Source organism: Agrobacterium tumefaciens str. B6, assembly GCF_001541315.1.
Classification (GTDB): Bacteria; Pseudomonadota; Alphaproteobacteria; order Rhizobiales; family Rhizobiaceae; genus Agrobacterium; species Agrobacterium radiobacter.
Map to the genome: position 1 here is coordinate 55640 of NZ_LMVK01000005.1, position 55340 is coordinate 110979.

General features: G+C 56.9%; 59 protein-coding genes and 2 tRNA genes (1 of these 61 cut by a window edge). 30 read left to right on the plus strand and 31 right to left on the minus strand.

Annotation, left to right across the window (positions count from 1 at the left end):
* The first annotated feature begins 47 nt into the window (after nt 1-47).
* Complete coding sequence (locus ASB65_RS06055; RefSeq protein ID WP_003507682.1) at nt 48-680, plus strand: TerC family protein; 633 nt, start codon at nt 48-50, stop codon at nt 678-680.
* 470 nt (nt 681-1150) lie between these two features.
* Here the strand turns inward: ASB65_RS06055 and ASB65_RS06060 are convergent, their stop codons facing one another.
* Together ASB65_RS06060 and ASB65_RS06065 are read right to left on the minus strand one after the other, a co-directional pair.
* Nucleotides 1151-1519 carry an MliC family protein gene (locus tag ASB65_RS06060; RefSeq protein WP_060723320.1) on the minus strand — a complete coding sequence of 123 codons (369 nt, stop codon included), beginning with the start codon at nt 1517-1519 and terminating at the stop codon, nt 1151-1153.
* Between the two features lie 651 nt (nt 1520-2170).
* Nucleotides 2171-2620: a hypothetical protein gene (locus tag ASB65_RS06065; protein ID WP_020009392.1), complete on the minus strand. Its 450-nt coding sequence runs from the start codon at nt 2618-2620 to the stop codon at nt 2171-2173.
* 296 nt (nt 2621-2916) lie between these two features.
* On the opposite strand from ASB65_RS06065, the gene ASB65_RS06070 reads away from it, so the two are divergent.
* Entirely contained in the window at nt 2917-3243 is a 327-nt protein-coding gene (locus ASB65_RS06070) for a BA14K family protein (RefSeq protein WP_026363434.1), read from the plus strand.
* Between the two features lie 117 nt (nt 3244-3360).
* Nucleotides 3361-3555 (plus strand): hypothetical protein, encoded by a 195-nt coding sequence (locus tag ASB65_RS06075; RefSeq protein ID WP_060723321.1) that lies wholly within the window; start codon nt 3361-3363, stop codon nt 3553-3555.
* Between the two features lie 85 nt (nt 3556-3640).
* Here ASB65_RS06075 and ASB65_RS06080 read toward each other — a convergent pair whose 3' ends face one another.
* From ASB65_RS06080 to ASB65_RS06090, 3 genes are all read right to left on the minus strand, one after another.
* Nucleotides 3641-5491, minus strand: coding sequence for an ABC transporter ATP-binding protein (locus ASB65_RS06080; RefSeq protein ID WP_060723322.1), 1851 nt, complete (start codon nt 5489-5491; stop codon nt 3641-3643).
* Between the two features lie 301 nt (nt 5492-5792).
* A complete protein-coding gene (locus tag ASB65_RS06085) occupies nt 5793-6818 on the minus strand; it encodes an SAM-dependent methyltransferase (protein WP_060723323.1) in 1026 nt (341 codons plus the stop codon).
* Complete coding sequence (locus ASB65_RS06090; RefSeq protein WP_060723324.1) at nt 6815-7603, minus strand: DUF1295 domain-containing protein; 789 nt, start codon at nt 7601-7603, stop codon at nt 6815-6817. Before ASB65_RS06090 ends, ASB65_RS06085 begins: the two co-directional genes overlap by 4 nt.
* Nucleotides 7604-7792: 189 nt before the next feature.
* Here ASB65_RS06090 and ASB65_RS06095 point away from each other — a divergent pair, with 189 nt between their 5' ends.
* The 7 genes from ASB65_RS06095 (at nt 7793) to ASB65_RS06125 (ending at nt 13489) form a co-directional block, all read left to right on the plus strand.
* Complete coding sequence (locus ASB65_RS06095; protein ID WP_060723325.1) at nt 7793-9166, plus strand: NAD(P)/FAD-dependent oxidoreductase; 1374 nt, start codon at nt 7793-7795, stop codon at nt 9164-9166.
* On the plus strand, nt 9163-9981 hold the full coding sequence (locus ASB65_RS06100) for a DUF1365 domain-containing protein (RefSeq protein WP_060723326.1): 819 nt from the start codon (nt 9163-9165) through the stop codon (nt 9979-9981). The genes ASB65_RS06095 and ASB65_RS06100 overlap by 4 nt, the downstream gene beginning before the upstream one ends.
* On the plus strand, nt 9968-11200 hold the full coding sequence (locus ASB65_RS06105) for an SAM-dependent methyltransferase (protein WP_003507666.1): 1233 nt from the start codon (nt 9968-9970) through the stop codon (nt 11198-11200). Before ASB65_RS06100 ends, ASB65_RS06105 begins: the two co-directional genes overlap by 14 nt.
* Nucleotides 11201-11227: 27 nt before the next feature.
* Nucleotides 11228-11605: a DUF2147 domain-containing protein gene (locus ASB65_RS06110; protein WP_060723327.1), complete on the plus strand. Its 378-nt coding sequence runs from the start codon at nt 11228-11230 to the stop codon at nt 11603-11605.
* Between the two features lie 77 nt (nt 11606-11682).
* Nucleotides 11683-12114, plus strand: coding sequence for a DUF2177 family protein (locus ASB65_RS06115; RefSeq protein ID WP_060723328.1), 432 nt, complete (start codon nt 11683-11685; stop codon nt 12112-12114).
* A 125-nt stretch (nt 12115-12239) separates the two neighbouring features.
* Nucleotides 12240-12782 carry a sigma-70 family RNA polymerase sigma factor gene (locus ASB65_RS06120; RefSeq protein WP_003507660.1) on the plus strand — a complete coding sequence of 181 codons (543 nt, stop codon included), beginning with the start codon at nt 12240-12242 and terminating at the stop codon, nt 12780-12782.
* Nucleotides 12779-13489, plus strand: coding sequence for an anti-sigma factor domain-containing protein (locus ASB65_RS06125; RefSeq protein WP_003507657.1), 711 nt, complete (start codon nt 12779-12781; stop codon nt 13487-13489). Before ASB65_RS06120 ends, ASB65_RS06125 begins: the two co-directional genes overlap by 4 nt.
* 85 nt (nt 13490-13574) lie before the next feature.
* Here ASB65_RS06125 and ASB65_RS06130 read toward each other — a convergent pair whose 3' ends face one another.
* Genes ASB65_RS06130 through ASB65_RS06140 form a run of 3 tightly spaced genes read right to left on the minus strand, consistent with a single transcriptional unit; the run spans nt 13575 to nt 16508 of the window.
* A complete protein-coding gene (locus ASB65_RS06130; protein WP_003507655.1) occupies nt 13575-14615 on the minus strand; it encodes a sensor histidine kinase in 1041 nt (346 codons plus the stop codon).
* Between the two features lie 4 nt (nt 14616-14619).
* Complete coding sequence (locus tag ASB65_RS06135; RefSeq protein ID WP_003507653.1) at nt 14620-15057, minus strand: response regulator; 438 nt, start codon at nt 15055-15057, stop codon at nt 14620-14622.
* Entirely contained in the window at nt 15054-16508 is a 1455-nt protein-coding gene (locus ASB65_RS06140; protein WP_003507651.1) for a sensor histidine kinase, read from the minus strand. The genes ASB65_RS06135 and ASB65_RS06140 overlap by 4 nt, the downstream gene beginning before the upstream one ends.
* Before the next feature lie 157 nt (nt 16509-16665).
* Here ASB65_RS06140 and ASB65_RS06145 point away from each other — a divergent pair, with 157 nt between their 5' ends.
* A complete protein-coding gene (locus ASB65_RS06145) occupies nt 16666-17091 on the plus strand; it encodes a response regulator (RefSeq protein WP_223566956.1) in 426 nt (141 codons plus the stop codon).
* Nucleotides 17092-17144: 53 nt separating this feature from the next.
* On the opposite strand, the gene ASB65_RS06150 is transcribed toward ASB65_RS06145, so the two are convergent.
* The 5 genes from ASB65_RS06150 to ASB65_RS06170 all read right to left on the minus strand — a co-directional run bounded on the left by ASB65_RS06150 (nt 17145) and on the right by ASB65_RS06170 (nt 21246).
* Nucleotides 17145-18137, minus strand: coding sequence for a sensor histidine kinase (locus tag ASB65_RS06150; RefSeq protein WP_003507649.1), 993 nt, complete (start codon nt 18135-18137; stop codon nt 17145-17147).
* A gap of 13 nt (nt 18138-18150) precedes the next feature.
* Nucleotides 18151-18606: a response regulator gene (locus ASB65_RS06155; protein ID WP_060723329.1), complete on the minus strand. Its 456-nt coding sequence runs from the start codon at nt 18604-18606 to the stop codon at nt 18151-18153.
* Nucleotides 18599-20809 (minus strand): sensor histidine kinase, encoded by a 2211-nt coding sequence (locus ASB65_RS06160; RefSeq protein WP_060723330.1) that lies wholly within the window; start codon nt 20807-20809, stop codon nt 18599-18601. Before ASB65_RS06160 ends, ASB65_RS06155 begins: the two co-directional genes overlap by 8 nt.
* A gap of 253 nt (nt 20810-21062) precedes the next feature.
* A tRNA-Gly gene (locus ASB65_RS06165) sits at nt 21063-21136 on the minus strand.
* A gap of 25 nt (nt 21137-21161) precedes the next feature.
* Nucleotides 21162-21246 (minus strand) — tRNA-Tyr (locus tag ASB65_RS06170).
* A gap of 209 nt (nt 21247-21455) precedes the next feature.
* Between ASB65_RS06170 and rlmB the strand changes: the two genes are divergently transcribed.
* The 4 genes from rlmB to ASB65_RS06190 all read left to right on the plus strand — a co-directional run bounded on the left by rlmB (nt 21456) and on the right by ASB65_RS06190 (nt 24806).
* A complete protein-coding gene (gene rlmB, locus ASB65_RS06175; protein WP_060723331.1) occupies nt 21456-22343 on the plus strand; it encodes a 23S rRNA (guanosine(2251)-2'-O)-methyltransferase RlmB in 888 nt (295 codons plus the stop codon).
* A 76-nt stretch (nt 22344-22419) separates the two neighbouring features.
* A complete protein-coding gene (locus tag ASB65_RS06180; RefSeq protein ID WP_003507645.1) occupies nt 22420-22812 on the plus strand; it encodes an acyl-CoA thioesterase in 393 nt (130 codons plus the stop codon).
* Nucleotides 22813-22989: 177 nt separating this feature from the next.
* Nucleotides 22990-23394, plus strand: coding sequence for a DUF2946 family protein (locus tag ASB65_RS06185; protein WP_003507644.1), 405 nt, complete (start codon nt 22990-22992; stop codon nt 23392-23394).
* A gap of 47 nt (nt 23395-23441) precedes the next feature.
* Complete coding sequence (locus ASB65_RS06190; protein ID WP_060723332.1) at nt 23442-24806, plus strand: PepSY-associated TM helix domain-containing protein; 1365 nt, start codon at nt 23442-23444, stop codon at nt 24804-24806.
* 68 nt (nt 24807-24874) lie between these two features.
* Here ASB65_RS06190 and ASB65_RS06195 read toward each other — a convergent pair whose 3' ends face one another.
* Together ASB65_RS06195 and ASB65_RS06200 are read right to left on the minus strand one after the other, a co-directional pair.
* Nucleotides 24875-25351, minus strand: coding sequence for a nuclear transport factor 2 family protein (locus tag ASB65_RS06195; protein ID WP_003507634.1), 477 nt, complete (start codon nt 25349-25351; stop codon nt 24875-24877).
* Nucleotides 25352-25363: 12 nt separating this feature from the next.
* Complete coding sequence (locus tag ASB65_RS06200; RefSeq protein WP_060723333.1) at nt 25364-25975, minus strand: NAD(P)-dependent oxidoreductase; 612 nt, start codon at nt 25973-25975, stop codon at nt 25364-25366.
* A gap of 155 nt (nt 25976-26130) precedes the next feature.
* On the opposite strand from ASB65_RS06200, the gene ASB65_RS06205 reads away from it, so the two are divergent.
* Nucleotides 26131-26514, plus strand: coding sequence for a winged helix-turn-helix transcriptional regulator (locus tag ASB65_RS06205; RefSeq protein ID WP_060723334.1), 384 nt, complete (start codon nt 26131-26133; stop codon nt 26512-26514).
* A 117-nt stretch (nt 26515-26631) separates the two neighbouring features.
* On the opposite strand, the gene ASB65_RS06210 is transcribed toward ASB65_RS06205, so the two are convergent.
* The gene (locus ASB65_RS06210) at nt 26632-27054 is read right to left on the minus strand and encodes a GNAT family N-acetyltransferase (RefSeq protein WP_077998890.1); all 423 of its coding nucleotides are present in this window, start codon (nt 27052-27054) and stop codon (nt 26632-26634) included.
* A 106-nt stretch (nt 27055-27160) separates the two neighbouring features.
* Nucleotides 27161-27514, minus strand: coding sequence for a DMT family protein (locus tag ASB65_RS06215; RefSeq protein WP_020009373.1), 354 nt, complete (start codon nt 27512-27514; stop codon nt 27161-27163).
* 266 nt (nt 27515-27780) lie between these two features.
* Between ASB65_RS06215 and uvrB the strand changes: the two genes are divergently transcribed.
* Nucleotides 27781-30747: an excinuclease ABC subunit UvrB gene (gene uvrB, locus ASB65_RS06220; RefSeq protein WP_060723382.1), complete on the plus strand. Its 2967-nt coding sequence runs from the start codon at nt 27781-27783 to the stop codon at nt 30745-30747.
* Nucleotides 30748-30828: 81 nt separating this feature from the next.
* On the opposite strand, the gene ASB65_RS06225 is transcribed toward uvrB, so the two are convergent.
* The gene (locus ASB65_RS06225) at nt 30829-31362 is read right to left on the minus strand and encodes a hypothetical protein (RefSeq protein ID WP_233282975.1); all 534 of its coding nucleotides are present in this window, start codon (nt 31360-31362) and stop codon (nt 30829-30831) included.
* A gap of 256 nt (nt 31363-31618) precedes the next feature.
* Here ASB65_RS06225 and ASB65_RS06230 point away from each other — a divergent pair, with 256 nt between their 5' ends.
* Nucleotides 31619-32587, plus strand: a complete 969-nt coding sequence (locus ASB65_RS06230) for an alpha/beta hydrolase (RefSeq protein WP_060723337.1) — start codon at nt 31619-31621, stop codon at nt 32585-32587.
* Between the two features lie 28 nt (nt 32588-32615).
* Here the strand turns inward: ASB65_RS06230 and ASB65_RS06235 are convergent, their stop codons facing one another.
* Entirely contained in the window at nt 32616-33041 is a 426-nt protein-coding gene (locus ASB65_RS06235; protein WP_060723338.1) for a DUF1801 domain-containing protein, read from the minus strand.
* Between the two features lie 163 nt (nt 33042-33204).
* Between ASB65_RS06235 and ASB65_RS06240 the strand changes: the two genes are divergently transcribed.
* Both ASB65_RS06240 and ASB65_RS06245 read left to right on the plus strand, forming a co-directional pair.
* Nucleotides 33205-33660: a PRC-barrel domain-containing protein gene (locus tag ASB65_RS06240; protein ID WP_060723339.1), complete on the plus strand. Its 456-nt coding sequence runs from the start codon at nt 33205-33207 to the stop codon at nt 33658-33660.
* Between the two features lie 158 nt (nt 33661-33818).
* Entirely contained in the window at nt 33819-34427 is a 609-nt protein-coding gene (locus ASB65_RS06245; RefSeq protein ID WP_060723340.1) for a DUF922 domain-containing Zn-dependent protease, read from the plus strand.
* A gap of 7 nt (nt 34428-34434) precedes the next feature.
* On the opposite strand, the gene ASB65_RS06250 is transcribed toward ASB65_RS06245, so the two are convergent.
* Complete coding sequence (locus tag ASB65_RS06250; protein ID WP_060723341.1) at nt 34435-35037, minus strand: J domain-containing protein; 603 nt, start codon at nt 35035-35037, stop codon at nt 34435-34437.
* Between the two features lie 395 nt (nt 35038-35432).
* Here ASB65_RS06250 and ASB65_RS06255 point away from each other — a divergent pair, with 395 nt between their 5' ends.
* On the plus strand, nt 35433-35786 hold the full coding sequence (locus tag ASB65_RS06255; protein ID WP_003507612.1) for a nuclear transport factor 2 family protein: 354 nt from the start codon (nt 35433-35435) through the stop codon (nt 35784-35786).
* Nucleotides 35787-35891: 105 nt separating this feature from the next.
* Here the strand turns inward: ASB65_RS06255 and ASB65_RS06260 are convergent, their stop codons facing one another.
* Nucleotides 35892-36461: a hypothetical protein gene (locus ASB65_RS06260; protein ID WP_060723342.1), complete on the minus strand. Its 570-nt coding sequence runs from the start codon at nt 36459-36461 to the stop codon at nt 35892-35894.
* A gap of 995 nt (nt 36462-37456) precedes the next feature.
* Here ASB65_RS06260 and ASB65_RS06265 point away from each other — a divergent pair.
* The gene (locus tag ASB65_RS06265; RefSeq protein WP_060723343.1) at nt 37457-39031 is read left to right on the plus strand and encodes a hypothetical protein; all 1575 of its coding nucleotides are present in this window, start codon (nt 37457-37459) and stop codon (nt 39029-39031) included.
* 376 nt (nt 39032-39407) lie between these two features.
* On the opposite strand, the gene ASB65_RS06270 is transcribed toward ASB65_RS06265, so the two are convergent.
* The gene (locus tag ASB65_RS06270) at nt 39408-41402 is read right to left on the minus strand and encodes an ATP-binding protein (RefSeq protein ID WP_065695071.1); all 1995 of its coding nucleotides are present in this window, start codon (nt 41400-41402) and stop codon (nt 39408-39410) included.
* 288 nt (nt 41403-41690) lie between these two features.
* Here ASB65_RS06270 and ASB65_RS06275 point away from each other — a divergent pair, with 288 nt between their 5' ends.
* The 6 genes from ASB65_RS06275 (at nt 41691) to ASB65_RS06300 (ending at nt 46735) form a co-directional block, all read left to right on the plus strand.
* Nucleotides 41691-42050 (plus strand): hypothetical protein, encoded by a 360-nt coding sequence (locus ASB65_RS06275; RefSeq protein ID WP_060723345.1) that lies wholly within the window; start codon nt 41691-41693, stop codon nt 42048-42050.
* A 9-nt stretch (nt 42051-42059) separates the two neighbouring features.
* Entirely contained in the window at nt 42060-43211 is a 1152-nt protein-coding gene (locus tag ASB65_RS06280) for a hypothetical protein (RefSeq protein ID WP_060723346.1), read from the plus strand.
* Nucleotides 43208-43888 carry a hypothetical protein gene (locus ASB65_RS06285; RefSeq protein WP_060723347.1) on the plus strand — a complete coding sequence of 227 codons (681 nt, stop codon included), beginning with the start codon at nt 43208-43210 and terminating at the stop codon, nt 43886-43888. Before ASB65_RS06280 ends, ASB65_RS06285 begins: the two co-directional genes overlap by 4 nt.
* On the plus strand, nt 43885-45852 hold the full coding sequence (locus tag ASB65_RS06290) for a DotA/TraY family protein (protein WP_060723348.1): 1968 nt from the start codon (nt 43885-43887) through the stop codon (nt 45850-45852). The genes ASB65_RS06285 and ASB65_RS06290 overlap by 4 nt, the downstream gene beginning before the upstream one ends.
* Nucleotides 45849-46022 carry a hypothetical protein gene (locus ASB65_RS28065; RefSeq protein WP_153464113.1) on the plus strand — a complete coding sequence of 58 codons (174 nt, stop codon included), beginning with the start codon at nt 45849-45851 and terminating at the stop codon, nt 46020-46022. The genes ASB65_RS06290 and ASB65_RS28065 overlap by 4 nt, the downstream gene beginning before the upstream one ends.
* A 347-nt stretch (nt 46023-46369) precedes the next feature.
* On the plus strand, nt 46370-46735 hold the full coding sequence (locus ASB65_RS06300; protein WP_060723350.1) for a hypothetical protein: 366 nt from the start codon (nt 46370-46372) through the stop codon (nt 46733-46735).
* Nucleotides 46736-47079: 344 nt separating this feature from the next.
* Here ASB65_RS06300 and ASB65_RS06305 read toward each other — a convergent pair whose 3' ends face one another.
* The 6 genes from ASB65_RS06305 to ASB65_RS06325 all read right to left on the minus strand — a co-directional run bounded on the left by ASB65_RS06305 (nt 47080) and on the right by ASB65_RS06325 (nt 50294).
* Nucleotides 47080-48450 carry a DNA cytosine methyltransferase gene (locus ASB65_RS06305; protein WP_060723351.1) on the minus strand — a complete coding sequence of 457 codons (1371 nt, stop codon included), beginning with the start codon at nt 48448-48450 and terminating at the stop codon, nt 47080-47082.
* 405 nt (nt 48451-48855) lie between these two features.
* Nucleotides 48856-49014, minus strand: coding sequence for a hypothetical protein (locus ASB65_RS28070; protein WP_153464116.1), 159 nt, complete (start codon nt 49012-49014; stop codon nt 48856-48858).
* A 14-nt stretch (nt 49015-49028) separates the two neighbouring features.
* Nucleotides 49029-49367, minus strand: coding sequence for a hypothetical protein (locus tag ASB65_RS06315; protein ID WP_060723353.1), 339 nt, complete (start codon nt 49365-49367; stop codon nt 49029-49031).
* Complete coding sequence (locus tag ASB65_RS28075) at nt 49364-49531, minus strand: hypothetical protein (RefSeq protein WP_153464119.1); 168 nt, start codon at nt 49529-49531, stop codon at nt 49364-49366. Before ASB65_RS28075 ends, ASB65_RS06315 begins: the two co-directional genes overlap by 4 nt.
* Entirely contained in the window at nt 49528-49800 is a 273-nt protein-coding gene (locus tag ASB65_RS06320; RefSeq protein ID WP_060723354.1) for a hypothetical protein, read from the minus strand. The genes ASB65_RS28075 and ASB65_RS06320 overlap by 4 nt, the downstream gene beginning before the upstream one ends.
* A 188-nt stretch (nt 49801-49988) precedes the next feature.
* Nucleotides 49989-50294 carry a hypothetical protein gene (locus ASB65_RS06325; protein ID WP_060723355.1) on the minus strand — a complete coding sequence of 102 codons (306 nt, stop codon included), beginning with the start codon at nt 50292-50294 and terminating at the stop codon, nt 49989-49991.
* Between the two features lie 12 nt (nt 50295-50306).
* Between ASB65_RS06325 and ASB65_RS28080 the strand changes: the two genes are divergently transcribed.
* Nucleotides 50307-50798, plus strand: a complete 492-nt coding sequence (locus ASB65_RS28080; RefSeq protein ID WP_141681088.1) for a hypothetical protein — start codon at nt 50307-50309, stop codon at nt 50796-50798.
* A gap of 787 nt (nt 50799-51585) precedes the next feature.
* On the opposite strand, the gene ASB65_RS06335 is transcribed toward ASB65_RS28080, so the two are convergent.
* The 3 genes from ASB65_RS06335 to ASB65_RS06345 all read right to left on the minus strand — a co-directional run bounded on the left by ASB65_RS06335 (nt 51586) and on the right by ASB65_RS06345 (nt 54828).
* Nucleotides 51586-51849, minus strand: coding sequence for a KTSC domain-containing protein (locus ASB65_RS06335; RefSeq protein WP_311111648.1), 264 nt, complete (start codon nt 51847-51849; stop codon nt 51586-51588).
* Nucleotides 51785-53377, minus strand: coding sequence for an ATP-binding protein (locus ASB65_RS06340; RefSeq protein ID WP_236734547.1), 1593 nt, complete (start codon nt 53375-53377; stop codon nt 51785-51787). The genes ASB65_RS06335 and ASB65_RS06340 overlap by 65 nt, the downstream gene beginning before the upstream one ends.
* A gap of 266 nt (nt 53378-53643) precedes the next feature.
* Complete coding sequence (locus tag ASB65_RS06345; protein WP_236734548.1) at nt 53644-54828, minus strand: SIR2 family protein; 1185 nt, start codon at nt 54826-54828, stop codon at nt 53644-53646.
* 351 nt (nt 54829-55179) lie between these two features.
* Here ASB65_RS06345 and ASB65_RS06350 point away from each other — a divergent pair, with 351 nt between their 5' ends.
* Nucleotides 55180-55340: the start of a hypothetical protein gene (locus ASB65_RS06350; protein WP_139786514.1), read on the plus strand. Its footprint extends 211 nt past the window's final position; 161 of the gene's 372 nt are visible here — the first part of the coding sequence; it begins with the start codon at nt 55180-55182; its stop codon lies beyond the right edge, outside the window.

The window sequence follows — 55340 nt, forward strand, 5'->3', positions numbered from 1 at the left end:
CCGTCGCTTTTCCCTCGCGACATCTCTATCCGTTTCAGGACTATCCCATGGAAATCTTCACAGCTGCCGGTTTCACGGCATTTTTGCAGGTCATTGCAATCGACCTCGTTCTGGCGGGCGACAACGCCATCGTCATCGGCCTTGCCGCCGCCGGTCTGCCTGCTCATCTTCGCCGCAAGGCGATCCTGGTCGGCATCATCGCCGCCACGGTCCTTCGCATCGGCTTTGCCGCCGTCACCGTCCAGCTTCTTGCCATTGTCGGCCTGCAATTGTTCGGCGGACTGCTGCTCGCCTGGGTGTGCTGGAAGATGTGGACGGAACTGCGTGACGCCGCAGGTTCCATCGAAGACGAGGTGACCGACGAAGAGGCCGACCTGACCAAGGGTCACAAGACCTTCTTCCAGGCCGCGACCCAGATCGTCATCGCCGACGTCTCCATGTCGCTGGACAACGTCCTTGCCGTCGCCGGCGCTGCGCAGGAACACGTGACGGTGCTGATCATCGGCCTCGTCGTGTCGATCGCGCTGATGGGCCTCGCCGCCAACTTCGTCGCCAAGCTCCTGCACCGCTATCGCTGGATTTCCTACCTCGGCCTCATGGTCATCATCTATGTGGCGCTCAACATGCTCTACCACGGCACGCTCGAGGTTCTGCCTTATATCCAGGCCTATCTCGGCTGACACCGCCAGTAGAAACGCTTTTGCACAAGGCCCGGAAACGCCAGTTTCCGGGCCTTTTTCGTGACCTGCGACCGTCAAATCTCTCACCTGGTTTCGCCGTTGCAGAACAGGAAGAATCAATCGCCGCACTTGCTGCAACATCAGGAGAAGACAGGGAAATCGTGAATTCTCGCCGGTGGATTCTGACAATTGAGGTCAGCCACAGGCAAGCCTACGGAGCTAGTCAATAAGTCATAATAATAAAAAGAAAGGTAAAGCTGCCAATGGCTTATGACTGGAGCGGCGGTCGTACCCGCCGCCTTCGCAGGGTGAGGCTCGGTGTTGTCGCCAGCTCTCTTATCCTGCTGGCGCTTCTTGCGTCGCTCGTTCTTGGCTGAACGCGCCGCGCGCGCACTCCCACGCTGACCGGCGGCATGGCAAGGTTTTCAGGAACCGCCCTGCCGCCGCTCCTTTGAGGGAAAGTCCAGCGCTCAGGATTTCTTCACGTCCACGCAATGAACCGGCTTTTTCATCTCCGGGTCCGCCATCAGATCGTAAAGATCCGCCTCGTCACCCTTCGACCACCAGACATAAATACCGCCCTGATATTTGGCGCCCGAGGCCGAAATGACATTTGCGGCGACCGTCACGCCATCCTTCAGCCCCAGTCGCACGAGGCTGACCTCGCCCGCATTAAAATAGACGGCCTCCACCTTGTCGGCGACGCATTGATAGACGGTCTCCACCTTTTCGACCGTCGTGTCCTTCGGAAGCGGAATCACCAGGTCTTCAGCCATGGCGCCGGTAGCGAGCGATACGGAGAAAGCTGCAACAGATATCGCGGCAACGGTTTTATTCATGATGATCCTTTCCTGATGTGACCGGATCATAAGGTCATGCCAGCAAAGCCGAAATGGGGCCGCCGCCTCGCGCCTATCAAATTTTCAGGAAAACCGACCTTGCAAACATGCGGCAGATCTATCGCCGCACAGGCCATGCGGTACCTTCATTCGGGCCGGCAAACTGCGGCGAAACCTATCGAAACAGCCAATAAACGACGCCAAGGATCACCGTCCACATCAGCAGCGATATGGCCAGCACCGTGAGATAGTTTCGAAATCGTCTGGTCATCCGCCCACATTGCCGGCGAGCCGTCATCAGACAGCCGTAACCGTTGAATTGCTGGATGCGGATCAAGCCGCAGGGTCAATTCGTTCTATCAAGAGATTGAATCTCAAGCCATTCGCAGTTTTTACCCGTCCTAAAACGTGGTTGCCCGTCTAGGGAGTTTCACCACATCGAGAAACAGGTCCATCCGCGAACAGGTTCTGATCGCGGATGGGACGTCATATCCTCACATGCCGGCGACGGCAGCAAAGGGCCATGGGCGAGGAGGCGCAGGCAAAGACGATGCGGGACAGTCGATCGCAACCGAGACCACACGCGTTATCCGAATCTATCTCGGATAACGCGCCAATAGCGGAGCAGCGGTCATTGACCCGCCGCCTGCCTCAGCTCTTCAGGGCGGTGTTGCACAGGCTCCAGTAACCGCCGCCCTTCTGGATCCATTTCAGATCGCCGAGCGTGCCGTCACTCTTGTTCTTGTGGTAGGAGTCGACGCAGGTTTTCAGGCGGGCCTTGCCGGGCGTCTCGCTTGAATATTTCTTATCGACAGCGCTCGGGAAAGCGACGCCCTTCGGGGCTTTTATCGTCGCTTTTTCGGGTTCTTTTTCGGTGGTGGCCGCGACCTGCTTGTCGTCGGCCGCATCCTCAGCGGCCGCCTCGCTGCCGCAGAACTTGGCGCGATAGTCGTTCCACTTGACGTCCTTGGCGGACCCGTCGGCTTTCGCCGCCTGATATTTCACGCTGCACTCTTTCATGGTGAGTGCGGCTGCGGGGGAGACGAACGCCGCCGATGCCAGCAGCGCAAAGGATGAGAGAATGACAACCCTGTTAAACATTGAAGACTCCCGTGTGCATGATTGCCGGCCGACTATCTGACCGGATTTTCCGCTTGTCAACGAGCAGTGCGGTAAGGACGGAAACTCAGATCAACGGGCACGGCACTTGCTCACCGGGCGCACCATATTCGTCGTCAAGCCGGCAAAGCGCCGTCATTTTCAACGCCCGTCGCAGGAACCGGTGCACCCGCAGCACCCAGCCTCAAGAATCACGTGTTCGTGTGAAGTCAATCCTTCACCGGAACGAATTTCCTAAGTTTTCGTTAGCATACCGAACGAATAACGAGGATTTATCGATGTTGAGGATGCCGAAGACTATCTCCGCGCTCGCTCTTGGCGTCGCAATATCTGCCGCTTTTGTCGTGCCAGCCCATGCTTTCAGCCTCATACAGCCGGCCTATGAGACACAGCAACAGGCGCAGACCTCAGACCAGCGGGGTTATCCTGCCTCAGCCTTTGCGGCAGGAAAAGGCGAAGACGCCACGCCCAACGGTTACGCCCTGTCGCAGGCCGAGATCAACCATGTAAAATGGTGTGCGACGCGTTACACATCCTACCATCCCACCGACAACAGCTATATGGCGGCTGGCGGCACACGGATGCAATGTCTCTCGCCCTATTGATTCGGCTGCGGCCCAGGCCGCGCCGTTTCCGACAAGATAAAATTTACCTTAAATTCTACCGATTTGAACCATTCCCCCAACTGGCCGTTTGAGCCGCGTGCCAACGGGGAAAATGCGATGTTGTGGAATCTGGAAAAGCTTGAGCAGGAGCGACTAGACCTGATCGAGGTCATTACAGCCCTGCGTCGCGTGGAGCGCCTGTCGCAAACGGATCGCACCTCGATCTTTGATGAAATCACGGCGCATATGGCAAGGCTGAGCGAACTGGATGCGGAGAAACTGCGGGTTCAATCAGCGCTCGATGCAATCTGAAGGCACGCCACGCCAGCCGGCTTGTCGCCATCGGCGTCGCCCAATGCGGCCATCCCAGGGGCTTGCAGCCGCAGATTTCACCTGATCACTCGTCTTCCGGTATGAACCCGCCGATCTGGCGTTTCCAAAGGCGCGCAAACAGCCCGCCCTGCTCAACCAGTTCCTCCGGCCTGCCCTCTTCGATAATCCGGCCATGATCCAGCACGATGATCCGGTCCATTCGTGCAATGGTCGACAGGCGGTGCGCGATGGCGATCACCGTCTTGCCCTCCATCACCAGATTGAGCTTGTCCTGAATGGCGGCTTCGGACTCGCTATCAAGGGCGGAGGTGGCTTCATCGAGGATCAGGATAGGCGCGTCTTTCAACAGCACGCGCGCAATGGCGACCCGCTGCCGCTGCCCGCCGGAAAGCTTGATGCCACGGTCTCCGACAAAAGCCAGATATCCTTTTCGCCCCTCACTATCGGCGAGATCGGCGATGAAGGCATCGGCCTTCGCCACTTTCGCCACCTGCTCCACCTCCTCCCGCGTCGCCTCTGGTCGCCCGTAGCGGATATTGTCGCCAACCGACCGGTGCAGCAGCGCCACATCCTGGGCAATCACCCCGATATTGCGGCGCAGGCTCATCTGCGTGACCTCGCGAATATCCTGACCGTCGATGCGGATGGCGCCATCCTGAATGTCGTAAAACCGCAGGAGCAGATTGACCAGCGTCGTTTTTCCCGCACCTGACAGACCCACAAGGCCGACCCTCTCTCCCGCGCGGACCTTAAGCGACAGATCATCGATCACCGGTCTGCCGGACTTGTAGGCAAAGCGGATGTGGTCGAAATCAATGTCTCCACGCGCGACATTCAGTTCAGCCGCGCCGGCCCTGTCGGTAATGGTCGGCGGCGTCGTCATGACAGGCATGGCGTCCTTGATGGTGCCGATCGCCTGGAATATCTGCTGGCCCATCTGCAGGAAGGTGAATGTGTGCCCTGACAGCCGCTGCAATATATAGACCGCGCCGACGAATTCTCCGACCGTGATGAAGCCCTTCACCAGACCGGAAAACCCCACAGACAGGATCGCCAGCCACAACGCCATGTTGAGCGCAACCACGACCAGCTCGGACGCGCGGTAGACACGCTGCTCCCTGTGCTGCGTCTGCACCGCCTTGTTCAGAATGCGGCGGATTGCGCCCGCCTCGCTGTCTTCGGCAGCGAATTGCTTGATCATCTGCATGTTGCTGTAGAGATCGGTAATCGCGCCCGAGACAAGGCTCTTTTGTTTCGCCGACCGGCGTGACCGTTCCGTGAAGACGGGAGCCAGTTTGACGGCGAGAACCACATTCAGCACGATCCAGATGAACACCGGCAGCGCCAGCTGCCAGGACAAGGCGGCAAGAAGCGCAAGAGAGCCGATCATCTGCAGCAGAAAACGCGGTCCGATCTGGAATGCGTTGATGATCTGCTGCTGAACGGCTGACGAGACCTGCGAAAGACGCGAGGCGACCTGTCCGGCGTAGAGCTCATGGAAAAATGCCAGATCCTGCCGCTCCACGGCCTTGTGGCCCTGCCACTGGATGGCCACCGGCATGGCGATGCCGAGCGTGTGCGAATTGAGCGTATTGAGAAGAAACGAAGCCACCGGCATGGCGGGAAAGATCAACAACCCAAGGACGGTAAGCAGCGGCCATTCATCGCGCAGAAAAGCCTCCGCCCCCTGCGCCGTCACGCCATCAACGATAACGGACAATCCCCAGATGATCGACAGGTTGATGGCTTCCACCGCCATGGACGACAGGGCAAGAGCAATGAGGACGCCGCGAAACATCTCAATGAAATGCAACAGCACCGCGACGGGGCCTTTCGACGGCAGCGGCCGGAAGGGAATGTCGAGCGGCCGTATCAGCGTCTCGAAAGGGCGAAAAATCGTATCTGAAATCGACATGGGCCTCTCGGATCGCGGTTTGGCATCGACGGGGAGGAATCAGCTACGCGTCCGGCATGGAACCATGACCGGCCCTTGACCTCAATTGTAAAGAATAGCTGGTGCGCGCCCTGAACATGGCGTGAAATGAAACGTTCGCACGATCATGCCGATCATCGGCAAGTCGAAGCAGCGAAAATGATTGCGGGTGAACATGCCTGCAATGGAGAGCAGACAAGGCAAAACGGCGCAAAATCAACGTTTAACGGTTGTCTTCAATTTTCAAGGGCGAACACAGCGCCTTTTTTTTAGTGTTTCGAACTTAACTGGGCATCAGAAGGTAATGTCCGACACCCCAGACCTCCCCACCCTGATGCCCGAACAGCCCGGCGGTTGCGAGGAAGAAAAGTCGCCAGCGGCGTTCCCACAGTCTCGCGTCGTTTCCGTAAACGCGCTTCAGGATCGGCCGGACACGGTCAATCTCCCGGTCAAAATTCGCCAGCCAATCAAGAGCTGTCCGTCGATAATGTAGACCGGACCATCGCCAGTCCTGTTCTACAGTGAAAATCTTCCCAAAACGATGGGGAAGATCGAAGGCAGGCATGATACCGCCGGTGAAGAAGTGCCGGGCGATCCAGTCTGCCGGATTATTGTGGTCAAAACGGTAGGATCGGTCACGGTGGTTGAAGACGTGCAGGAAGAACCTGCCTTCCGGCTGCAGCCAGGAACGAACCCGCTCGAATAACATCTGCCAGTTCGACATGTGCTCGAACATCTCCACCGACACGACACGATCGAAACGATTGCCTGTCGTGAAATCATTCATGTCGGCGGTTACCACCGAAAGGTTGGAGAAGCCGCGCTCCCGGGCGCAGCCGATTATGTAGTCACGCTGCGATGCTGAGTTCGAAACGGATGTGATCCGCGCATTGGGAAATCGGCCCGCCATATACAGGGAAAGCGAACCCCAACCGCAGCCGAGTTCCAGAATATCCATGCCATCACGCAGCCCGGCATGGGCCACTGTCTCGGAAAGCGCCACGGTCTCGGCTTCATCCAGCGTCGTCGTGGCGTCGGGATAATAACAGCAGGAATATTTGCGCTGCGCTCCGAGAACCAGCGAGAAAAACTCCGCTGGGACTTCGTAATGTTGTCTGTTCGCCTCGTCGGTGTGGCTGGCTATGGGAAACGTCGCCATATCCTTCGCAAAGGCCAATTCGGCATCATCGGGAATATTTGCAAGCCGCCGTTTCGTTCGCACGCAGAGCATATCTATACCGGCCAGTGTGACCGCGTCAGTGAGCGGTGCGCGTTCTGCGGCATTGATGGCGAAGGCGAGCATATTCATGGCGTTTCCTCGTTCTTGCGCGGGCCCGGAAAGAAGGCGTTGACGCGGCGTTGCAGGACGCGGAACCTCTCTCCGCGCGATTTCAGCATGTGCTCTTCAAGCGGCGGAATGCCGGAGACGTGGACGAGCAGCCAATACATCATGATGGGTGCAGCAAGCGACGCCCAGGACAAGACCTGCTCCTGAACGGCGAGCAGCGGGAAACTGCACCAGAAAAGCCATTCGAAGAAATAATTGGGATGGCGGGAATAACGCCAAAGGCCGGTTTCACAGACGCCGGTTTTTGCTTCCGGCGTTTTCCTGAATTTTGAAAGCTGGGCATCCGAGAGCGCTTCACCGGCCAGTGCGGCAAAAGCGACCGCCGTGGCGAAAATATCGATGAGACGCGGAAAACCCTGGCCGTTGCCGGAAGCGAGATAAACCGCAAGAACGAGCACGAAAGCGGCAATGGCCTGTATCTGGAGGAAGATGAAAAGTCTGAGAGGGGCTGCGCTGCCCCATTGCTTGATGAGCTTTGCATAACGGGGATCTTCTCCGCCGCCCTGCGTGCGCATGCCTATATGCCCGGCAAGTCGCAACGACCAGACGACGACAAGGGAAAATACGACCGCGCGCCGCCAGCCTTCTCCTTCCGCGAATAAAACTGCTAAAACTCCGCCAAACCCGACACTCGCCGACCAGACGGTGTCGATCCAGCCGCTCGAACCGGTTGCTCTTTGCAGCGCCCACGCGCCTGCCATCAGAAGCGACATGAGAATGGCAAGCGCCAGGATCACAGACAACATCACTACTTCACTCACGGTTTGAACAGATGGAGACCGGGTTTCGTGATGGCAAATACGACCGAACCGGCAAAAGAGTTTCAGGTTTCGGAAAAGATTCCAAAAAAACACCAGCCGCTGAAACTTATCCGCCCCCTCCCTCGTATCTGCGCTGTCCCAAGGCAAATTTCTGTAATGCGATGGCGAGGATAGATGACCGACACGGAAACGAGACAAAAAGATAGCCGGTACCGCATCGCAATTGTGGGAACAGGAATTTCCGGCCTGTCGGCAGCGTGGCTTTTGTCGAAACGGCACGATGTCACGGTCTTTGAGGCGGCTGATCGCGTCGGCGGCCACAGCAACACGGTGACATTCGATACGGATAAAGGACCGGCTCATGTCGATACCGGGTTCATTGTCTATAACGAGTGGACCTATCCCAATCTCACCGCGCTTTTTCGAACGCTTGACGTACAGACCGCAGCGTCGAACATGTCTTTTGCCGTTTCCCTCGACAATGGCGACTTTGAATATTCCGGTGGAACCGGTCTTGGCCTGCTGGCACAGAAGAGAAATGTGCTCAGACCACGTTTCTGGGCGATGGTTGCGGACCTCCTTCGGTTTTACCGCAATGCCCCTCGCGACCTGCATTTGATGGGCAATACATCGCTCGACGAATATCTCACGCACAACCGGTACGGATCGGCGTTCCGCGACGATCATCTTTACCCCATGGCGGCAGCCATATGGTCCACGCCGGCCATGGAGGTCGGCCGTTACCCGGCTGCGCATTTTATCAAATTCTGCCGCAATCACGGCCTGCTGTTGCTGCGCGATCGACCGGTCTGGCGCACCGTTGTCGGTGGCTCGCGCGAATATGTAAAACGCATCACGGCGCCATTTGCGGATCGAATTCGCCTCTCGACACCGGTGACACGCATTCGCCGCCTTCCGCGCGGCGTCGAACTCACCACAGCGGACGGGAAAACTGCTCGCTTCGATGACGTGGTGATGGCAACCCATGCAGATCAGGCGCTGGATATGCTCACGGACGCCTCGCCCGCTGAACAGCGCATCCTCGGCGCCTTTGGCTATACGAAAAACCGCGCCGTGCTTCACACCGACAGCAGTTTCATGCCCCGTCGCCGCGCTGCCTGGTCAAGCTGGAACTATGTTGCCGATACGCGCATTAAGGCGGGCCAGCCAAGCATCACATACTGGATGAACAGGCTTCAGCCGCTGGGAGAAACCCCGGACACTTTCGTAACGCTGAACCCGGTCCGGGAACCGGATCAAGGAAAGATCATCGCCGAGGAAACCTATCACCATCCCGTTTTCGACGCCGGCACAGAGCAGATGCGTCAGGAGCTTTGGGCTTTGCAGGGCCTGCGAAACACCTGGTTCTGCGGCGCTTATTTCGGATCGGGTTTTCACGAGGACGGACTTCAGGCCGGGCTTGCGGTTGCCGAAGATTTAGGCGGGGTGACACGGCCATGGAAGGTTGCCGACGATAGCGGCCGGATCATTCGCCTGGATTTGAAAACCATTGCGACGGACACGAAACTCATGGAGGCGACAGCATGACGCCTCCCTTCACGTCAGCGCTTTTCCCGGGCAATGTGACCCATGCGCGCTTCAAGCCGAAAATCCACAAACTGGCCTACCGGATTTATTCGCTGCTTCTCGATCTCGATGAACTTGAGACGCTCGACCGGAAATTGCGGTTTTTTTCCGTGGACCGGTTCAACCTCTTCTCTTTTCATCGCAGGGACCGTGGCGACGGCAGCGCGATTGGCCTGCGCCGGCAGATAGAGACAGCGATGACGGCGGCGGGTATCGCCGTGGATGGAGGGCCTATTCGCCTTCTCACCATGCCGCGCCTGCTCGGCTGGGCTTTCAACCCTCTGAGCGTGTTCTTCTGCTATGGGCGCGACACGTCGCTGAAAGCCATCCTCTGGGAGGTGGATAACACCTTCGGGCAACGGCATTCCTATCTGATCCCGGTGGAGGCCGGCAAAGAGACCGAGATCGTCCAGCGATGCGACAAGGCTTTCTATGTCTCGCCCTTCATGGACATGGACCTACGTTATGTTTTCCGCGTCATTCCGCCAGGTGACAGGTTGAAGATCGTCATCGAAACTTTCGACGATGACGGCGTGGTCCTGACGGCCCGTCATCTTGCCCGGCGCGTCGAGCTGACCGATCGCGCTCTGCTCAAAGCCTTCGTCACCATCCCGTTCCTGACGCTCAAGGTCGTTCTCGGCATTCACTGGGAAGCCCTTAAAATCTGGCTGAAAGGCGTGCGGCTCAAAAAACGTCCGCCGCCGCCCGCCGAACCCGTCTCATTCGTTCATCCATCATCGTCGCAAATCGAGGCCAGAATTCATGACCCCGTTTGAAAATCTCTCTGAATTATCGACGCAGGGCACTCGCCTCAACGGTCGTGCCGGCATGGGCACATGGCTCATCAGCCGGCTGCTGAACAATATCGAGCGCGGCCGACTGCGCGTAACCCTTCCTGGCGGTGGAAACATCGAAAAATCGGGCGATTCGGAAGGTAGCGAAGCCATTCTCGTGCTGCATAACTGGCGGGCCATCCGCAGGCTGCTCGTCAACGGCGATATCGGCTTTGCGGAAGGTTTCATCGAAAATGACTGGTCTACGCCTGACCTGACAGCGCTCATCCGTTTCGCCGCTCAAAATCGCGAGGCATTTGCAAGGTCGATGCGCGGCAGCCTGCCCATGCGTCTCATCAACCGGCTTGCACACGGGCTGAATGCCAACACCAGACGCGGCAGCCGCCGCAATATCGAGGCGCATTACGATCTTGGCAACGAGTTCTACCGGCAGTGGCTCGATCCCACGATGCTCTATTCCTCGGCGATTTTCGACGAAACCACCACCAGCCTTGAGGCCGCGCAACGCAAGAAACTCGAGCGCATTGCGGAGAAGCTACAGCTGACCGGAAATAACAACGTACTCGAAATCGGCTGCGGCTGGGGTGCACTCGCCATCCATCTCGCCACGCAGCACAATACAAACGTGACCGGCATCACCCTTTCCCCCTCCCAGTTGCGCTGGGCAGAAAATGCGGCGGAGAAAGAAAACAACGCGGGCCGGATCGATCTCAGGCTGCAGGATTACCGCGACGTGCAGGGTCAATTCGACAATATCGTCTCGGTGGAAATGTTTGAAGCTGTCGGCGAAGCCTATTGGCCAAGCTATTTCGAAACGCTGAAACGCTGCCTGAAACCCGGCGGCCGTGCGGTGCTGCAAATTATCTCCATTGAAGAAAGCCGCTTTGACACCTATCGGCGCAAGGCCGATTTCATTCAGAAATACATCTTCCCGGGCGGTTTTCTGCCCTCCGATTCAGCGCTTGAAAAAGCCATGGGACAAACCGGCCTGAAACTCACGGAGACGGAGCTTTTCGGCCAGTCCTATGCGCTCACACTGTCGGAATGGCGCCAGCGTTTTCACGCCCGATGGCAAACGATTTCCCTGCTTGGCTTCGATGAGCGCTTCCGGCGGCTGTGGGACTATTACCTCTGCTACTGCGAAGCGGGTTTTGCCGAGGGAACCATAAATGTCGGCCTATACACGATAGAACACGGATGAGGCGGGGCGAACAAGCGGAGAAAGACAATGAAAATCAGCAGATTGGCAATTGTACCCGCCCTCTTCCCGACGCTGGTGGGCCTCGGTGCGGCAGCAGGCGAGATTGACGGAAACTGGGCGCGCGGCGACGGCAAGGCGAAAGTGCTGATCGCGCCCTGCGGCGAGAAAATATGCGCCACGAATACATGGATCAAACCTGGCACCGCAAAAGAAAAGACCGGTGATCGCCTGATCATGGACATCAAGCAGAGCGAGGCGGGCAGCTATTCCGGCACCGCCTTCGACCCGCAACGGGAAAAATCCTACAAGATAACGGTGACGGTCGCGGGCAATAACATGACCACGAAAGGCTGCATCGTCGCCGGCCTGCTGTGCAAGGGCATAAGCTGGACCAGGATCGACTAGCGCATACTCAAATCGCTTCTCTTTATTCTCGTCATCCCGAAAAAAACGTCGCCTGATCAAAGGCAAAGGAAACACCGATGAAGACATACCTTGCCGCTTATTCCTTCACCCTCATCGCATTTCTGGTGATCGATTTCATCTGGCTGAGCACCATGGCGTCGCGTCTTTACCGGCCAGCCATCGGCGATCTTCTGGCGGAAAATTTCCGCCTTGCTCCGGCAATCGTCTTTTATCTCATCTACGCCGCCGGCCTCACTTTTCTCGCCGTTCGTCCGGCTCTGATTTCGGGCGAATGGACCACGGCTCTGCTTTATGGCGCAGCGGTGGGCTTCATGGCCTATGCCACCTATGATCTGACCAATCAGGCCACGCTGAAGAACTGGTCCACCACCCTGACTGTTGCCGATCTACTGTGGGGAACCTTCGTCTCCGCGGCAGCGGCCATCATCGGTTATCTCGTCACGGTCCGCCTCATCGGCCCGCTTGAAAACTCGCCGGGTCTGTCATGACACTTGTCATAACCTGCGGCTTGCGCCCGATGCTCAAAGGGAGTGCATGTAGCGAACGCCCCAAGCATCTCTTGTCTTCTTCCGAAAGACGACCCTATAAAGGAAGGACAGCAAGGAAGGTTCGAATGCAGGGCAAAGAGATCGCAACGCTTATCAACCGCGTCGGCATGGGTGATCGTTCAGCATTCGTCTCGCTTTACCAGGCAACAAGCCCGAAGCTTTTTGCGATCTGCCTAAAAATCCTGCGGGACAAAATGGAAGCCGAAGAGGCGCTGCAGGAAATCTATATCAAGGTCTGGCAGCGCGCCCGAACATTTGCCGTAAGCGCCGGCAAACCGGCGACATGGCTTGCCACCATCGCCCGCAACCACGCGATAGACACCATCCGTGCGCGTAAACCCGCAAGCGATGACATTGACGAGGCCTATGATCTCGTTGATGAGAGCATCCGCGATCCCGAGCAGCAGGTCGTTCTGGTGGATGAAGGCCGCAGGATCGATGACTGCATGCGGGAACTTGAGACTGTGCACGCACAGGCGGTACGTCGTGCCTATGTCGAAGGTTTGAGTTATCTTGAACTCGCCGACGAATTGCGCGTGCCTCTGAATACGGTCAGAACCTGGCTCCGGCGCAGTCTTCTCAAACTCAGAGAGTGCATGCAGCGATGACAACGGGCGACCAGAGTGGCGGAATGCACACGCGCGACGAAATCCTCGCCGGCGAATATGTGCTGGGCGTTCTGCCGCTCGAAAAGCGCCGCGAGGTGGAAAGGCGCATCCAGGACGAGGAAGCCTTCGCGCAACTCGTGCAGCGCTGGGAAACGGAGTTTTCCGACTTCAACGCCGAGTATCAGGAACAGACACCGAGCCCGACTGTCCTTGCCCGCATCGAAGAGCGCCTGTTTGGCAGCAGGGCTGTCAATACCAATGGCAGTCTCTGGAACTCCGCGCCTTTCTGGCGCTGGATATCAGTCGCCACCAGCGCAACCGCCGTCGCTGCCGTCGTCTATGCTGCGTTCCCCGACCAACGGCCGGATACCACCCCGCTTGTGGCCGAGCTTGCGACAACCGACAGTCAGGTCAATCTCCTCGCGTCCTACGATGCGGAATCGGGCCGGATGCGTATCGTACCGGTCGCAACCGGCAAGACGGACGAAAAATCATTGGAATTGTGGCTCGTCATGGATGGCGGCAAGACCCGCTCGCTTGGCGTTTTCCAGCCGGGCACGAACGGCGACCTCATCATTCCCGCCGACATGCGCGGCACCATAACGGATGGCACGACCTTCGCAATCAGCGTGGAACCCTTCGGAGGCTCTCCGACCGGTCAGGCAACCGGCCCAGTCATCGCTGTCGGCACCGCGCGGCATCTGTGAGGTTTCAAACCGGTTTTAGCATCGCCTGAGCGAAGCTTCTGCGCGGCTCTCATTACTGGCGCTGGTGAGAGCGGAAAATCAATCCTTACCGCTTCTCATGCCATGTCATAGTAAAACGCGTTCCCTGCCTCAGCTCGGGATGTGTATGGGTCTGCTCGACACGTGCACCGATATTCTGCGCCATCGCCATGATCAGCTTGGTACCGAGGCCTGTGCCACGCGGAGTCGAATCCGACGACACGCCGACGCCGTCATCTTCCACCAGCAGAACAAACTGCCCACTATCCTCGGAGAGTTTGACGCGAACCGTACCGGTCTGGTCAGGATAGGCATATTTCAGCGCATTGGTCAGAAGCTCGGTAATGATGACACCAAGCGCCACGGCATGATCAGCCTTGAGATCGATTTCGCAAAGCGAAGTCTCGACCGTGACGGAAGAAGAGCCGGGCACCGCCTGGAACAGGTCGCCGATGATGGAGGTCAGATAGGAACTCAGGGAGACCAATCCGACATTGGCGGTATTATAGAGGCTACGGTGCACGCCGGCGATGGCCGAAATCCTGCTTTGCGTTTCCAATAACGCGGTTTCCGCTTCCTGCGATTTCAGGGTGTTTATTTGCAGACGGATCATCGCCGACACCAGCGACAGGCTGTTCGCGACACGATGGTTCATCTCCTTCACCATCATTTCCGCGTGCTCTTTGGCCTTTACCAGCAAACGATCGGCCTCTTCCTTCGTTTGGCGCAGGCGATGGTTTTCCAATGCCTGCTCGATGGCTGTAAGCAGAAGCGGAAAGAAGTCGTCCCCGACATTCTTGATGACGTAGTCGGCAGCACCCGCCTTGAGCGCGTCTATGGCGATTTGGGCCTCGTTGGACCCCGTCACATAGAGAACTGGCGCCCTTGCCGGTATCGTCTGGATCGCGGCAAGAAATTCCATGCCCGTCGCGGTCTGGAAATAGTGATCGAGAACGACAACATCGAACTGCCCGTTTTGAAAAAGCTCGAGGCCGGAAGCTACGGAGGTGGCATGAACCACCTCCATACCGTGACGACCGAGAACGCGGCTGGAAAGCCGCGCCAGAGCCGGGTCGTCATCGACATACAAAACGCGCAAAGCCATCATGCCTTCAAGGTATCTGAATTACGGAAAAGAACAGGCCGAGATTTTTGATGGCATTGGCAAAGCCCTCATAATCGACCGGCTTGGTTATATAAACATTCGCGCCAAGATCATAGCATTTCTGAATTTCAGTCTCGTCGTCGGTCGTTGTCAAAACCACCACGGGCAAACGGCGTGTATATTCATTGCTCTTGATCTGCTCGAGAATATTGATGCCCGACATGTCGGGGAGATTGAGATCGAGCAAGACGAGAAGATAACGGTCCTTGCTGACAAGCCCATCCCGACTTTCGCCTAATATAAAGTCCAGCGCCTTGGCGCCGAGCGTAAAAGGCACGATCTCGTTGTTCACGCCGGCGCGCCGCACGTTTTTCTCGATCAGCCGAGCATGGCCTTCGTCGTCTTCGATCATCACGATCGTTACTTCCTGACCGGTCGCTTTCATTTGTCGCTTTCCTTCGTCACGCGTCTGAGGTCACTCGGCATCAGCAGGATAAACGTGCTGCCTTCGCCAAGTTTAGACTCGACTTTAATGTCACCCCCTAAATTTCTGATTAGCGAACGAACATGCGCAAGACCAATGCCCTCTCCCGGCTGATCCTGATTGCCCGCCCGCCGAAAGAGCTCAAAAACCCGTTCGAGGTCCTGTTCGCCAATACCGCGCCCGTTGTCGGCGACTTCGATACAAATAGCTCCACGTCCAGCCGGATAGGCCCGGGCCGTCAGTCTCAGCGGGCGGCCAGGCATCTGGTATTTCACCGCGTTATCGAAGAGATTTCCGAGTATCTGATCGAGAGATATCCGGTCGGTCACGATCGTCAGCTTCGGCGTGTCGACTTCGATCTCGCCGCCATTGGCGTTGATCTGGTGGCGTACCGTCTCAGACAGTGACGAGAGCAACGTTTCTATGTCGACTTTCTCCGGCTGCAGCTTTCGCTGGCCGTCGCGGGATATTTTCAGGATGGCGTTGATCAGCTGATCCATTTTGCGGGTGGACGAGCGGATGAAGCCGATAGCCTCTGGAATATCCTCTTCAACCGCCAGCCGCGCCTCACGAATAACGTCCTCCGGGAGAGACTTGCCATCTGCGAGAACATAACTCGTTACCGGCTTCAGCGAAGTATCGAATTCGGATAGGAAGCCCATGATATTGACGAGCGGCGCGCGCAGGTCATGCGTCACGATATATGCGAAGCGCTGAATTTCCTGATTGGCGCGGCGAAGATCCCGCGTTCTTTCCTCGACACGTTCTTCAAGATGACGATTGAGTTCATCGACATCCTCCCGCGACCTGTTCAGGGCACGGATATAGGTGAAGACAAGGAAGATCGAACCACCGACCACAATGAGGATAGCGAGCGCACCGCCGACCGTTACCCAGCGCAGCTTATTGGCAGCCCCGAGTTGATCCGCAACGATGATGCGCAGGCGATCATCTGTGTCCGATTGCAGGTCCGACAGAATACTCCTGATCTCGTTCATGAAGCGTTTGCCGTCATTATTACGGACGACCTCAACCGCCTCCGTTATTCGGCCCGAACGCTGCAAATCGATGGTCTCACGGGTTTCAGCCAGCTTCGCGTCGATTGTCTGCCTCAAACCCGAAAGAAACTGCTTGTATTGCTCGTCTTCCGTCAGAAGATCGAAAAGTCTTGACTGGCGTTGGGGCAAGCCACGCAGGGCTTCTTCGTAAGGCACGAGATAATCGCGATTATTGGTCAGCAGATATCCCCGCTGGCCGGTTTCGATGTCCTGCATCGTCGTCAGCACATCCAAAACAGCGGCACGAAAACGTCGGAGTTCCGCTGTTTCCTGGGAATAGCGGTTATTCACCTGCACCAGCCACAGCGACATGGAGACCATGCCAATCAAAATCGCAACACCCACGGCAAGCATCAAAAGGCTTCGTTGGGCAAACGGTGAAAAACCAATCACAGAAATACATTCCCGGTAGGCACGAATTAAAGTTGCAAACTAGAATACGACGACATCAGAGGCGACTGTTTTCTTTTTATTTATGGAAGGAACCAGTTTGGGACTTAGGGGTTTTGCAATGTTGATTGGCAGTGCCCGACTGAGCCGAACTGACGAGAATGCGATAACGATGAGCTATAATTTCCAGGGAAAACAAATCCTCGTATTGGAGGACGACGCGCTTCTGGCGATGGATATGGAGGATTTTCTTTCCGATCTGGGGGTCAACGTCGTCGGGCCCGTTTCGCACATTGGCGCGGCCTTGGAAAAAATAAACGCCACTGATCTGGACGGCGCAGTCATTGACCTCAATCTGAGAGGCGAATTGTCCTTCCCGGTCATCGAGGAGCTCAAGGCGGCAAATATCCCTTTCGTCATATGCAGCGGATATGCGGAAATACCCGGAGTGCGTGCGCAGCTGGACGGGCTTACCGTCGTCTCCAAACCCTGCGATTTCGACAATCTCTCGCATGTTCTGGCAAATGAGTTTTCACTGACCAACTAGGGCGGGGCTAATCTCGGTCCGGTGCCCCAAGCCGCTTCTTTTCATGTGGCGACTTAGTCCAGGGGAAAGATGACCTGATATTGCAGGCCGTCGCGGTCGTAGCGAATTTCACTTTCCGCTTGCAATTCGTATTGCGCGCCCCTTGTTACAAGGGTGGTTCCAAAGCCCGTGTCTTCCGGCATTGAGACCGGCGGGCCTCCGCTTTCCCGCCACCGCAGATTGATACGGTCGCGTCCGTCTCCGTCACGAAGCTTTTTCCAGACAACGTCAACCTTTCCGTTCGCACCGGAAAGGGAACCGTATTTCTGCGCGTTAGTCACCAGCTCGTGCAGGATCATTCCCAGCGCCAGAGCGGATTTTGGCGATACATGAACGCCATCCGGACCGTCGAGTTCGACCCTGCTCGTGAAGGTATTATGCGGCTCGATCGCGCGCTTCACGACATCTCTCAAATCCGTCTCACCCCAATTGCTCTGAAAAAGCAGGGCGTGGCTTTCGGCCAGAGCGCTTACGCGCGCCACCAGCCGTTCCTGATAATCCTCGATCGAGGTGCTGCCTTTCGCCGTTCTGCGGATGATCGATATGACCATCGCCATCGTATTCTTGACACGATGGCTTAGCTCGCGGACGAGCAGCTCCTTGTGCAGCTCCGCCCGTTTTCGCTCCTGTTTCTCCCGAGCTTCCGCCAGGGCGCGCTCCACAGCGGATGGCAGTCTCACAAGCCGTTGCTTGAGGACGTAGTCCGTCGCGCCGCGCCGGAATGCATCGATGGCCGCATCCTCACCTAAAACACCGGACACGAAAATGAACGGCGTATCGGGTCTTGTCGCCATAACGACATCGAGCGCCGACATGCCATCGAAGTCCGGCAAAGAGAAATCCGCGAGAATGATATCGAACTGCTGTTTTTCCAACGCCTCGATGAACGATGCCTTGCCAACGGCCCTCGTTACCGCAGGCGGCGTCGAAAGACGTGAAAGCTGTTCTTCGATCAGTTCGGCATCCACCGAACTGTCTTCGAGGAGAAGAAGTCTGCTTGCCTCCATTCGCGACACAGTCTCATCCGCCATTGCGATGTGCACCCGGCGGCGGTTCGTTCAGGAGAGCCCAGAAGACGCCAAGATCCTGTATAGCCTTGAAGAACTGGTTGAATTCCACAGGCTTGACGACAAATGCGTTCACGCCGAGTTCGTAACTCCTGACGAGATCCTGTTCTTCTCGCGACGACGTCAGCATGACGACTGGAATATGCCGCAAGTGATCGCTGCCCTTGACCGTCTGCAAAACCTCAAGCCCGTCCACTTTCGGGAGTTTGAGATCAAGAAGAACCACGGCCGGATCACCGCCCGGGCGGTTATGATAGCTACCGGTTACAGTCAGATAGTCGAGTGCTTCCGTACCGTCGCGTGCCACCACCACCTCATTCGCCAGCTGGCATTTCTCAAGAGCGGTCAGCGTTAGTTCCAGATCGCGTGGATTATCTTCCACCAGCAGAATGGGTCTGAGTTCAGGCAATTTTTTCCTCTTCAACTTTCGTAACCGGCAATGTGAAGAAGAACGTGGCTCCCTCACCGACAGTTCCCTCGGCACCGACCAAACCGTGATGGCGTTCGACAATTCGTCGGACCAGCGCAAGTCCAATGCCCGTTCCCTCGAAATCCTCTACCCGCTGCAATCTCTGGAACACACCAAAAAGCTTGCTGTAATAGGCCATATCGAAGCCAACACCATTATCTTCGACCGAGTAAGTGACGTCGTCCTCGGTTTCGACCGCAGAAATAGTGATGATCGAGACCGGCTCCCGGGACGAATATTTGATGGCATTTTCGATGAGATTGTACCAGACCTGCCGCAGCAGGGTCGCATCCCCGAATATCACCGGCAACTCGCCGATGCGCCACTCGATCTCGCGATCGGCAACGGCGTGCCCGAGAGAGCGACGAACTTCGCTCACCACCTTCTGCATATCCACCGGTTTCAGGGACAGTTGCGTGCGACCAAGCTGTGAGAAATTCAGGAGATCATCCACCAGCCTGCCGGCGCCCAGCGCCGCCTCTGATATCATCTGCAGATAATGCGAGGATTTCTCGTCCAGGGCATTGCTGCGCTCCCGCAACAACTGCGCAAACCCGACGATATGACGGAACGGGGCACGCAGGTCGTGCGAAACGGAATAGGAAAAGGCCTCCAACTCTTTATTGGTCCGCTGCAATTCCCGCGTCAGATCTGCCATCTCCTCGGCCTTGCGCAGGACAATGCCGATGATCGCACTGCGAAGCTCCCTCGCTGCCGCAAGCTCGGGCTCCGACCAGGGAGATGACGTGTTGCGCAATTGCTCCTTCCAGATTTCAAAAGACTTGCGGGGATGAATGCGCCCGCTCTCCTGCACCGTCTTGTGCGGATCACCGCCCCAGCGTACCGTTTTTATGACTTCCGGCCGAAACCAGATAAGCCAGCTGCCGTGCAACTCCGAAACCCGCATCGCAATAATTCCGCTTGCGGTGGCGGCATAGGCCTCAGCGGCGGCGTAATCGCCGGATAGGTTGTCGGTTGCAAAAACATCGGCAACGTCCTGCTCACCGAGCCATAGGACAAGCTCTTCAACCTGCTGCCGTGACGGCGTCCTGCCGACCAGCTCATAGTCGTCGCCGAGGACGAGTGCCGCGCCGTCCGCTCCCACCTGTTTCAGCAGGTCGTTTTTTTCATCGTCACCCGCAAGCAGTCCATCAACCCATTTTTCGGCAGCAGCCATCCCCTTCAGCAGGCGCGCCTGAATGTGGCCAAGCTCCACCCGGCGGGATGCATCCTGGGAACTCTGCTCCATGGCGATCCGCATCGACAGGAGCTGCGCGGCAAAATCGCAGGCTTCACGGACGGCAAGGGATACCGAATGGGGTGTAGCGTGGTGGCAGGCAATCAAGCCCCAGAGAGCGCCATTGACGAGGATCGACACCGACATCGAAGCGGCCGTACCCATATTGCGCATATATTCGAGATGAACCGGCGACACACTGCGAAGCTGAGAAAAGCTCATATCGAGCACTGCTCCCGTTTCCGCATTCACCGGCGGCCTGATCGGGACGGGCTTATAATCGACATAGGGAATCATTCGCAGGCGATTGATGGTGTAGAGCTGCCGCGCCTGCGGCGGGATATCGCCCGCCGGAAAGCGAAGTCCGAGATAAGACGGCAAAGTCCCGCTTCCGGCTTCCGCCACGACATGACCGCTCCAGTCCAGTCCGAAGTCATAGATCAGCGTACGATCATAACCGCTGATCAAAGACACCAATTGCGCCGTCCGAAAAAGCGCGTCCTCCAGCGACGGCGCGCTGTTCAGATATTGCGCCAGATTCGTAAGTTCGCCCATCAGCTTTTCAGCCGACTCGCCCTCTCTTGCCTTTTCGACCTCGAGAATAACCAAAGTCCCGGATCGATGCGCCGAAACAACGAGTTTCTTTTCAGCCCATGCATATCGGAAATTGCTCTCTTCGCCGGAATACCAGGCGGAAAGTTCAGAGATGAACGGCAAGATTGTTTCGGTGACGACGGCACCGATTGGTAAGGCCGCATCAATATAATCGGCAAGATTATCGCTCGCCTGCACAACGGAGAGTTCCCGCGCGGACAGAACCAAAAGGGCTCCATGTTCCTGAATAGCACCGGGAATGTGGATGGGCTCTGCGCCGCAACTATCCAGTTTCGGCGTATTTGAACTCATAACTTTCTCCAGCCGCTCTTTTTGCGAGAACGTTCGACCTGCTCAAAAGATGCGGCCAACCTATTGATTATTGCGGGGATGTAAACGCTCGTTTTCGCAAAATTGCCGAATGATTTCCACCGGATTTCCGGTTACGCAAACGTAGGACGTTCACGCGGCCATAGATTGAAACAATCACGCGATAAGAAATCCGGGCGCTGGCGCAGCAAAATCGGCGCTTGTTGGACGTCAATGATCTTTTTGGAAAAGTCACTGGAGCGGGTAGCGGGAATCGAACCCGCGTATTCAGCTTGGAAGGCTGCTGCTCTACCATTGAGCTATACCCGCGGTGGTGATTTCGATCCGTGCAGAATGGTGGAGGGAGTTGGATTTGAACCAACGTAGGCGTAGCCAACGGATTTACAGTCCGTCCCCTTTAACCACTCGGGCATCCCTCCAGCTTTCTGCTAGGATCGAGCAACCAAGCTCTTCAGATTTCGCTGCGGCGAAGCGCCGTTGCGTCGTCTGTGGCGCGTATATGACGGCCTCGTTCGTTTCTGTCAACACGCCCTTTCACGAATTTTCGGGAAAAAATTCAAACCTGTTTGCAGCCCTGTGGATTATCGCGGGGGCTGGTGCGCGCCTCTTTGCAGAGATATAAGGCGCCATGAGCAAAGACGATCCCAACAACAAATCCACCCGCGACACGCACTATGCCACCCTGCGCCGTGCCGTGCGCGACGCCAAACGCGAGCGGGGCGAAATTCCGACCCCGCAGCAGCCGAAGCGCCGGAACCGCGGTGCCGATGACTGGAAGCCGCCGCAGCTCGCGCCCGATCAGGTGCATCTTTACGGCCTGCATACCGTGCGCGCGGCGCTTACCAATCCCGAACGGCAACTCATCAAGCTATCCGTCACCCAGAACGCCTTTGCGCGGCTGGATATCGGCGAGGCGGATGCCCAGCCCTTCCCGGTCGAGATGGTTTCGCCGCAGGATATCGACAAGGTTCTCGGCCCCGATGCCATCCATCAGGGTGTGATGCTGGAAACCAGGCCGCTGCCGGTCAAGCGGCTCGGCGCGCTGAAGGACAGCCCGCTCATCCTCGTGCTCGATCAGGTCACCGATCCGCACAATGTCGGCGCCATCATGCGCTCGGCGGTCGCCTTCAACGCCGGCGCCGTCATCACCACCATGCGCCACAGCCCAACCGAGTCAGGCGTGCTGGCGAAATCGGCTTCCGGTGCACTGGAACTCATTCCCTATATCCAGATCACCAATCTGGCCGATGCGCTGGGCGAGCTGCACAAGCTCGGCTTCTTCTCCGTCGGTCTGGATTCGGAAGGCCCCGCCCCCATCGAACAGACCTTTAGCGGTGAAAAAATCGCACTGGTGCTGGGCGCCGAAGGCAAGGGCCTGCGCCAGAAGACGCGCGAAACCGTCTCGGCGCTCGCCCGTCTCGACATGCCGGGCGAGATCAAATCGCTCAATGTTTCGAATGCGGCGGCCATCGCCCTTTATGCAACGCAGCAATTTCTGGGCAAAGCGTCATCCTGACGCTTGCCCTTCCTTGCGAAATCGCAAAGCGCAACGCATGCTGCGCCTTTGTCATTCGCATGGAGCAAATCTCAACATGACCAACCCAACCATCAAACCGACCGGCGAGCTGACTCTCAGAACGCTCGCCATGCCGGCCGACGCCAATCCGGCCGGTGATATTTTCGGCGGCTGGGTCATGTCACAGATGGACTTGGCGAGCGGCATCCGCGCCGCGGAACGCTCCCGCTGTCGTGTGGTCACGGCAGCGGTCAAGGAAATGGCCTTCGAACTGCCGGTGAAGATCGGCGACACGCTGTCCATCTATACCGATATCGCCCGCGTTGGCCGCACGTCCATCACGCTCACGGTGGAAGCCTGGGCGCAGCGGTCGCGTTATGACAAGCTGGAGAAAGTCACCGCCGGAACTTTCATCATGGTGGCAATGGACGAAAACGGACAACCCACGCCCATTCCCGCAGCGGAATAATCGCGTTGCGGCACTGGGCTCCAGTGCCGCTCTCAGCTCAAACGCCATATACAGCAGGCAGCATAGACATCTCGCGCATTGTCAGGATCATTCCTCACCGATGCGATCCCTGTTGTCTCTCCCCTGCCGTCATTGTGTCGCGGTGACATCTCGCCGCAAATATGACATTCCGATCCCATGGGATTCATTCGCAGGATCATGCAGGATAGAAGTTCGGCTGGCGCCATCGCCATGCTGGCGGTTCTGCTTTTCCTTTTGCAGGGTCTCGCCAATGGCCTGACCAGCGGCAATATGGCGATGGCCGCGCTGGCGGCGGATGAGATCATCTGTTCCAGCCATATGCCTGAAGGCGGCTCGGACAAACACGACCCGGCGGGCAAGATCGCCGATGACTGTTGCGGCACGCTCTGCCGTCTGGCCTCGGCCACGGCCGCCGCTCTTCCGGTTATTCCCGTCGAAGGCGCGGACAATATTCTCCCGGCGGTCGAAGTCGCCTTTTTGAATTTCGACGCGGTGCTGTCGCCATCGCCGCCCAATCTGGAATCGCGCCCACGCGCGCCGCCCTTCGCTCCGCAGCGCTAGAACACTGTCCGGCCTGCCGGAAAATCCATTCTCTTGCGGAGACATCCATGTCCGTTACGACCTCTTTCGAGGGCGAGCGTGCGCCTGCGCATTCCTCGTCCGCAAATCTTTACCGCGCCGTGTGGCGTTGGCATTTTTATGCCGGTCTCCTCGTCCTGCCCTTCATGATATCGCTCGCCGTCACCGGCGCGCTTTATCTCTTCCGGGACGAGTTCGACAATTTTATCCATTCGGACCTTAAGCGCATCGAGGTAGCGCAAAACGCGCCAAAAGCCCTGCCTTCCGAGATCGTGGCCGCAGCGCTCGCGGCCGTTCCCGGCACCGCCGTCAAATATACGACACCGGCCGATCCGGGTGCTTCGACGGAAATCACCGTCAGTACCGCGGTTGGAAAGCAGGCCGTCTACGTAAACCCCTACACCGCTGAGGTGGCCGGTTCCCTACCGGATCGCGGCACCGTCATGTGGACGATCCGTTATCTCCACAGCCTGAAATATTTCGGCGCCTATGCCCGCTATCTGATCGAGATCGCGGCCGGCTGGTCCATCCTTCTTGTCGCCACCGGCATCTATCTCTGGTGGCCGCGAAAGCAGACGGGTGGAGTCGTCACCGTGCGCGGCACGCCGAAAAAACGGGTCTTCTGGCGCGATACCCATGCCGTCACCGGCATTTTCGTCGGCTTTTTCATCGTCTTTCTTGCGGTCACCGGCATGCCCTGGTCGGGCGTATGGGGCGCGAAGGTCAATGAATGGGCGAATGGCAGCAACTTCGGGTACCCGGCGGGCATCCGCACCGATGTTCCGATGTCCGGAGACCATCTCGATCATGTGGCGAAGACAAGCTGGTCGCTGGAGCAGGCAAAAATACCGGAATCCACCACCACCTCCGAAGGCCAGCCGATCGGAATCGACGAGGCGATCGCACGTTTCGATGCACTCGGCCTTGCCGCCGGTTATGCCGTCGCCCTGCCGGGAAAACCGACCGGCGTCTATAGCGGCTCGGTCTATCCCGATGATCTCGGTCAACAGCGCGTTGTGCACCTTGATCAATATAGCGGAGAGCCGCTGATCGACATGAGCTACGCCGATTACGGCCCGCTTGGCAAGGCGCTGGAATGGGGCATCAATGTACATCTGGGACAGCAATATGGCCTCGCCAACCAGATCGTGCTTCTGGCGGCCTGTATCGGCATTGTGCTGCTTGCCGTGTCCGCCGGCGTCATGTGGTGGAAACGCCGTCCGAAAGGGTCGCTCGGAGTGCCGCCCCTGCCGCAGGAAAAACGCGTGCTTCGCGGCCTGCTCGTCATGCTCGCCATCGGCGGCGTCATTTTCCCGTTGGTGGGCGCGAGCCTGCTGGTCATGCGCGTGCTGGACCTGATCATACAGTCCCGTCAGAAACGGCGCGTAATCTGAAAATGGAAACAGCCGGGCGAAAATCCCGGCTGTTCCCTTGTCATCGGTGAGGCGTCGAGGGGCTGCCCTCAGAACATCGTATTATTGTTCGCCGCCGTTTCCGGAACGGGCTGGATCACATCCCAGTGCTCGGTGATCTTGCCGTCGGTGACGCGGAAGATATCGACGATGGCCGTACCGCGATCGCCGTCTTTTTCGGTCGAATGAATATGCAGATAGACGAGATCGCCATCCGTGGCGCTGCGCACGATGCGCGCCTTCGACTGCGGGTTTTCCTTGAAGTGACCGGTGAAATAATCCACGAACGGCTTCTTGCCATCCGGCACCATGGGGTTGTGCTGCTTATAGCTGTCGACAATGACGGCAGCCCCCTTCTCCACTTCATGCTTATTGAAAACGGTATCGTAAAACTCGATCACCAGCTTGCGGTTGGCCTCTTCCTGGGCGAGATCCCGCTTGGCGGTTTCGGCCAGGACCGGAGCGGCCATCAATGCAGGCGCAAGAGCGAGAGCGGCGATGGCAAGACGACGTGTCACGAAATTCATGGGTGATACCTCTCAATAACCGACGGTGAAACGCTGGCGGGAATGCTGCGGCTTCTCGATTTCATCGACAAGCGCAATGGCGTAGTCCTCAAAGGAAATGCGGCTGCCTTCGGCATTGCTGAGAAGCTCATCTTTGCCGATACGGAATTTGCCGGTTCTTTCCCCCGGCACGAATTCGGCGGATGGCGACAGGAAGGTCCAGTCGAGCTGCTTTTCCCCTCTCAGGCGGTCCAGAAACTCCGCGCCCTTGGTCGCTTCGGCCTTGTAGGCGGCCGGGAAATCCGGCAGGTCAACCACACGCTGGCCCGGTGCTATTTCAAGGCTGCCGGCACCACCCACCACGAGATAACGGGGAACGCCGGAGGCGCGCACGGCCTCGATCAGCGTCACGGGATCGCTGGCGGTGAAGTGCACCGCGCTGATCACGGCATCGTGACCTTTAAGCAGCTCCGAAAGCCCTGCCCGATCGAAAACATCGCCCTGTTTTGCCACCACGTTCGGCAGGCTGGCGATCTTTTCAGGGCTGCGGGCGATCGCCGTCACCTTGTGGCCCCGGTCGGAAAGCTCCTTCAGAATACGGGATCCGGCATTGCCGGAGGCTCCGATGAGCGCGATTTTAGCCATGACTTCTTCCTTTGTCGGTATCGTTATTGGTCTAAATAATAGACCGCTAATGAAAGCTATGATATCGCAACCCCGGCCGCAAGAAGTCAGCCGCCGCTGATCAGGTCACACGGCGATGACCTGAAGGGGTAAGAAAATGGAAAGGGCGAGGCAAAATGCCGGATATGCAAACCAAAGAAATCTTCGTCTTCGACCAGCCCTGCCCCATACGCGACGTGCTGGATCGTATCGGCGATCAATGGAGCCTGCTGGTTCTGGAAGCGCTTCAGGGCGGCGTGCTGCGTTTCAACGAATTGAACCGCAAGATCGACGATATTTCCAAGCAGATGTTGTCGCGTACGTTGAAGCGGCTTGAGGAAGACGGTTTCATTCGCCGCACGCTTTATGCGCAGGTACCGCCGCGCGTGGAATACGAACTGACCAATCTCGGCCGTTCGTTTCTGGTGCCGATGCAATTGCTGGTGCAATGGGCCGATGAGAACCACGTCCGTATCTGCAAGGCGCGGCTGCAATATTCCCAAAACGACAATCGCAGCTGACAGGAAGCAGGCACCCAGAGCATTTCCAGTAAAAGTGCGTAGCGGTTTTACGTCCGGATAATGCGATAAACAAAGAGATGGAGCACGTCCGACGCTTCCGTTTAAACCGGACGTGCCCTAGCCCAGCCGGTAGACCTTGCAGACCAGCCCTTCCGGCTGGCGATAGGTCGTGAAGCCCATGGCGTCGTAATAACCCTGCCCGAGCATGTTGTCCGCGCCGATGCTGGCATCGATATTCTTGAGGCCCCGCGCCTCTGCTGCCCTTCGCGTTGCCGCGAAGAGGGCGGATCCTACTCCTCTTCGCGCCGCCTGCGGGCTGACATGGGTGCCGATGATGCCCCAGCCTTCCGCCACGCCATAGGGATTGTCCGCCCGCGCATAACGCAGCGACTGGAACCCCATAATGCGCCCGTCATCGTCCTCGGCGACCGAACATTCGATACGATCGGTGTGCTGGATATAATTCTCCAGCACCGCCGTAATATCCGTCGGCGCTTTTCGGAGGCCGGCCGAGAATATCTCGTTCTGGACCGCCGCCATTCCCGTCGCGTCGTCAACTCTTGCAGGGCGTATTTTCATCGATACATCACCTCATATCCGTTGCGATTGGTTCCGCCGGTAAAGCGCCAGTCTCTTTCGTTTGTCTTCAGGAGCGGAAAATGAAGGAAGCGCCGAAGGCGATCAGCGCAAAACCGATCACGTGATTGATGGTGATGCTTTCCTTCAGCCAGAAGATCGAAAACAGCGCGAAGACCGCGAGCGTGATGACTTCCTGAATGGTCTTGAGCTGCGCGGTGGAATAGACCTCCGAACCTATGCGGTTCGCGGGAACGGCCAGCACATATTCGAAGAACGCGATACCCCAGCTGGCGACAATAGCCAGGAAGAGCGCGCTGCCCTTGTGCTTGAGATGGCCGTACCAGGCGAAGGTCATGAAAATATTGGAGGCGATAAGCATCAGGACAGGCCAGATGTGGGCAGGGCTGATTGAGAACGGCATGATGGGTCCTGGAAAAAGGGAGGGATGTCATGAAATGCAGTATAAAAAGCAGTCTGAAGGTAAACGTCATTCTGCCCGTATGGATTTGCTCTAGCGCATCCGCCCGAAAACCGGAATCGATTTTCTGCAGATTTTAGCAAAGCTGTTTTCAGCCGCTACGCAACGCATCCGGCCGAATTTTGTTCCGCACGCTTCGTTTCCTTTTTGTACTCATTTTTTCGCTGTATCCCCTTCACTTTGTGCGTGACTCCCTCCATATTTCGCCCATGGCCAGATCACCGAAAAACTCCACCTCCTCGCCCTCGGGCTTCGAGGAAGCTCCGCAATCGTCATTCGAAGGTGCGCCGCTCAGCGGCAGCGTCTCCGATTGGGTGAAGCAGCTTGAGGCGGAAGCGGAGGCATCCTCCGTGGAAACCCAGCGCGAAATCGCCTCAAAGGCGGGCAAGCACCGCAAGAAGATCGAGATCGAAGCACGCAAGGACGCGGAGAAGGCCGCCTCGAAGACGGCCAAGAACACCACGGCCTCCAAGACCGCGCGCGGTGTTTCCATCGGCGCATCGAGCGATCCGAAAACCCGCGCCGCCGCCGGCCTCAATCCGGTCGCCGGTATGGACGTATCGCTGGAGGATGCCGCCAACCTCGCGCCGGGCGCCGTCACCGCAACGGTGGACGCGCTGTCGAAGCTGATCGAGAGCGGCAATCCGTTGTTCAAGGACGGCAAGCTGTGGACGCCGCACCGCCCGGCCCGGCCGCCGAAGTCCGAAGGCGGCGTTACCATCCGCATGGCCTCGGACTATCAGCCCGCAGGCGACCAGCCGACGGCCATCAACGACCTCGTGGAAGGCATCAATTCCGGCGAGCGCAGCCAGGTCCTGCTCGGCGTCACCGGCTCTGGCAAGACCTTCACCATGGCCAAGGTGATCGAGGCGACGCAGCGCCCGGCTGTCATCCTCGCCCCCAACAAGACGCTGGCCGCGCAGCTCTATTCGGAGTTCAAGAACTTCTTCCCCGACAATGCGGTGGAATATTTCGTCTCCTACTACGATTATTACCAGCCGGAAGCCTATGTGCCGCGCTCCGACACCTTCATCGAGAAAGAATCCTCGATCAACGAGCAGATCGACCGGATGCGCCACTCCGCCACTCGCTCACTGCTGGAGCGCGACGACTGCATCATCGTCGCCTCGGTTTCCTGCATCTACGGTATCGGTTCGGTGGAGACCTACACCGCCATGACCTTCCAGATGCAGGTCGGCGACCGGCTGGACCAGCGCCAGCTTCTGGCCGACCTCGTGGCCCAGCAATACAAACGCCGCGACATGGATTTCCAGCGCGGTTCGTTCCGCGTGCGCGGTGACACCATCGAAATTTTCCCCGCCCACCTTGAGGATGCCGCCTGGCGCATCTCGATGTTCGGCGACGAGATCGATTCCATCACCGAATTCGACCCGCTGACCGGCCAGAAGACCGGCGACCTGCAATCCGTCAAGATCTACGCCAATTCGCACTATGTCACCCCGCGCCCGACGCTGAACGGCGCGATCAAGTCGATCAAGGAAGAGCTGAAGGTCCGCCTCGCCGAACTGGAAAAGGCCGGACGTCTGCTGGAGGCCCAGCGGCTTGAGCAGCGCACCCGCTATGATGTGGAAATGCTGGAGGCGACCGGCTCCTGCGCCGGCATCGAGAACTATTCGCGTTATCTCACCGGCCGTAATCCCGGCGAGCCGCCGCCGACGCTGTTCGAATATATCCCTGATAACGCGCTGCTGTTCATCGACGAAAGCCACGTCTCCGTCAGCCAGATCGGCGGCATGTATCGCGGCGACTTCAGGCGTAAGGCGACGCTGGCCGAATACGGCTTCCGCCTGCCCTCCTGCATGGACAATCGTCCGCTGCGCTTCGAGGAATGGGATGCCATGCGGCCGCTGACGGTCGCGGTTTCGGCTACCCCCGGCTCATGGGAGATGGAACAGGCCGGCGGCGTCTTTGCCGAACAGGTCATCCGCCCGACCGGCCTTATCGATCCGCCGGTGGAGGTTCGTTCCGCCCGTAGCCAGGTGGACGATGTTCTCGGTGAAATCCGCGAGACAGCCGCCAAAGGCTATCGCACCCTCTGCACCGTGCTGACGAAGCGCATGGCCGAGGACCTGACCGAATATCTGCACGAACAGGGCGTTCGCGTGCGTTACATGCACTCGGATATCGACACGCTGGAGCGCATCGAGATCATCCGCGACCTGCGCCTCGGCGCTTTCGACGTGCTTGTTGGTATCAACCTGTTGCGCGAAGGTCTCGATATTCCCGAATGCGGTTTCGTGGCGATCCTCGATGCCGACAAGGAAGGCTTCCTGCGCTCCGAAACCTCACTGATTCAAACCATCGGCCGCGCCGCCCGTAACGTCGACGGTAAGGTCATTCTTTATGCCGACAACATCACCGGCTCGATGAAGCGGGCGATGGAGGAAACCTCCCGCCGCCGCGAGAAGCAGATGGCCTATAACGCCGAGCACGGCATCACGCCGGAATCGGTCAAGGCGAAGATCTCGGATATTCTTGATTCAGTTTATGAGCGCGATCACGTAAGGGCCGATATATCAGGTGCTTCCGGCAAAGGCTTCGCCGATGGCGGCCATCTGGTCGGCAACAATCTCCAGTCCCATCTCAACGCGCTGGAAAAATCCATGCGCGACGCCGCGGCCGATCTCGACTTCGAAAAGGCCGCCCGCCTGCGCGACGAAATCAAACGTCTCAAGGCCGCCGAACTCGCCACCATGGACGACCCGATGGCGAAGGAAGAGGCCCGCGCCATCGAAGGCGGTGGAAAAAACAACAGGCGCAGCCACTTGTCGATCTCCCCACCTGAGGGGGAGACATCCGGCAGGACGGAGGCGGGCGCCGCGCCGAACGAAAGCGGCAAATCCCTTTTCACCAAACCCTCACTGGATGAAATGGGCCCCGGCTCAGATGCGGAAAAACCGCTGTTCCGCAGGAACACGCTGGACGAGATGACCGTGGGCAGAACCGAAAAGCCCGTGCGCAGCGCAGTACCAGACAAGCCCGAGACCGAATCCGGCAAACGCTTCTCACCGCTCATGGAAGGCCAGCCGGAGCGTGCTACCGATGATCCGCGACCACTGGTGCGTGGCAAGATCGGCGCGGGGTCCTATGAAGACGCCGGCGAGCAGAAGCGCAAAAGCCGGACGAAGGGCAAGACGGGTCGGCCGGGACGCTAACGCGCCCCAGGCGTTATTCAGCGCCATGCTTATGTATCGCGAAAATATGGCCGGAGCACTCGCGCGCCCCGGCAACGGCGATCAGCTTTCGCACTGTCTGATCCGCGCCGCGACCTGGCCCGCACCAAACACTTTCATCAGATCCGCATCCACGGTCATGGCAATGTAGTCTTCATTTTCCGCAGGCTTGATGTAAGTCGAGAAATAGACCGGGCCGGTCGGGAGAACGCCTGTGACACAGGCGCGCAATATCTCGATCTCCGTACTCCCCCTGATGCGCGGCCCCTCGATGCGGGAAAGGCGCACCTTCTCCTGCAATGTTGCAAGCCTTGAAACCTCCTCAGGCTTTATTCTCCACACGCTTGTGGCGGTTCCCGCCCGCTTTTCCGCGTGGAACTGCACGCGGGCGGCGGCGTCCTTATCCTCGATCAACGCAAACGTCTCGACAGTCTCGCCCTTTACGCCGTCTGTAACGCTGCGAATAATCATCACCGCATCACCGGAACCCAATGACAGATGGGCAGGAAGCTGCAGCCCTACACGCACATGCTCGAAATTCATCGTCAGAAAGTCGAGCCGCATCAGCTTGGGAATACTCGAGATGGGCGTGGTCATGCAGCCGGTAAGGAGAAAAAGTAAAATAAGCGAGCGTGTGAAACGCGATAATATCAATGTCACCATGTTTTAAATCCAAAATTATCAAATGTGCGCAATGGCCTTGGCGGGAACAATCCTTCCCGGACCTGAGACCGTCATACCGGTCCGCAGATGTGAGGGAATGACATTGCAGCAGCGTTACGTCTTCCGGAACTCACGGTTCCCTTGAACGTTGACCGCCCTTATGGAATGGCAAGCAGTATGGAGACACGGCATGCATCTCAGAAATCTGGCGCTCTCATACCTTTTCCTCTCCTGCGCCCCGAGCTTTGCCGGCCAGATCGAGGATGCCACCTTCCACAGCGCGGCCCTCAACGCGCCGCTTCCCGTCAACATCTACCGCCCGGATGGCGCTCCACCGGAAAACGGCTGGCCGGTGCTCTACCTCCTGCACGGCCATGATGGTGACCAGAATAGCTGGCGCGATCTCGGCAATATCGAAAAGACGCTCGATACGCTCATCGAGGCCGGCGCCATACGCCCGCTTGTCGTCGTCATGCCTGGTGTCAAGAACAGCTGGTATGTGGATTCCACCGCCGTGGGCGGTCCCGGCGATTACGAAACCGCCCTGACCAGCGATCTGCGCCACCAGATCGAAAAAACACTGCCGGTGCGGAAAGATCGGGAAGGCCGCGCCATTGCCGGCCTCTCCATGGGCGGCTTCGGCGCCCTTCATCTCGCCTATGGCCACGAGGACCTCTATGGCGCCGTCGCCAGCCTGTCGGGCGCCATCTGGCAGAATGTCCCTGCCGCCGATCTCGACAAGACACCTGCCGAACTCAAGCTCATTCAGGACAGTGCTTTCTTTCACCGGGTTGACCGCGCCACCGTTACAAGCGGCATCGTGCTGCCCTCAACCGGCGACCATTTCTCCGGCGCCTTCGGCACGCCTTTCGATGCAAGGCTCTTCAACGAAAAGAACGTCTTCACCCTCGTGGCGCAGCATGTCGCCGAAAGCCAGGATCTGCCCGCCACCTATCTGACCGTTGGAGACGATGACGGCTTCTTCCTCTGGCGCGGCGCCATCGCCCTGCATGAGACGCTACAGGCCGACAAGCGCAAATCTGAATTGCGCGTGACCGATGGCGATCACGTCTGGTCGGTGTGGAAGGTCTCGATCATCGACGCGCTGAAGTTCATCGATGGGGAGTGGGACAAGGCCGCGGACGTAGCCCGGGACTGAGGCATCGCCCTCCCCACCACCGGTTTCATCACTTTCCGGCTCGTTTCTTCCCGCTCGTCGCTGCCACATTCAACGCCACCGCAGCCTGTATCAGCGCCGCTAGCGCCTGGTCATCCACGACATCCCCCTCGTGAAAATCGATCGCGCGCCGCGTGTTTCCCTCCAGGCTGGAATTGAACAGCCCCGCCGGGTCCTCCAGCGACGCGCCCTTGGCAAATGTCATCTTCACCGCGCTTTTGTAGGTTTCACCCGTGCAGAGAATACCGGCATGCGACCAGACCGGCACGCCGCGCCATTTCACCTCTTCGATAACCTCGGGATCGGCCGTCCTGATCACCGCCCGGATATGCGCAAGCGTCTCGCCGCGCCAGTCGCCCAGCTCCGCAATTTTCCGGTCGATGATCTCGGACGCCGCAGCCTCTTCCGCAGCTTTCTCCGTCACAGTTTTTGCCATGATACCCTCCCGATTTCGCCGCGCCGCCGCTCCCGGCCTGCTGCACATCTGTTCCGGTTTTCAGCATAGACCAAAATTTCCTGCGCTCCCATGCGGAACCAAATTCGCCCTTCACCGTTTCTTCCCCGAACGCAACGTTCAGCATACAAAGGGAAGAAACATCATGAAAATCAATGTCATCGCTCTCGCTGCCGCAGCAGCGCTCTCCTCTTCCGTGGCTTTTGCCCAGACGGCAACCACGGCTCCTGCTGCCGGTGCGGATGCCACTTTGTCCGGCCCGGGCATCACCATGGGCACCAAGGCCAGCGGCCCGCTGAAGTTCGTCAATGTCCAGAAGACCGATCTCACCGCCTCCCAGCTTGACGGCATGGACATCTATAACGCCCAGAACGAAAACATCGGCGAAATCGAAGATGTCGTCATCGGCGACGGCAAGTCGGTGATCGGCCTTGTCGCCAGCGTCGGCGGCTTCCTTGGCATCGACAAGAGCTATGTGGTTCTCGATCCCGCTTCCGTCGCCGTCCACAACGACAACGGCACCTGGAAGGCCTATGTCGACACCACCAAGGACGCACTGCAGAACGCACCCAAGCTCGATTACGACAAGCTGGACGACTGATTACCCCTGCAGTCGTACACTTGTCTCCCCCGCGCCGAGGCGCGGGGGTTTTCGTGTGGATTATTCCGCGCAGGAGCCGGCGATCCTCGCCCACATCCCCTTGCCTGACCGCCTGCCCCTCGCCTATCTTCGGCGCGCAAACCACCAAGGATCGATGCGTGCCCGCCCATAGTCTTTTTCCCCTTTCCGTCAGCGCCGCCCTGTTGCTGAGCGCCCTTCCGCTGTCAGCGCAGTCCGCCGGCTGGAAACCCGCCGAGCAGATAAAGACCTATGCCATCAGCGGTAATTCGGGTGGTGCGCTTTACCAGTCGATCGGCGAGCGCGGCCCCACTGCCGGCGTGCAGGCCATTGCCCACACCACCTTCAAGCTGACATGGCGGCGCGATTACCGCCCGCAGCCGGATGGTGCCTGTATTCTCGCCACAGCAAGGCCCAATCTCACCATCATCTATACCTGGCCGAAAGCGCCGGCCAATCTGCCGCCCGCCGTCGCCGCCAGCTGGAAGACCTTCATTTCCGGCGTGGAAACCCATGAGCGCGTCCATGGCGAACACATCCTCGACATGGTGAAAAAGATCGAGGCCTTCAGCACCGGCCTGAGGGCGGAAAACGATCCCAAATGCCAGAAGGTACGCGTCGTGCTGCAGCAGCGGCTGGGCGAGCTTTCCAACGAACAGCGCCAGCGCGGCCGCGATTTCGACCGCGACGAGCTTTCCCCGGGCGGACGGGTGCACCAGCTCATTCTCGCCCTCGTCAACGGTCCGTGACGGGCGCTTACTCCGCCGCCTCGCTTTTCAGCAAGGGCTCGGCCAGCATCACGCTTTCCAGCTCGTAGGAATAGCCCTCGAGCATCGTATAGGCCTGTTCGATCGCCTCGATCTGAGCTTCGGCGTTGCGGATCGCTTCAGCGATGGACTGGCTGCGGGCGCGCAGCATGGAACTCAGCACATCGGTTTCCGGCTTGCGGCCAAGACGGTCCATATGTTTGCGAACCCGGGTGCGGTGCCGTTCCAGTTCGAGAATATGGAAACGGCTTTTCAGAATATCATCGGTCAGCTTGCGGCGCATGGCGGCCACGGGGTCGAAACTGCCGGGCTCGCGTTCGTCCAGAATGAACTCATTGACCAGCGTTTCCAGCATCAGCAGGCCCTTCAGGTCCTTGGCGTCGGCAAGCTGCGGATCATAGCCGGTATCGTCGAACACCTTGCGGCGCACCGGATCCTTCAGAAGCTCATAGGCGGTTTGCAGGCGCGCGAACTGCTCGGCATCGCCACCGCTGTCGGGATGGGCGGCCTTGGCCACCTTGCGGTAAGCCGATTTGATCGCCGCCTCGTCGGCATCGCGCTCCACGCCAAGCAAAACATAGGGATCAATCACAAAAACACCTTCAAACGCAAACTGTTACCCGCACACCTGATGCCACCCTCATAAGGCCTGCGAGTGGATCATAGGCCAAATCCGCCCGGCACGGCACCCCGCCCCGGCGGTTAAACCGGCAAAGCCCACACAAAAGCCTTGCCGCAGGCGGCAGGACGACCGGCGGAAAGCCCTTGAGGCCGAATTTTGTCGGACCCAAGGCGACTATAATGACGGGCAGGACAAAATTGTGGAAAGCGGCGGCAAAACATGCCGCCCCTGCAGCACCGCATTTGCCGCAGCCGGCCCAAAACCATCCTGAAGAAAAGCGTTACCGGCGCGTTTTCAGGAGGTTATGGTGGAACCTCGCCAACGGGTGTAAGCTTGGCTTTTGGATCCTGAGGGAGGACGATCCGATGCCGCAAACCATTACCCAGACCGTCACGGACTACATCCATGCCATGGCCTATGCGGATGAAAGCCTGATGCGTGACGTTTTCGACCCGCGCGCCAGCATCGTCGGAACCTTCGAAGGCGAAATCGAATGGTTATCCCTGGAGGACTTTGTTGACCACATGCGCAAAAGCGAACGTGGCCTCCCCGATCATGATCCCGCTTTCGAAATCATGGGTATCGACAAGGAGGGCGACAGCGCCTCGGTGAAGCTGACGACCCGTTTCGACGGCATGGATTTTTATGAATATTTGTCCCTGCTGGAACGCGACGGCAACTGGTCGATCGTGCACAAGCTTTATCACGTAAAGCCATAGGGATTTTTAAAACCGCCACCCCGCTTTGTGCGCTTCTGCCCGCTCGCGTTCCACTCTCAGCGACGGGCCATAATTGCGATTCTGGTTGCTTTGCCGCTGGAAGAACTAAAACAGATCGCTGTAGATCGCCGTTATCCAGAGCGCGTTAACGAAGAGCCAGACAACACCGAGCCACATAATTTTGCGGCTGCTATCGGTTCTCATTGCCACAACAGCAATCAGCAGGCCGCCGACTATCCTTGCCAGATACCATGGCCCGAGCTGTTCAAAGTGTTCCCTCCCCTTGATGTAGGTGTCCATCAGATCGAAGACGAACGACGCGGCAAACAAGGCAAAAAACGCATGCCGCCTGCGCACGAAAAAACTTTCCCGCTCGGACAACTCCTGAATGTGATCGGGATAAAGCAGCGTCGACATCAAAAAGAAGAGCGACGTGTAAACGAGAACGAAGATGTAAATCCAGAAATTCCAGTTATGGATGAGCCGCAGGGCAAACTCCCACCACCAGAAGTGGACCGCTCCAAGAAGCAGGACAATCGACCAGACGATCTGCGCGTGCATGCGATCGGTTTTTTGCGGCTCCTGCAGCCTTCTGGAAAGACCAGACAACACTCTGGTGATTGCAAGGCCGAGGATGAGGCTAACCAATATCCGCAAATGACCGTATGCATCCATTGGAAGCGCCCGCTGTTGCTCAACTTATCGCTGAACAATATGCTTAAACCCGCAGGCTTTACAATCATCCTGAAAGACCAGGCAATAAAGGGGTCTGTCTCGCGCCCCAGACTAAGCGGCAATCCCGTCGCCCTGTTGGGCGAATTGTTGCCGCATCACTGGGATCGACCGACCAATCCGAGGCGCCAAGGACATATTCGGCGGGCGCTTACGATCCGCCGTTTTTCTTTTCGTTCTTCGCTTGATCGTGGTGCCACTTAATGGCGAAGAACATGCCCGTGCCTAACACGAGAATCTTGAGCGGAAAGACGACTATAGGGAACCAGTCTACCCAATCCCAATCCATCATTTGCATATTTCCAGGCTGTTACTTGACACTATCTGTCGTGAGGAGCGCTACCTCAAAACTGCTGCTGCAACAACTTCATATGCGCGGTCTTTTTGACGCAGCCCCGCCGCTCCGCTTCATCTGCGGCTGTCGTATCCGCCGCGCCCGCCAATCGAAAAACTTGCTTTCCCTGGCGAAAACCGTGCCCGCGCCCCGCTCGAAATTCTTGTCTTTCTTGCTTGGGGCGTCTTGGTGAATTCATTCGGACAGAACTGAACGCCAAGCGGCTTCACGTCATCATGGCGCAAGGAAACGCGCTGGCGACGGAATGTAAAATGCGCCGCGCAGCAAAATGGATGATTTTGAACGACAAGATAAAACATTGATAAACAATGAGAAAACTGGTGCCCCCGACAAGGTTCGAACTCGTGACCCCCTGATTACAAATCAACCAAAATGTAAAATACAGCTTTCTCGAGCAATGATTTGAAAATCAAAAATAAACGCCATCGCATTGAAACGCCTCAGAAATGTTAACATTTTATCGGTTTGTCAAACCAATTGAGAGGACCTCCGAGGCTACCTGTCCCACTCTTGCACAAGAAACCCGGTGGCCCCAGGGTGGCCCCAATCAGAGTTGGTGGCCCTAAAATATCAGGAGGTCTAGGTGGCCGAATACATAGATAAGAAAACCATTGATAGGGCGCGGTCTGCCGCGCAGTCTCGCACCGCAGCCGTGTTCCGAGACAGCGACGTCGCCGGCTTATGCATCCAAGTGAAAAACGGAAGTGCCCATTGGTGGGTCATGACCAAGAACAACAAGATTTCCTTCGCGCCGCTGGACGGGTTCAGAGTCGATCAGATGCCCCTCGTTCGGGAAATAGCCGCGAAGATAAAGGCGAGCTGGAAAGCTGGTCGGAAAAACAATGACATTAAAATCATGGTTTCCGCTCTTTTATCGCAGCCTACCACTACACCATCCGTCGAAGCTGCGGAGAATGTTGCGGCCGTGAAAATCGACGGCGCGTGGACGTGGGAGGTTCTTCGGGACGAATATCTCGCGTGGGCGAAGATATACAAGAGCGATGCAATGTATGCGACTTATCGCTCAGCGCTTGGAGCTGCGAAAAACAGTAAACTGACCTCCGATTTCAAACACATCGCAGGCAAGCCGATCGCGAATCTCACACAACTCGATATCCTGACCGTTCGGCAGAACATTCTCGAGCGCGGCGGGATGGTCAACGGCATTCCCAAGGACAATGTGCGAGCGGCTGAGCAAACGGAAAACGGGCTCAAGGCAGCCTTCAAGTTCGCAATGGACCCGCGACGCGTTACCGGGTTGAAAATGAATCCAACCATCGGACTGCCGGCCGTCGACCAACCGGATTTGAAGAAGCGCGATATTGTGAACGCAGACGATATTTTCGACCGTCCGTATATGTCTCTTAAACAGCTACACGATTTCCTCTTCTGGTTGGAAGACAAAGAGTTTTCTCACGAAGCAAAACGAGCTGTCACGCTTCAAGCATTGACGGGGCAACGAATAGAAACCGTCACGACGACGTTTCATAATCAGATGGCAAGGACGTACGGCTCCGTGTTGTTCGATTACGTTTGGTATTTGGGACCAGACAAGAATAAGCTCTATCGTCCGCTCCCCCTGCCGTCTTGGGCGGCATGGGCAGGACATACCGCTTTGATGCGATACCGGGAGCGATCCCCCGATAAAGACGCTAATAACTTCCTCTTCCCGCAATTGAAGAAGCGCTACGCCCACATACCTGGTAACGGACATATATCGAACAAGCTTATCAATGACATTTTTCAGGCTGCGCGAAAGCCTGGGGGACCCTTAGAAGGAACCGCCTTCGCCAGTCACGACTTGCGGCGAGCGTTCGTCAGCCACGTCGGAAAGAAGGGCCGCAAACTCGGATTCCCGTATGACGATATCGTAAGCGAGGTTGCAAAGGTCACGCATAAGGGCGAAGGCAAGATCAGCGTCATCCAGAAATTCTATGATCTGGACACCGATTCATCCCTGAAACTGAAGATGCTTCAGCTCTGGCAAGACATGATCCTCGGAGCGTACGGAGAAGCCAAGCGCCCGGATGATCGCTGGTTCGAACTGGATGAACCCGAGGTGCCGTTAACTCGTGAAAAATGGCTCCAAATGCAGGAACAAACGGAAGACGATTTCCAGGAGTTCGGCGTCTTTGGGGAGTACACCGAACCCGATTAGGCTATAGCACGAGTCTCCATTCGAAGAGACATCGCCAAGGACAACCGCACATTATACTTCGACATCGGCGAATACAATTCTTGGCATATGAAAGCTCTTCTGAACGTAATGCCAAAGCGCCAAGCGCATTCGAAGATACTAAATTACTTCATCCCTATCCTAATCAATAGTTGTACGGAACCCATTCAACGGGCTGAACATCAGACTCGAAAGTCGGTGGGATGACCGTCTTTCGCCTACGCACACCGAGCTACAAGCGATCTTCAAGGCCCCGGAAAAACAGGCCACATGAGGCAGATTCATACGCCGGCGAGCTCGAAGTGCCGAGCATCAGCGGGATGCTCGGTTCAACTAAAGGGTCTACAAGTCAAGCCAGTTAGGATGCTAGGAAGCCTGTGGTTCGCAAATCGTCTTCGATTTTCGCGAATGCTAGCCGCGCCTGTTCAAACTGCTCTACAGTGATAGAGCCCGAATGCGCCTCTTCAGTTCGAACTTTTCGAATTGCTTCCATATAGAATTCAAAATCGTTCTTACCGATGGTGAACATTTTTTCGAACAGGGGCCATTTGGCTAAAATTATTTTTGATAGGTCGCTCAAATTGAGGTCGATGGAGTTAGGTTGTAGGGCAGCCGAGAAGCCGCGCTCTGTAAGTCTCTTCAAGCTTACGCCAGTCACAATTGCAGTTGCTTCTTTCTGGGCTTTGGCTCCAAAGTTGGCCATGAAAATCGCGAGAATTACCCGTCGCATGGCTGGCTCGATCAGCGATCTCCGGGCCGCGACTTCGACTTGTCGTTCTTGGTTGGTTTTTACTGGTCTCGTGAATTTAGACTTCTTTTGGAGATGCTCGCGTACTGACTCAATTCGGAAGTAATAACCATCAGCACCTTTTGCAATCAGGCCGTAGCCGATCAAGTGGCTTGTCAGTGTTATATCACTCGCGAATGAGTTAAATAGCTCAAGGTCGTTATTCGCTAGAGCGGTTAGCATAATGTATTCGTCTGGAAAGTCTCTAACGATAACATCGAGTATCATATCCGTATAATTCGCATAATTTACGTCGAACTCTGACTTTGATTTTACATACAAAGATTTATCTACGTTGTGAGGCCGATTTGTTGGTGTATTTTTATTTATTATCGAGCATACGTGCCTAACTAGGTACGGATGTCCCCCAAGATCATCGTGAAGCCGGGAATAAACAAGGTCATCAAATTTCAGACCCATATAGAGACCGAGTTTTCTGACCATTTCTGATGTTTGTTGGAAATCAAAGCTAGGAATATATTCTACTGGAACGCTGTTAAATATTGGATTGTCATGACCTTGTATGAATGGAGTCTCGATAGACTGCGGATTTGTCCCAATCAATACGAATGAGAAAACCCCTGTGTGGCGTTGGAACGCAGACCTTATTGCTTGCCAAAAAAGTATGAAATCGGTTCCATTGGCCCAATGCGAAGACGACCCTGTTTTTGGTGAGATTCGTTCTATTTCATCGAATGCGATGAGAATTGGGCTTCTCTTTAGTGCCGAGTATATCGATTTTACGTCATAGAAAAACTGATCCGCCGCATTTGTCGCGGTATACTTATCTACTTCTACGAGGTTTTTCTTTAATCCATACTTGGTTAGGGTTTGTTGCAATATGTACGGGAGAAGTTCATGCCATCTACGTTGATGCACTGATGGGCTTTGGCAGTCGACCGGAACGAATGACACCCCGTTTATTTTGCTCGCACGTTCCAACCCAAAAACGATTGAAGTTTTTCCGCTTCTCCGCAATCCGAATAGTGCAGAGTTTTCGTTCGAGCGGTGGCGCGACAATATGTTGTTTATTAGGTCTGATCGACCAAAAAAGTATGTGTCACGCTTGAGCGGACTCTCGAATGCGAAGAGGTCGCGAGAGAAAAAGTGGTGCCGAAATCTATTTAATATAAGTGACGGGTCTCTGTCATTGATAAGTTCGTCATAAGTAAATGGAACAATTACGGGAAGCTCTGGGTCGTTCTTTAGGACGTCGGTAATTCTCTCGACGATTTTACGGTCCCTGCTGATGAGAACGCGGCAGATGGGGTCAGTTCTGAGCTGATTAAACCGGCTCGCTGCTGCCTCGAACGCATCGATGGTGCGCACCTCGAATTCATCGTAATTGCTAAACACTGCAATTATTTCCCGCTCTAAATTGAACATTTTAGCGGATGGGTCGCAAGGTTTGCCTAGAAAGGCGCGATATGTGCTCGTTTCAGACAGATGCAGCGGTTTTATGGGTGTGGTGACAAACCATTCAGTAGCGAAGCGCTTGATAATGTGCTGCTCTTCCCCGCTATAAGTGTCGAAATCAAAATTGGGATGTACGCCTGGTGTAGCCATGTCGCTGTCTATCTAAGAAAGGGTTAGAAATAATGGTGGTGTCTTCTTCATCATAGTCGCGATAAAAAATCGATAACAATCAGGGGCTGTGGTCGCTAACAGGAATTTTTAATGCCGTTGACCTGCCCGATCGTTATCGAAGTCATACTAGATTTAAGCCGTCCGGCCCTCGGAGAGCCGATGTCATGAGCTTGCGAATGACTGTAGTCGGTCACTACAGTTGTACTTTTTGGCTTTCCGCCGGCGAAGTTCAGGGGCACTCTCGGGTTATTCCTTTGAGTACCTAAGATGCCGCGTCCTCCTCTTTACTTCACCCTCGTTCGCCTTGCAGACGGCGATCTGGCATCCCCCACTGTCATCCGCAAGCCGACAGAGTTTTTCGCGCAGTTGCGATCTTATGGTTTTACCGAACATTCAGGGGCCGCGTCACCGAAACTAGCGGAAATGCAAACGGGCGCTTTTCTGGATACCGTCGCTGGTGTTTTCAGCGTATCTCGCGATCGACCGTTCACATACATTATCCCAGAGGGAATGCCCCGCGCCGAGTGGCTGGCGGCTATGGAGGAGAAGGCTCACGATCCGCGTTTTTTTCTCCGGGAGCGTGACGGCGAGTTTTCTTATTGCACGATCATACCTCGTCTCAAGTGACGTGCGATCATGGCGTACCAGTTCGTCCACCTCGAATCGTGGTCGCGTAAACCCGACGCCAAGGGCAGGTCTACGGATTTTATCTTCGACGAAGCGTCCCGCAAACCCATCGCGTCCGTCCACGTCACCGATCCCAAACACCCGACGGTGATTTACGGCCTCGGCATCGATGAAGTCCGCCAGATGCACGATACGGCAGCGGCGGCGGCAATGACGCCTGGTGCGCGGGGCAAGCTTCGGAAACTCGATTCCAAACAGAAGACCCTGCACACGGTCGTCGCCTCGCATCCTTATACCGTCGAGGAAGTCCGCGCCGATCCAACAAAGGCGGCGGAAGTACGGGACTGGGAGCGGAGGACGATTGCATGGTTGCGGAAGCAATATGGTCCCGCATTGAAATCGGTCCTCCGCCACACCGACGAAAAGCAATGGCATGTGCATGCCTACGTGCTGCCGACGAATGATCCACAGATGCGGGCGGGCATCTATCATCCCGGCGCTGTTGCCAAAAAGGCAGTGAAGGCGGGCGGCAGACGAGACGGCGAGGATGGCAAGGCGCTCAACAAGCGCGCGGACGTCGCTTACAAGGCCGCAATGCGGGACTGGCAGGATTCATACCACGAAACCGTCGCCGTCCCATGTGGACTGACGCGTCTAGGCCCCGCACGCCGCCGTCTTACAAGGGAAGAGTGGAAAGCCGAGCAAGCCCAAGCACGGGCGCTCCAGAATGCCCTTGACTGGGCGGAAGCCGTGAAACGGCAGGGGCAAGACTACATCAATCGCACCAAGGCGGAGGCGACCGCCGCCAAGGCAGAATTGGCACAGATCAGGGCATCCACTGAGCGTCTGACCGGGATCGGCGGCGCTGTCCGTGCCGTCGTGGACGGTATTCAGGACTCCCGAATCCGCGACCAAATCCGCAAGGAGTTTGCCCGCGATCTTGCAGCCGCAAAGGCTGCGGTGGAAAAAGCGCAAACGGAGACCGCGAAAGCAAAAACCTCCCAGCGTAATGCCGAGAAGCAGGCTGCCGAGCAACGTCACGCTTTCCGTCAACAGCGGGAACGGCTTGTGGCCGCGCAGCAGGAAATCCGGGCGTTGTCGCAGGCGCTTGCCGCCGCGCTGGAGGAACCAGCACCGACACCGGGAGCGCCAGCACCATGATGACAACAGGCGAAGAGATTTCCTGGACAAATGCCCGCGCGATCCTGCACGACATTGGCATGGCACACCTAGATTGGGCGCATGGTGTTGCCGTCAACATCGTGCGGCAGTGCCAGAACACACGGCATCGCCCGACCTACCATCAACAGACGTTTCTGGAGGCAGAATCTCCAGCCCTTCTGGCGTACCTCGAAAAGCTGGCGTCGTCGGGCGATAGCGTCGGATGGCGGACGCTTCGGGATCGTGTCCAGGTGCATGCTGATACTCTTCGAGATAGCGACATGCAGCCATGTCGCCGGCCATGGCTGGCGGCAATCTGGCACGCGCTCCCTGAACTGGCTGCGATAGGTCAGTCGATCCTCGACAAGCCGTCAAAACCAAAGAGTGTGGCCGATTTCGAAGTCATGCCTGGTTCGGCGGATACAGACTCTGCGTCGGGGAGCGGTGGAGACAAGAAGGGTAGCGCGGGGAAAACCGGATCGGCTGGAACGGTGGCGAAACCCTCATCACGGCTGAAGCTGCCGATCGTCGCGGTTATCCTGACTGAAGCCGAAAAGAAGGCGCTCGGCCTCGACAAACCCGCCTCGGATGCCGACGCGAGAGATGAGGTCACGCCTGACGGTCCGGACGGGACGAACCACACATCGGGTCAAACAATGTCGGGAGGCCCGAAATGATTGATCTGTTGGCTGAACCGCCGGCCACCGATATCGCATGGCAGATTGTCAACGCGGTGCTGCCGAGTGAGGCGACGACGATGTACGGCCGCGTCCTCCAGGTCTTCAACTCGGTCCTGTTTTTCCTTGGCGGACTCTTTTTTGCCTACCAAGCTCTTCAGGGCATCGTTGCCTCGGCCCGCACCGGACAGGCGCTCGGCGAACGATGGCATACCATATGGACGCCATTGCGGGTAGTCGTGGGGCTCGGGCTACTCTTACCGACGCCGCAGACTGGCTTTTCCAGTGTTCATTACCTCCTTCGGGATTTCGTTGCCCGTCCTGGCATCAATCTCGGCAATGCCTTGTCGAATACGGCCATAACTACCGTCGTGAAGGAGGGCGTCACCATTACGCCCGCCTCCTCGAACGGGTCTAGCATCGCGATGATGGTGCTGCGGCACGAAGTGTGTGCGGCGGTCTACAACCAGGCGGGCAATCTTTGGGGTTGGAATGCGCGACTGTCCGATCCCGAGGGAAATGTATCCGGTCTCGGCATCCTGGGGTACGAAAAGCGGATCACCTGGGCTTACGGTCCCACCTGTGGCCAGTTTTCCGTCAGTGCGCTTGATGATCGCGCCACATTCTCGAACGCAAGGCGAGAAGCTATAAAGATGTTCGTAAACGCGTTCCGCGCGGAGTCCGGCAGATATGCCCAGCTTGCCGCCGAAACCTCCGGGCTATCGTCCGCTGGTGCTGCGGCGAAGGCGGTGACATCCAATGTGCTATCGCCCGATCTCGTCCAGCGCATCCGCTCAATGGGAGCCGCCTATGATCGTGCGATGACGGCAGCCGCAAAGGAAGAGGCAAAGACCGTCGCGACCGCCTCCCGTGACGCTCTTGTAAGGGATGCCCGTGAACAGGGGTTCCTGACCACGGGCATGTACTGGAGCACTCTGGCGCAGGTTTCTGAAATCACGACGGCGATGACGAACGAACGGCCCGAGGATACACCGCCCCGTATTGATGGCGACTTCGGTGAAGCGATCCAGAAAGCGTTCGACGTGCTTCGCTTGCAGGTGTCGGGCGAAGCGGAACGGCAGGCGTTGAGCGCCAACGATTTCGCGGCAGCCGGCGACGAGACTGCTGACCCCGCCACGAAAATCATCGCGCCGATATCGCGCTCGATCATCGAATGGGCCGCGACGTCCGCTGATGATGGGCAGCCTCGTGATGAGATGGGCATTCTGGTTTCGTCGGGTCATGCGATGATGGCGGGTGTCTCCGCCGCCATCGCCGCGGGTGGTGTGATCGCGGGCGTTGCAGGGAACAAGGTCGCTGAGTTCTTCGGAGCGGCGGCAATTGACTACTTCCTCGACTGGTCGAGGTTCGCCATCATTCCTGTGTGGATCATGGGTGCGCTCAGGGCCTACGTGATCCCCATTATGCCGCATGTTTTCATGCTGGTGTCCGGCGTGGCCCTGCTCGTTTCCGTGATGGAGGCGATGGTTGCCCTGACGATCTGGTGCCTTCGCTGGCTAAAACTCGACGGCAACGATGATTTCGCGGGAGACAGCGTCAAGCTCGGTCTTCTGTTTCTCGTCAATATCTTCCTGCGGCCGGCATTGGCAATGCTCGCGGTGTTCGCTGCCTATGGGGTTTTTAATCCTGTCCTCGGAATGCTGGACCGTCTGTGGGCAACCGCTTTCCTCGCGCAATCGGGCGGGCACATTGTCGGCCTTCCCGGTTACATCGTGATGACCTTCGGGCAGACGTACATGATCTGGTACGTCGTTCTCAAGACCTACGGGCAGATATGGGCTCTTCCTGACCGAGTTCTGGCCTGGTCCGGTCAAAGCACGTCCTACGGCGAATCCGGGCTCGTTTCCGGTGCGTTCGGCGGAATGATCGCAGTTGCCGGACGCGGGATGATGCCCAAGACTATTCTTCCAGGGCTTTCGAAAAAGGGAGGAAAACCGAAATGAAGAAACTCATGGTCTGGACGGCTTCTGGATTTGGTTTGGCACTGGCCTGCGGCTTGTCGGGGCTGCCGCACCTGTCGGCCACGGTCATCACGCTGACCGCATTTTGCGCCGTGCCGGCGCTCCTTGTTGTGGCGCTTGATGTCCTGTCTCGCAGAGGAGTGGTGCGATGAGGGGCGTAATAATCGCCGTTATCCTTGCGGCAATCTCCACGGGAAACGCCAGTGCTGAAACCTTCCGGTTTCCCGCCTCGGCACGGGCGGCTTACGGTGTCCCGCAAGTCGACATTGCCATGTCCGTCTACATGCACCCGGATTGCGCGGGCCGTTGGTCCGTAGATTACCCGGCAGGCTTCGCGTTTCGACGCGCTGGTCCAAATGGCGGGAACCTCTACGGCAACCCAGGCCGAGGAACATATGACGTCGCCCTCAAAACAGAAGCCTGTCCGTCGCGGGGGTCTGATTACGTTGAGCCGGCCCGCATGACCTGGCACAAAGTTGTCGTCTACTGAGGAGGACCCATGAAAACGATCCTGACCACCATTTTCCTCGCCTTGGCGACCTTATCGGCTAACGCCGGATCACTCTTGCAGCCGCCTGCCGACGCACTGCGCGTGGAGTTCACCAGTCCCGACACCTCGCCGACCGAACGCCTGAAGGCGGGTCAGCCGCTGACTGTGGGTGTCGTCGTCACGAGGTCGACGGGGGCTGTCCAGATCGTGCCGACGGCAACGCCGGACTGGATGGCCTTCAATCCGAAGACCCACCAATTTTCAGGGGTCCCCGTAGAAGGCGAGGATGAACTCGCCGTGCGGGTGACTGATGCCGGAACGGGGCAGACGGCGACGGGCATCCTCTCTTTCGCCATTAAAGGCGTCGCAGAGTAAGTTTTAAAATACATCTTACAACTTACTGTTTTTAACGCGGTAATCGCATTTTCCTGTCGACGCGCCGACGTGGCCCCGGCATCCTTAAATCATCGAAGGGACGCAAGGAACTTCGGTTATTATCTTTCCCCATGAGGGATTAGGAGAGATCAGGTCTTTGACTTGAAATGTCCGGTATCGTTCCCTGCGAGGGATCATTTCGACCGCCGAAGGCGGCTCTGAAATATGTGGTGTTATCGGAATTTAAACTGACGAGACTACCGTTGACCGCCTTGCATGCGGATTTGGAAAGGGCGGCAGAAATGCCGCCCTTTTTTGGGATCGTCGGTCAAACTTCATCCCCCTTAACGCGTCATGTGAAAATCCATGACGTCATCGGGTGCATCGCCCTGTTCCGACTGGTGCCAACTTGAAGTGACGCCCTGCATCAACTCCTTGAGATCGATCGGGCGCGGACGGCGGCGCTCAACTCCACCCTGCACGGGTTCCGGGTTATTACCGTTGCGGGCGTTTTCAAAGGCGCGGTAATGGCGCAATGCCTGACGAAGCTCGGATTTGGTGCCGTTGGACAGGGCTTCGAAGCCTGACGCGCTTTCCAAGGCCGCGATCTCCAAGGCTTCATTCTCGAAGGTGCGGCCCAAAAGCATATAGCGGGCGCGCCCAAGGCTCGACTTGATGTTGCGTGCGGTTGCGCGTGAGCGCTGGTTGCCACGAACAAGCCACTGCATGAAGCGTTCCTCGGTCTTCGGAGAAATCTTTCCCGTTTGACGGTCGAGGATGACCTTTCCGATGATTTCGGCAGCCGTTGGCGGGACGGCGTTGGCGATCATCACCATGATGCGGCGCTTGTTTTTCGAACACCATTTCCAGCCCTCGGGAAACCCCTGGATACGGGACAGGAATTTCTGGTGGCCAACAGCTGCGTCTTCCAGCGGAGCACTGTCGTTCGGGTGTGCCTCGTACTTTGCCTTCAGCGCTGCCGACGGCGGTTCGCCTGACGTTCTGGTAATAGTCGCGTAGGGCTCATCAACGCTACGGACGGCACGGCCGGCGCGAAGCGGCCGCGTGTAGATGTGTCCTTTCACAACGATATCGAGATTGTATTCCGGTCGCCACTGGTTCTCCGCAGTCGGCATTTCGCCCATCGCTTTGGTGAATTCCCGCCGCACGGATTTCGGTACGTCGGTGGCGGCATCCGCGATTGCGCCTTCAATGAACCCATCACGTTCGCCGAGACGTCCCACGACGATCAGACGACGTCGCGCCTCTGGCGTATTGTAGTAGGAAAAATCGACCCGGCACTCTGAGATGCCGTAGCCAGCTTTCTTGAGCATGGCTCGTGCCTCGGCCCACGATTGGGAGCGTGCGGCTTGGACGACGTTTTCCATGATGAACCACTCAGGGCGCACCGCCGCGATGGTGATCGCATACGCCAGGGTCAGTCGGGCGTTCTTGCCCTCGGCACGCTTGCCGGCCACGGAGAAGTCCTGACATGGAGGGCCACCCGCGATGAGGTCGGGTTTCAGGTCCACGATATCCGGGATAATGCTGAGAAGATCGGACAGGTCACGCTGATGAACGTGGTCGCCAATGTTCGTGCGGTAGGTCTCGACCGCGTCCGGCATGCTGTCATAAGCAGCGACGACATCAAAGCCAGCGCGCTTGAGACCAAGCGACATACCGCCCGCACCACAGAAAAGTTCAACAACCTTCATTCGATCTTCCTTTCCCGACGCCCGGTTCACCCGCTGTGTAGCGGTGGCGCGTTAATGGAAGTCCGAAAAAACCGTTAAAGGTTTAGCGAAGGTGTAAATTTTTGGATGTCGAAATTAAACACCCATCACCCAATTCTACATGATGCTGATACGGGCAAGGTGCCCGCCATTTAATGCCTCTCTTCGTGGTGCCCGATTTCGCTGATCAGTTCCCATGCATCGCCAAGAGCCGCGTGGACTCTCTCCATCTTTTTCGCGACCGCTGTCCCGCTTGGTGTTCCGAGGTCGGAAAAGCGGGCTGCTATAGAACCGACCTCATTGCGAAGACGACAATATGTGTCGTGGTTCATGGGGAATTTTTCGACTGATATATCGGAGAATTTGGTCATGATTTTTCACGTGCTCTCATGTTGAAAGGCGAACGTAAGCAGTCGCAAGCGAATTTGCCGCGCCGTAAACAATCATGGCGGCACCCAAGAAGTTGAAGACTCTATTTTGCCAGCGCGAACAGAGACTGTTGTCGCCAATGATAGCCAAACCGAGAAAAAGGAGGAGCACATCCATATCGTCCACCTTCCTCAGACCTCTGTCTCTACGGATTGCGCTCCCGCAGACCCGAATGCCGCTGCCAGAAAACGGTCACGTGCCGCCTCGGCCTTCTCCCCAGCCCGGATTACGTCCTCCATGTCGCTAAAGTCACATTCAAACTCTATCGCGTAGCTTCCAAGATGCTGGCGCAGTACGCGACGGGCATCCTCATTGCCTTGGCCATCGCTTCCAACGAGATCGAACCGAACGCAGCTTTCGCTTGGGATGTTCTCAATGATGGGCTCGACCCATTCGAAGTTGCCTGCTGAATCGACAATCGCCAGTTTTCCGTCGAAGCCGAAGTCGTCGAATTTGAATTTCGTGTTCATGCATGTTTTCCTTGTTGGATGGCTTTTTGAACGAGGGTAGTGACAATCTCCCGGATCGTCATTTCGCGTTGCGCGGCGTGAACCTTCAACGCTGTCAGCGTTCCGGTAGGAAGGTCCACGCTTAGCCGCTCTCGCGGATGTCCATTCTTCAGTCTTTTGGTCACGCCATTGCCTCCTCGACTTTCTCTACTGCCTCAACGACATCCGATTGGATTGCCTCAAGGAGACCGATTGCGTCCTCCAAGGCTCCGATCGCCGCATTAGCCGCCTCACCTCGTGCACTTTCGCCGATGCTGGACGGCATCGCAGCGAGGTATTCGTCCTCTTCGTCCCTCAGCACCTCGATGTCGTATTTCAGTTCTTCGATAACAGCTTCGATCGGCCGAATTTGATCCAGCAGTTTCCGAAGACTTTTCCGTCTGGCCTTGTTCATTGCATTCCCTTTTCGTTGGCCTTCGGGCAAAGCTTTTCCGCCGCGCAAAGCCACGTTGTTCGTTGATTTTGTTTCCATTTTCAGGAGTACATATGGGTGGAGAAGTGCGTTTGTGACTGTCCACATACACAGTGTTCGTCCATTCGAATCGCTGTGCAAGATGGAAAATGTGCCGACGGCGAAGTTTTTTACGACACCAGAACAGGGCCGCTGACGATGCGACGGATAGCTTCCTCGACAGCTGCTACAGCTTCCTCCCGGGTATGGACAATACCATTTGCAAGGGAGCGGAGGCGTTTCGGAAATCCATTCTCATCCCGTGACTGAATGTCTGGAATGTCGACGGAATAAACCCATCGGGCATCGGGGCACTTCTGGAGCTCTTCCATCCAGGCACACAGCGGGTACGGATATGAAGGGTGATCGACCTCGGCGGCGTCATAAACCGCGTACTCGTGTTCGGCATTGTACCAGTCTATCGCGATTGCCGTCATACGTGCCTCCTGATGAGCTTACCAACGATCAGCAACGGTAACACGATCCAAAAAGCGAGGCTGCCCGCCTCCATCACTTCCGGTGCTTTGATGGCGGCTGTGTGCAGGATTGCAAAGGCTGCCATGGCGATCGGCAGCCAGAGGACTCGTAAAACAAGCATGTCGTTTTTCCTTCATGTGGGAATGTGGGTTTCAAGTGCGCGAAAAGCGTCGAAACGCCTGGATACCATTGCGCTGGATTTCCTGTTTCATGTCGTCGGCAGCTCCGGGCAGACGGGACTTCCCGATAAGGCGGCGTACGGACGTCGCTTTCTCGACCCTGTAGATGGATGCCACGTAGCAAAGGAGGCTGCCGCACGGTGCCCGCTCGTTAACCTCCTCGATCATAAGATTGAAGGTCAGACCCGGAATGAGTGTGGTCTTTACGGCCATTTTAAACCTCGAAAGCGGCTGTTTTCATTGGCCTATTTATATCATTTCGTGGGAATCGAGCCCAGGGAATAACGCGGCATGGTTGAGTTGTGCCGGAGGCGTAGTTAACGGGATCGGTCGAATTTTAAGGGTTCCTTCTCGAAAGCCATGCTCCCTGTTCGATCCTGCCGGAGGCCGGTCGAACCCGCGCACAGCGCGGTCTTGTGATGCTCCCCGTCCCGATGCCTCCAATCCGACCGGCACGCGCAACGGCGGTCACCCGAAGGGCCGAAGCAACGCGGCGGACGGCACCGCCGTTGACATAGTGAGCATGTCGGTAGGCTTGCTGGTGAGGGTGAGGAAATGGATTCAGGGGTATCTTGGCCCATCCGAAGGTACAAACGTGTTGTACGAGGCTCTATACGCGCCCGTAGAACGCGTTTGACTACAAAATGGTCCCGTGGACCATTGGGGCGCGGGAAGCGCGTCTACAACGAAGAAGAGCGCACCAGAGCTCCAAGCATAGCGGTCCCCGGTGACGTAGATGGCGCGGGAATTCGTACATGCCAAGAACGATCAAAAGGGCCACCGCGAGAGACTCATCATAGATGTGCCAGTCGGCTTCATGCCCTTTTTATCTTCCCACATGAGAAGGTTTAACCGCCATCAGTTTGACGCAGGCAGGGCTACCACCTTTAAGAGAAACTTTTTTCGGGCTGGAGAGCGCTAAGTGCGGTCATCTGTGCCGAAACGGAAATTCAACATGAAGAATCCGTCATTGCTACTACAACAAATTATCCTTTTTTGCTTGCTCGGCAGGCCATACGTCTGCACGTAGTATGGGTTGGAAGAGAATACTGACCAGGTTTTCAACTTTCACTCACACTCGTGAATACGGATAAGCATTCTTAATATAGGTGTTCAAAAATTGTCCCTTCGAAGGGGCGCTCATTAGTTGCTCGTAGAGAGCAATGGAAACATTGTAGTACTGATACACAGTCCCGCTAGTGAACTCCACTTCGAGGGTTTCTGTCGCTTCATCATAACCAATGGATACCAAATTTGTTGATCCAACATGTTCACGCATCATTGTCCTTACCCTCGTCGTGGTCTTCAATGGAGGTTCGTTCGATGTTGAGGTCATTGACGACAGCCGTGGTGCGCTGGGCTCTCCATGAAGCAACTACGCGATCATAGCCCTCGGCCGTACGTTTAGATTTCCACGCCTGAGTGACTCTCGGATCGGAACTCTGTGGCATTTGATCAACAGACGGCAGAAATATCCGCGTCCTGACGGGCAAGCGGGCCGCTTCCCCGGTTATAATTGCTTCACCTGTACGCAAAACAGGCAGCAGGTCTGTCAGGCCCGAAAGGTTGTCAGGCAATGCGCCTCGGACGCGACCGCGATCCGACGGGTTCGACAGCCTGAGGGCTATTAGAGTGCCGCATTGGGATAGGATTGTCTCATCTATCTCCGCCGGCCGCTGCGACACCACCATAGCGCCGACACCGTATTTGCGCCCTTCCTTTGCAATGCGCTTGACGACGTCAGCCGCCGCGTCCCCGCTGTCTGACGAAACGTAACGATGAGCCTCCTCCATTACGACGAGCAATGGCCGTAAAACGCCGCCTTCCGTCTTTTCTCGGCTCCAGAAAAGCGCTTCATAGACGATCCTTAGAATGGACCCTATTAGCCGCACCAGAACTATGCTTGGGACGCCTGAGAGATCGAGAATTGTAATTGGCTTTTCGTGGCCCAGCCAGTCCTCAAGCAAGACGTCCAAGTCTTGCGCGGAGAAACCTCCAAGGTCCGGTTCCCAAGGCCCCGGGTGGAGAAGGAAGTCAAAGCGGCGGTCCAATAGCCTAGAGCGTAGCAAATTCAATTGTCGCCGAATACCTCTAGCCGCGGTATTCGTAAAAGGGCCAGTTGAGCCTAAACCATGGGGCTGATATTTAGGAGGGGCTAAGGTCGCCGCATCCCCCTCATCCTCGACGGCGGGCTGGTCTCTGTTCACACCGACGAATGTCTTCGTCTCAAAGTCCACGAGATCATACCAAAGCTTTTTCAACGAAAAGGGTACAGGACTGTCAACGGTCAAAGATTGGGCCGGCAGGCCTGGAAGTGCCTCAGCCTCAATACGTTGAGTTTTGAGCTCCTGTATCTTGTCGGTGAAAGCAATGAGCTGGTTGTCATTGAGGCTTCCTGCTAGAAATTCTAAGAGTTCTCCTGTTTCCAATGCCCAATATGGGACATACAGCGGACGCTCACCCGATTGTGGCGTGGCGCTGAACACCTTCGCGACATCCCCCAGAGCAGCCGCATATTCACCGTGAATATCCAACAAGAGAATGCGTGCCCCCGGCGATCCCTCGGAGCCATCGCGACCAACAATCGACCGCAGAATACTCGCCACCGTCGTGGATTTTCCAGAGCCTGTCGAACCGAGAATGGCGGAATGGCGGGTCACTAGGGCGTCTAGCGACAGTCGCACAACGATATTCTCGGCGCTCGAAAGCGTTCCAACCGCAACCTGGTTCTCCTCTTCTCCGCCGTAAATTCGGCGGAGATCGCCCTCCGTCACTATATGGACGGTATCATTCACGTTTGGATGCTGGCTAAGGCCTCGTTCAAAGTGCGATCCGATAGCCTCTCCTGCGAGTTCGATCCGCATCCAGCGTCCTGAGTCGACATCGTCGGAGGCGAGACTGACGGGCGCTGCCGAGGCACCGACCTCCGAGACAATCCCGAAAAGGTCCTGATAGCCTTGTGGGATTCGGACGAAGCTGCCCACTTGTCCAACCCGGTAAGCGTGCCCCGCGATTATAGCAGTACCCGAGGCCAAAGACTCGGAGAGCCTTACGGTAATAGAGGCACCGGAGACGGCCGTCACTTTGCCAAGATAAGTGGGGTCGGTTAAAGTTGCCACGTTATTTGCACCTATGTCACTGGGGCGGCCGGCGTCGCGACATCCGCCGAATATGAGATAGCCAGAAATCTGCAGAATGTAGCGAAATCACCGAGCAAGAATACAGGATCGCCCTGCCCCCAGCGCTGACCCCAGAAGCTGCTTCTGATCTCACTCCAATTCTTTGGAGGATCGCCTAGCCTCCACTTTCCTGCAACCCCGTTTATAACGGCTCCATCCGAAGCGTATACGGACACGTTAGGCCGGTCATAAGCCAGTTTACACGCGGGTTGTTCCGAATTCAGGTCAAGGAATTGGAAGGCGAATACCGACGTGTTCGCGTTAACCGCGAGTGCCTCATCGATGACAGCGCATATATGCGCGTCCCTGAAGGAAAAACCTGTCGTGAGAAGGAGCGTATCGGGCGTCATGAGAAACCGCTTCAGCCGCTCGAACAGAGCTGCGTATGGTTGCTTCTGGGTCAAATCGTATTTCAAATGATCAGGATAGATAAGTTCGGTACTGTCATAGCTACCTGTTCGGACTACGCGCCCATTCTCGACCATCCAGCCGAGAGAACCATGCATTTTCCAGAGCCGAACCCATCTCGCAGGAAGATCGTCTCCTGCAACGGTCACAGGATCGAAAAAGGGCGCATGACCTCCGCTGAAACCATCAAAATATGGCACCTTGGCTGCCTCCAACGCGGTTTCAAAAAGAAGGTCGTAGTTCGTCGTGAACAGTTCCACGGAATGAGGTCTCTGCGCCCCAGCAATCCAGGCAACTAACTCATGAAACGCACTCCGGGCGTTCGGTAGCTTCGCACCGACGATTTTGCCGATCCCTTCGCAGATTTTCTCTCCAAGCGCTTTGTATCCGTCCCCGTCGAGTCCGTTGGCCTTGACGTCTCCCAAAGCCGTCTGCATCAACCTGATCTTGGAGAGGATATTCTCGATATTCCCGTTTTGTGGGAGTGAAGCACGAATTGCGTCAACGGCAGCTTTCTCGTCTCCAACGAAGTCCTTGAGCACTGCGTCAGTCAAAGCATCCACCCCGGGAATGAGTGGAGTTCCGTTCGGGTCCAAGTTACCGTTCTGATCGATCCGAACCGAGAGTGGCGCTCCCGCGCCAACAAGCAAGCCGATACGTTTACGACCTTGGGATAGCACTTGACGGAGGTCCGCCATGAACCGATCCGGATTATGAACGGACTCCATCGCCAATTTTTCCTCAACCACCGCGTTATTGTTCGACTCGGACTCTACACACTTTCAGCGAGTATTAGCTAGCAGAGATACTGGCGTTGTCCATATTTCCGCTTTCGGGAGCATTGATAGACAAGCCATGGAGTGAGCGTGAACCAAGCTTTACTTCGCCTGCCGACTGGAAGCGCCTGTCGCGACTTTGAACCGGGACCAACTGCCCGCGGATCGGCATACCGTTTCAGGTGATGGTACTGGGGTAAATATACCTTCGGAAATAGCGGTTTCCCTAACCGGATATCTTACGCAACCTTTAATCGCCATCGGGCACATCTGACCCCGCTTGATTGAGAAAAGGGGTAAGACATGAAATCACTATTGATGTGCGCGATTGCGGCGCTGCTGTCGTTCGCGGCGCATGCCGAGGAAAGTATCTGGCCCGGAGAGTATGCCGGGGATTGCGGCAACAAGGTGCAGTGCATCATCGAGATCGACGACAGCGGCGGCGACAAGGTCGGCGTCAAGCT

Coding starts and splice junctions, on each gene's coding strand:
- ASB65_RS06055 (WP_003507682.1), top strand. CDS start 48: ATGGAAATCTTCACAGCTGCCGGTTTCACGGCATTTTTGCAGGTCATT.
- ASB65_RS06060 (WP_060723320.1), bottom strand. CDS start 1,519: ATGAATAAAACCGTTGCCGCGATATCTGTTGCAGCTTTCTCCGTATCG.
- ASB65_RS06065 (WP_020009392.1), bottom strand. CDS start 2,620: ATGTTTAACAGGGTTGTCATTCTCTCATCCTTTGCGCTGCTGGCATCG.
- ASB65_RS06070 (WP_026363434.1), top strand. CDS start 2,917: ATGTTGAGGATGCCGAAGACTATCTCCGCGCTCGCTCTTGGCGTCGCA.
- ASB65_RS06075 (WP_060723321.1), top strand. CDS start 3,361: ATGTTGTGGAATCTGGAAAAGCTTGAGCAGGAGCGACTAGACCTGATC.
- ASB65_RS06080 (WP_060723322.1), bottom strand. CDS start 5,491: ATGTCGATTTCAGATACGATTTTTCGCCCTTTCGAGACGCTGATACGG.
- ASB65_RS06085 (WP_060723323.1), bottom strand. CDS start 6,818: ATGAATATGCTCGCCTTCGCCATCAATGCCGCAGAACGCGCACCGCTC.
- ASB65_RS06090 (WP_060723324.1), bottom strand. CDS start 7,603: ATGTTGTCTGTGATCCTGGCGCTTGCCATTCTCATGTCGCTTCTGATG.
- ASB65_RS06095 (WP_060723325.1), top strand. CDS start 7,793: ATGACCGACACGGAAACGAGACAAAAAGATAGCCGGTACCGCATCGCA.
- ASB65_RS06100 (WP_060723326.1), top strand. CDS start 9,163: ATGACGCCTCCCTTCACGTCAGCGCTTTTCCCGGGCAATGTGACCCAT.
- ASB65_RS06105 (WP_003507666.1), top strand. CDS start 9,968: ATGACCCCGTTTGAAAATCTCTCTGAATTATCGACGCAGGGCACTCGC.
- ASB65_RS06110 (WP_060723327.1), top strand. CDS start 11,228: ATGAAAATCAGCAGATTGGCAATTGTACCCGCCCTCTTCCCGACGCTG.
- ASB65_RS06115 (WP_060723328.1), top strand. CDS start 11,683: ATGAAGACATACCTTGCCGCTTATTCCTTCACCCTCATCGCATTTCTG.
- ASB65_RS06120 (WP_003507660.1), top strand. CDS start 12,240: ATGCAGGGCAAAGAGATCGCAACGCTTATCAACCGCGTCGGCATGGGT.
- ASB65_RS06125 (WP_003507657.1), top strand. CDS start 12,779: ATGACAACGGGCGACCAGAGTGGCGGAATGCACACGCGCGACGAAATC.
- ASB65_RS06130 (WP_003507655.1), bottom strand. CDS start 14,615: ATGATGGCTTTGCGCGTTTTGTATGTCGATGACGACCCGGCTCTGGCG.
- ASB65_RS06135 (WP_003507653.1), bottom strand. CDS start 15,057: ATGAAAGCGACCGGTCAGGAAGTAACGATCGTGATGATCGAAGACGAC.
- ASB65_RS06140 (WP_003507651.1), bottom strand. CDS start 16,508: ATGCTTGCCGTGGGTGTTGCGATTTTGATTGGCATGGTCTCCATGTCG.
- ASB65_RS06145 (WP_223566956.1), top strand. CDS start 16,666: ATGTTGATTGGCAGTGCCCGACTGAGCCGAACTGACGAGAATGCGATA.
- ASB65_RS06150 (WP_003507649.1), bottom strand. CDS start 18,137: ATGGAGGCAAGCAGACTTCTTCTCCTCGAAGACAGTTCGGTGGATGCC.
- ASB65_RS06160 (WP_060723330.1), bottom strand. CDS start 20,809: ATGAGTTCAAATACGCCGAAACTGGATAGTTGCGGCGCAGAGCCCATC.
- rlmB (WP_060723331.1), top strand. CDS start 21,456: ATGAGCAAAGACGATCCCAACAACAAATCCACCCGCGACACGCACTAT.
- ASB65_RS06180 (WP_003507645.1), top strand. CDS start 22,420: ATGACCAACCCAACCATCAAACCGACCGGCGAGCTGACTCTCAGAACG.
- ASB65_RS06185 (WP_003507644.1), top strand. CDS start 22,990: ATGGGATTCATTCGCAGGATCATGCAGGATAGAAGTTCGGCTGGCGCC.
- ASB65_RS06190 (WP_060723332.1), top strand. CDS start 23,442: ATGTCCGTTACGACCTCTTTCGAGGGCGAGCGTGCGCCTGCGCATTCC.
- ASB65_RS06195 (WP_003507634.1), bottom strand. CDS start 25,351: ATGAATTTCGTGACACGTCGTCTTGCCATCGCCGCTCTCGCTCTTGCG.
- ASB65_RS06200 (WP_060723333.1), bottom strand. CDS start 25,975: ATGGCTAAAATCGCGCTCATCGGAGCCTCCGGCAATGCCGGATCCCGT.
- ASB65_RS06205 (WP_060723334.1), top strand. CDS start 26,131: ATGCCGGATATGCAAACCAAAGAAATCTTCGTCTTCGACCAGCCCTGC.
- ASB65_RS06210 (WP_077998890.1), bottom strand. CDS start 27,054: ATGGCGGCGGTCCAGAACGAGATATTCTCGGCCGGCCTCCGAAAAGCG.
- ASB65_RS06215 (WP_020009373.1), bottom strand. CDS start 27,514: ATGCCGTTCTCAATCAGCCCTGCCCACATCTGGCCTGTCCTGATGCTT.
- uvrB (WP_060723382.1), top strand. CDS start 27,781: ATGGCCAGATCACCGAAAAACTCCACCTCCTCGCCCTCGGGCTTCGAG.
- ASB65_RS06225 (WP_233282975.1), bottom strand. CDS start 31,362: ATGACCACGCCCATCTCGAGTATTCCCAAGCTGATGCGGCTCGACTTT.
- ASB65_RS06230 (WP_060723337.1), top strand. CDS start 31,619: ATGCATCTCAGAAATCTGGCGCTCTCATACCTTTTCCTCTCCTGCGCC.
- ASB65_RS06235 (WP_060723338.1), bottom strand. CDS start 33,041: ATGGCAAAAACTGTGACGGAGAAAGCTGCGGAAGAGGCTGCGGCGTCC.
- ASB65_RS06240 (WP_060723339.1), top strand. CDS start 33,205: ATGAAAATCAATGTCATCGCTCTCGCTGCCGCAGCAGCGCTCTCCTCT.
- ASB65_RS06255 (WP_003507612.1), top strand. CDS start 35,433: ATGCCGCAAACCATTACCCAGACCGTCACGGACTACATCCATGCCATG.
- ASB65_RS06260 (WP_060723342.1), bottom strand. CDS start 36,461: ATGGATGCATACGGTCATTTGCGGATATTGGTTAGCCTCATCCTCGGC.
- ASB65_RS06270 (WP_065695071.1), bottom strand. CDS start 41,402: ATGGCTACACCAGGCGTACATCCCAATTTTGATTTCGACACTTATAGC.
- ASB65_RS06275 (WP_060723345.1), top strand. CDS start 41,691: ATGCCGCGTCCTCCTCTTTACTTCACCCTCGTTCGCCTTGCAGACGGC.
- ASB65_RS06280 (WP_060723346.1), top strand. CDS start 42,060: ATGGCGTACCAGTTCGTCCACCTCGAATCGTGGTCGCGTAAACCCGAC.
- ASB65_RS06285 (WP_060723347.1), top strand. CDS start 43,208: ATGATGACAACAGGCGAAGAGATTTCCTGGACAAATGCCCGCGCGATC.
- ASB65_RS06290 (WP_060723348.1), top strand. CDS start 43,885: ATGATTGATCTGTTGGCTGAACCGCCGGCCACCGATATCGCATGGCAG.
- ASB65_RS28065 (WP_153464113.1), top strand. CDS start 45,849: ATGAAGAAACTCATGGTCTGGACGGCTTCTGGATTTGGTTTGGCACTG.
- ASB65_RS06300 (WP_060723350.1), top strand. CDS start 46,370: ATGAAAACGATCCTGACCACCATTTTCCTCGCCTTGGCGACCTTATCG.
- ASB65_RS06305 (WP_060723351.1), bottom strand. CDS start 48,450: ATGAAGGTTGTTGAACTTTTCTGTGGTGCGGGCGGTATGTCGCTTGGT.
- ASB65_RS28070 (WP_153464116.1), bottom strand. CDS start 49,014: ATGGATGTGCTCCTCCTTTTTCTCGGTTTGGCTATCATTGGCGACAAC.
- ASB65_RS06315 (WP_060723353.1), bottom strand. CDS start 49,367: ATGAACACGAAATTCAAATTCGACGACTTCGGCTTCGACGGAAAACTG.
- ASB65_RS06320 (WP_060723354.1), bottom strand. CDS start 49,800: ATGAACAAGGCCAGACGGAAAAGTCTTCGGAAACTGCTGGATCAAATT.
- ASB65_RS06325 (WP_060723355.1), bottom strand. CDS start 50,294: ATGACGGCAATCGCGATAGACTGGTACAATGCCGAACACGAGTACGCG.
- ASB65_RS28080 (WP_141681088.1), top strand. CDS start 50,307: ATGAGCTTACCAACGATCAGCAACGGTAACACGATCCAAAAAGCGAGG.
- ASB65_RS06335 (WP_311111648.1), bottom strand. CDS start 51,849: ATGACCTCAACATCGAACGAACCTCCATTGAAGACCACGACGAGGGTA.
- ASB65_RS06340 (WP_236734547.1), bottom strand. CDS start 53,377: ATGCGGATCGAACTCGCAGGAGAGGCTATCGGATCGCACTTTGAACGA.
- ASB65_RS06345 (WP_236734548.1), bottom strand. CDS start 54,828: ATGGAGTCCGTTCATAATCCGGATCGGTTCATGGCGGACCTCCGTCAA.